The sequence below is a fragment of the Actinorectispora metalli genome, from assembly GCF_056323685.1.
Map to the genome: position 1 here is coordinate 2,665,275 of NZ_JBREYE010000001.1, position 56,275 is coordinate 2,721,549.

Below are 56,275 nucleotides of genomic sequence, written 5' to 3' on the forward strand. Positions count from 1 at the left end.
TGATCTCGCCGAGCGGGTAGTCCGTGGTGTACTCGCCGACCCGCAGGTCGAGCACCTCTTCGAGCGCGACGAAGTGGTGGCGCAGCCAGTCCAGCTGCCAGCGGAGGAACGTGCCGATGATCACGTCCTCGGTGCGATCCCAACAAATCACGGCGCCACTCACCACCCAATGATCGACGGGCCGCACCCCAACTTGCCAGTAGTGCCGGAGTCGAATTCAGCCGGGTCCGATATCGACTGGTGTTATCCCCGCGGTATCAACAGATATTGGGCCTGTCGGCCGTCTACGCTGCGCCACGTGCACGTCGACCGAGGTTGTGAGAAGACGCGAGGCTGGGTCAGCGAGGCGGTCCGGGTGATCGACGCGGACGCCAACCGCAGCGCCGACACCCACCTGCTGCGTTACCCGCTGCCCGCGGAATGGGGCGTCGACCTCTACCTCAAGGACGAGTCCACCCATCCGACCGGATCGCTGAAGCACCGGTTGGCGCGGTCGCTGTTCCTCTACGCGATCTGCAACGGCTGGGTCCGGGAGGGCATGCCGGTGATCGAGGCGTCCTCCGGTTCGACCGCGGTGTCGGAGGCCTACTTCGCGCGGCTGCTGAACCTGCCGTTCATCGCGGTGATGCCGCGTTCCACCAGCGGCGAGAAGATCGCCCTCATCGAGCACCAGGGCGGCCGCTGTCATTTCGTCGACGAGCCCGGCGCCATCTACGACGAGTCCCGGCGGCTGGCAGTGGACCTGGGCGGCCACTTCATGGACCAGTTCACCTACGCCGAGCGCGCCACGGACTGGCGCGGCAACAACAACATCGCCGAATCGATCTTCTCGCAGCTCACCCTGGAACGGCATCCCGATCCGGAGTGGATCGTGGTCGGCGCGGGCACCGGCGGCACCGGGGCCACCATCGGCCGCTTCATCCGCTACCGGCGACACCGCAGCAGGCTGGCGGTCGCCGATCCCGAGCACTCGGTGTTCTTCAACGCCTGGACCCAAGGCCGCGACGACGTGGTCGGCACCCGAGGCTCCCGCATCGAAGGCATCGGCCGCCCCCGGGTCGAGCCCTCGTTCCTGCCCCACGTCATCGACCGCATGTTCGCGGTGCCCGACGCCGCCTCGATCGCGGCCATCCGCTACGCCGAGAACGTGCTCGGTCGCCGAGTCGGCGGCTCCACCGGCACAAACCTCTGGGCGGCGTTCCAGCTGGTCGCCGAACTCCGCGCCGCAGGCGAGCAAGGCAGCGTGGTAACGCTGCTGTGCGACGGCGGCGAGCGCTACGCCAACACCTACTACAACGACTCCTGGCTCGCCGCCGAAGGACTCGCGCTGGAGTCCTTTATGGACACGTTGGCCGCCTTCCACGCCACCGGTGAATGGCCGGAACCCTAGGCTGCGCCGGTTCGTCTGACAGGTATGGGTGACCAATCGTGGGCGAGTCCCGAGGTCCGTGCCGCCCAAGCCGCGCTGGACGCAGCCCTCAGCCACGCCGACGACGCCCTGAAGAGAGCGATCGACCGCCTGGAAGCCGACGACCTCGCCCCGGAGCCTCCGCCGCCTACACGCCGCGACGACGATGACGACCACGGCGACCGTCCAATCCTCCGCGACGCCTGGTGACCAGCCCCGATCCCAGCAGGCACGCTCACCCGGCTCGCCACGGCGGACCGTGTCCAGTGAATCTTCGGCGAGTTTCGGCGTTTGTCAGCCGATGGCCAGTGCCAGTGCGGTGACCGCGGACCAGGCGAGCATGGCCAGGCCGGTCTGCTTCAGCACGGCGATCAACGCCCTGCCCCGCAGGCCGCCGACGATGGTCCGTGCCGCGGGCACGATCAGCGGCACCGCGAGGAATCCCGCCAGCGCCAACGGAAGGTTGAAGCCGAGCAGCGTGGTGAGCAGGAACGGCACAATCACCAGCGCCACGTAGAGGCTGCGGGTGTCGGCGTCACCGAGCATCACCGCGAGCGTCTGCTTGCCGGTGGCCTCGTCGGTCGGGATGTCGCGCAGGTTGTTGGCCACCAGCACCGCCGCCGAGAAGGCGCCGACACCCACCGCCCCGCCGATCCCGACCCCGCTGATCTGGTCGGCCTGCACGAACTGGGTGCCCAGCACCGCGACCGGCCCGAAGAACAGAAACACCGCGACCTCACCAAGGCCCGCATACCCGTAGGGCCGCTTGCCGCCGGTGTAGAACCACGCCGCCGCGACGCACAGCAGCCCCAGCACACCCAGCGCCCAATACCCCGAAGCGAAGATCAACAGCCCGCCCGCGATCAGCGCCACCGCGAAACTCGCGAACGCCGCCGCCTTGACCTGCCCAGGCCGAGCCAGCCGCGTGGCCACCAGCCGAACCGGACCCACCCGGTTGTCGTCCGTGCCGCGAATGCCATCCGAATAGTCGTTGGCGTAGTTCACCCCGATGACCAGCGCCAACGACACCACCAAGGCCAGCAGCGACATCCACCACACGAACCCGTCGCTCCCCGCGGCGGCCCCGGCCCCCACCAGAACCGGCGCGATCGCATTGGGCAGCGTGCGCGGTCGCGCCCCCTCCACCCACTCACTCAGCGTGGCCATGCCCCATATCCTGCGACATGCCTGCTCGGGCGCCGTCCCCCACCCCCGCCCCACCCTCTGCCACCCTGAAAGACGGGGGAACCTCAGCACGCCCTACCCCCTGCGTCGACACCATGACCCCCCAGGGGCGCATGATGTCGACGCGGGTCGGCATGATGCGGTTTCGCGTATCAGCAGACCGGCCGAGCACCCGGTGGCACCAGCAGCGCGGCGCGTGGCACGAAAGAGTTCTTCCCGATCCGCAGCCAACTGGCCGAGGTGCCCTGCGAGCCCGTGACCTGCTGGCCGGTGGTCCGGCACTCGAGCAGCACCTTGGCGTGGTCGCCCGCCATCCCGGTGACCGGCGCCGAGGCCGACGGTCCACTCCGGACCGCCAGCGGACCGCCGTCCACCGTGCGGACCGTGCCGTAAGGGCCAGGTCCGGTCCACAGGTAGGTGACCGTCACCCACGAGTTGGTCTTGAGCAGCAACGCGTCCCAGAAGACCCCGTCGCCGAGGTCGATGCCTGCCGGGTTCTTCACCTTCCTGGCGTACTGGTCCTTGCCGCCGTTGTAGCCGTCCTGGTAGGCCGCTTGTGACTGCGGCTGCCCCTGCGGAAGGTCTTGCCACATCTGCCGCGGCCTGCCCCAGTAGTTGTCCCTGGTGTTCCACGGCCCGATGTCCCACACCGGCGCCCACGCGCAGCGGCCGTTGCCCGCGCACACCCGCACCGAGTACGCGCCGTTGCCGCGCACCGCGAGCGCGCTGCGGGAGGGCAGTGCCACGAAGTGATCGCGCTCCCTGATGATGTGCCCGTTCGCGGTCCTGCCGCCCGCCAGCCCTTCCCTGGTGGCGAACACCCGGAAGCTCTGCACCGGCGTCGCGGTCGGGCCTGCGCCCGACAGCAGCGAGGCGGTCAGATCGAGACGCCGGACCGTCGGTGTCCGTTGCTGGTTCGGGGCCGTCAGCACGATTCGGGCCTGCACCTCGGAGGTCTCCGCACCGAGCGCAACCGGCGTTGAGCCCGCGGTCACCCACTCGCCCCACTCGCCGTCGGCCCGCTTCGGCCGGGCCTCCACGACAGCAGTCGACTCCTGCGGCACGGTGGTGCCGAGAGTCGCACCGACCTGGTTCACGGGCGCGGAAAGCACCCGGGGCGGCAGCACCAGCATTCCGCTCACCTCCGTCGGGCTGCTTTCACCGCGGGGTATCTCATCCTGGGTCAACCGCACCCCGGAGCCGGTCACCTGGATATTGTTGTCATCACTGTCCACTGTGAATTCTTCAACAGTCCAAGAGCTGAAGTTCGCCGCCCTCGGATTTGCCGCACCTGCGCCGGGTGCAACGCTCAGAGCAGTGGAAACAGCTATGACAACAGCTGTCGCCGGAGTCCTCTTGCGCATTGCGAATATGGACATATCCGCCCCCGTGTTTCCGTCTTGAACATCACGGAATGATCAAGTGGCGGTAGTCTACGTAAGAAGTCAAGAAACGGCCGGGCGGATCACACCTCAGTGGACAGTATTTTCCTCAGCGCCGACCGGTCGACTTTCCCGGCTCCGCGGAGGGGCAGTTCGTCCAGGAAGATCACCCGTCTCGGCGTAGCCGCCGCACCCAGCCGGTCACGGACCGCTGCCCGCAGTTGATCGGCCTCGATGGTCTCGGTGGCCACCACTGCCGCGGTGACGACCTGGCCCCACTCGGGATCGTCCACGCCGACCACGCAGCACTGCGCGACACAGGGATGTTCGCCGAGCACCTGCTCCACCGGTCCCGGGGCCACCTTCACGCCGCCGCTGACGATCATGTCGTCCGCCCTGCCCAGCACCTGCAACCGCCCGTCCGGCAACAGCCTGCCCAGATCGGTGGTGTAAAACCAGCCGTCCCGGAACGCTGCCGCGGTGGCCGCCGGATCACCCCGGTAGCCGCGGGACAGCATCGGCCCGGACAGCGCGACCGTGCTCGCCGCGGTCAGCCGCACCGACACCCCGTCGAGCGGCCTGCCGTCGTACACGCAGCCGCTCGCGGTCTCGCTCATGCCGTACGCCGGAATCACCCGCACCCCGCTGTCCTCGGCGCGAGCCCGCAGTTCCGGCGAGGTCGCTGCCCCGCCGAGCAGGATCGCGTCGAACCCGCGCGCCGCCGCCAGCGCCCGGCGGTCGTCCAGCAGACGCGACAGCTGAGTCGGCACCAGCGCGGTGTAGTGCCTGCCCGGCAGCGCCAACACCTGCTCCGCGCCCGCGGCGAAAACGTCCGGGCGGAAGCTCCGCCCGCGCTCGACAGGCACCGCGCGGGTGCCGCCGACCAGGCAGCGGACCAGCACCGCGATCCCGCCGATGTACTGCGTCGGCGTCGCGAGCAGCCAATGGCCGTGGCCACCGAGCCGCTCCGCGGTGGCCACCGCCGAGGCGGTCAACGCGGTGGCCGACAGCAGCACCCCCTTGGGCCGTCCCGTCGACCCGGAGGTCGCCACCACCACGGCCGTCGGGTCCGCGGGATCGTCCTCGTCGGGACCAAGTGGCCCGGTGAGCGGCGGCACCGCGCCCGTAACCGGAAGCACCGCCGGGCCTGCCCCGGTCAAGGCCTCGCGGAGTGGTTCGAGCAGGGCCAGCGGGTTCCCGCCGACCTCGACCGCCACCACCTGCCGGGCCATCGCGAGCGCCTAGAAGTAGTGCGGGAAGCGGGACCAGTCGGGGTCGCGCTTCTCCAGGAACGCGTCCCGGCCCTCCACGGCCTCGTCGGTCATGTACGCCAGCCTGGTCGTCTCACCCGCGAAGATCTGCTGGCCGACCAGACCGTCGTCGATCAGGTTGAAGGCGTACTTCAGCATCCGCTGCGCGGTGGGCGACTTGCCGTTGATCTCCCGCGCCCACTCCAGCGCGGTGGCCTCCAACTCGGCGTGCGGCACGACCGCGTTGACCGCGCCCATCCGCTGCATCTCCTCGGCGGAGTAGGTGCGGCCGAGGAAGAAGATCTCCCTCGCGAACTTCTGCCCGACCTGCCTGGCCAGGTACGCCGAGCCATAGCCGCCGTCGAAGCTGCCGACATCGGCGTCGGTCTGCTTGAACTTGCCGTGCTCCGCGCTGGCCAGGGTCAGGTCGCAGGTCACGTGCAGGCTGTGCCCGCCGCCCGCGGCCCAGCCGTTGACCACCGCGATCACCGGCTTCGGCATGAACCGGATCAGCCGCTGGCACTCCAGGATGTGCAGCCGCCCCGCGCGGGCCGGGTCGACGCTCGCCGCGGTCTCACCCGAGGCGTACTGGTAGCCGTCGCGGCCGCGGATGCGCTGGTCGCCGCCGGAGCAGAAGGCCCAGCCGCCGTCGCGCGGGGAGGGGCCGTTGCCGGTGAGCAGCACGCAGCCGACATCCGAGCTCATCCTGGCGTGGTCCAGCGCCCGGTAAAGCTCGTCCACCGTGTGCGGCCGGAAGGCGTTGCGCACCTCGGGCCGGTGGAACGCGATGCGCACCGTGCCCTGGTCGACGGCGCGGTGGTAGGTGATGTCGGTGAAGTCGAAACCGTCGACCGGCTTCCAGGCCGACGGGTCGAAGATCTCGGAGACGCCAGTCACGTCGGTGAGCTTAATGCGGCGTAGGTGTCCGCAGAGCGTGGCAGGAGTCATTCCTGTTACGTCCGTCAGTCGTGTCAGTCTGGAGGGGTGGGTGTCGATCCGTGCATAACAGGGCATCCGCATCGGGTGGTTCCGGTGCGGCCGACAGGGGGATGCGCCACCACGCCGTTCCGCTGGCACCCGGACGGCGACTTCACCCGAAAGCTTTTCGGAGCTTTGATGGCAGGAGGCGGGTTCTCTGGTCTCGGCGATCGTTGCCCGAGCGTGGTGGACTATGGAAACCGGCACAGCTCGACAAAGCTGACGACATCTCGACGGGCGGTAGGTTTGAGTAGTTTCGCGGCGGCGTCGAGGCGAGAGGGCTGCGCGTGAACCCTTCCACCGCCCAGGCCCGGGTTATCGTCGACGAACTTGTTCGCAACGGTGTCCACCACGTGGTGCTCAGCCCCGGCTCGCGCAACGCCCCGTTGTCCTTCGCGCTGCACGACGCCGCGGTGGCGGGCCAGATCACCCTGCACGTGCGCATCGACGAGCGCAGCGCGGGTTTCCTCGCGCTGGGCATCGCCGCGCGGAGCAACCGCCCGGTCGCGCTGACCTGCACCTCGGGCACGGCCGCCGCCAACCTGCATCCCGCGGTGGCCGAGGCCGACAAGGCGGGCGTGCCGCTGCTCGTGATCACCGCCGATCGCCCGCCCGAGTTGCGCACCGCGGGCGCCAGCCAGGTCATCGACCAGACTCGCCTCTACGGCACCGCGGTGCGGCTGTTCGACGAACTTGCCGTCGCCGAGCGGCGCGGCAACCAGAACTGTTACTGGCGCAGCCAGATCTGCCGTGTGGTGGCTGCCGCCCGCGGCCAGTGGCGGGCCGGGCCCGTGCACCTCAACGTGCCGTTCCGGGAGCCGCTGGTGCCCGCCGCCGACGGCCAGGTGTGGCCGGAGACACTGAGTGGGCGCGCCCACGGCGGCCCGTGGGTGGAGGTCGCCGACCAGGGCCTTCAGCCTGGCGAGGTCACCCCGACCGCCCGCCGCGGGCTGGTGTTGCTGGCCGACGGTGATCCCGAGGTGGCCTCGGAATGGGCCGACCGGCACGGCTGGCCACTGCTCGCCGAGAGCGGTGGGGCAGGCGTCAACGCGCTGCCCGCGGGCATGTGGCTGCTCGGCGCCACCGACTTCCTCCGACGGCACCGGCCGGAACAGGTGCTCTGCTTCGGGCGCCCCACCGTGTTCCGCCAGGTCCAGCGGTTACTCGCCGAGCCGGAGATCGAGGTGCTGCTCGTCCATGGCGACCCCACCACCTGGCCCAATCCGGCACACGGGCTGACCGCTGTCGGGCAGGCGGTGGCCGAGCCCGCCAAACCGGCCGATCCGGACTGGCTGGACGCCTGGCAGGGCGCGGACCGGGTGGTGCGCACCGCGCTGGCCAAGGCGGTCGACGGCGAGCCGTGGCCCAGCGGAGTCGGAGTCGCCCGCCAACTGCTGCACCAGCTGCCCACCGGCGGACTGCTGGTGGCCGGTTCATCCAACCCGACGCGCGACATTGCGCTCGCCGCTTTCAGCCGCCCGGACCTGCTGGTACACCGCAACCGCGGGGTGGCGGGCATCGACGGCACCATCTCCACCGCCCTCGGCGCCGCGATCGTCCACAACGGACCTTCCTACGCCCTGCTCGGCGATCTGACCTTCCTGCACGACTCCAACGGCCTGCTGCTCGGGCCCGGCGAGCTTCGCCCTGATCTGACCATCGTGGTGCTCAACGACAACGGCGGCGGGATCTTCTCGCTGCTGGAGCAGGGCGCCGCCGACTACGCCGACAGCTTCGAGCGGGTCTTCGGCACCCCGCACAGCACCGACCTCGCCGCCCTCTGCGCCGCGCACCGGGTGCCGCACGCCTACGCCGACTCCGCCGCCGAGCTTCGCGCCGGGCTGTCGGAGCAGGAGGGCCTGCGGGTGCTGGAGGTGCGGGCCGACCGGTCCAGGCTGCGCGGGCTGCACGAGAAACTGCGCACAGTGGTGGCGGCAGCCGTCGGCTGAGGGCCGTTCGGTCCAACCCCGCGCGCTGCCTGGCGCAGATACGTCGGCAATGGAATTAATTCCTCGTCTCACCCGGTTGGGTTTGAGTAGCTTTCAGCTACATGGCTCCACAGGCCCTCTGAACTGGGGAGGAACACCTTTGCTCGGCAAAAAGAGCTGGCGGACGGGGGTCGCGGCGGGTGTCGTCGCGTCCTTCCTCGCATTACCTGCCCTCGCGGGCACCGAAGGTCCGGGCGCGCCCGGACTCGGTGACTCCTACTACCCGGGAGACGGCAACGGCGGATACGACGTCTCCCACTACGACATCCGGCTGCGCTACGAGCCCAGCACCGACTTCCTGAAGGGCTCAACGACGATCGTCGCGAAGCCCACCCAGGACCTGACCCGCTTCAACCTGGACTTCGCGCTCAAGCCGTCCTCGATCAGGGTCAACGGCAAGCTCGCGAAGTTCACGCAGGCAGGCACCGAGGTCGAGGTCACCCCGGCGACCAAGCTGACCACGGGCGCGCTGTCCACGTTCGTCGTGGAGTACGAAGGCGTGCCCTCCACCGTCAAGGTCGACGGCCGAACCGACTGGGTGCGCACGCCCGACGGCGCCGCCGCCATCGGCGAGCCGCACATCGCGGCGTGGTGGTACCCCAGTAACGACCACCCGACCGACAAGGCCACCTTCGACGTCTCGGTCTCGGTGCCCGCGGGCACCGAGGTGATCTCCAACGGCCTGCTGCTCGCGCAGCGTCCCGAGGCGGGCAACCGCACCCGGTGGAACTGGCGCTCCAGCCGTCCGCAGACCACCTATCTGACGTTCGTGACCATCGGGCAGTTCGACATCGTCGAGTCCACCGGTCACAAGGGCCAGAAGCTGATCAACGCGTACTCCCACGATCTGGGTGACGCGCGCGGCGCGGCGCAGGCCAGCATCGAGCGCACCGCCGAGGTCATCGAGTTCCTGGAGCCGTACTTCGGCGAGTGGCCCTTCGAATCACAGGGCGGCGTGGCCATCGGCGGTCAGCCCTGGTTCTCCGCGCTGGAGAATCAGACCCGCCCGGTGTACGCGCCTAGCTCGTGGCGCAGCGGCACCAACATCTCCGTCGTGGTGCACGAACTGGCCCACCAGTGGTTCGGCGACTCGGTTTCCGTCGCCGACTGGCGCAACATCTGGCTGAACGAGGGCTTCGCCACCTACTCCCAGTGGCTGTGGTCCGAGGCCAAGGGCGAGGGCACCGCGCAGGAGCTGTTCGACTACTACTACGCCACGCTGCCGGACGACTTCTGGCAGGTGGCACCCGGTAACCCCGGCAAGGAGAACAACTTCCACGGCTCCGTCTACACCCGCGGTGCGATGACGTTGCAGGCGCTGCGCAAGGAGATCGGCGACGAGGCGCTGCGGGCCACCGTGCTCGCCTGGACCTCGCAGAAGCGCTACTCCAACGCCAGGATCGAGGAGTTCATCGAGCTGGCCGAGAAGACCTCGGGCAAGCAGCTTGACGAGCTGTTCAACGCCTGGCTGTTCACCAAGGGCAAGCCGAAGGTCGGCTCGGCCGCCGAGTCCCGCTCGGCTCGTTCGGCCGTGGTGCCCGGTAAGCCGAAGTCTTTCGACAAGATCGAGGTGGCCAACCGCCACAACGCGCCGACCGGCCACTGAGCCGAGGCGTTCGAGCTGGTGGAACCCGTGAGTGGTCGTTGCCACTCACGGGTTTTCCAGCGCGTCCCGGATGGGGATCATCTTCGCCACGGCCTCGGCCACCTCGGTGTCCGGATCGGACTCGGCGACGACGCCGCAGCCCGCGAACAGCCGCGCGACGCGGCCGTGCACCTGTGCGCAGCGCAGCGCGATGCCCAGTTCGCCCTCGCCGTTGGCGTCGACCCAGCCGATCGGCCCGGCATAGCGGCCGCGGTCCATGCCCTCCAGCTCGTCGATCAACGCGATCGCCTCGGCCCGCGGGGTGCCGCCGACAGCGGCCGTCGGGTGCACCGCCGCCGCGAGTCTCAGCAGTGAAGCGGGCTCGTCGGCCAGTCGGCCGCTGACCTCGGTGGACAGGTGCAGCACGTTGGGCAGCCGAAGCACCTCGGGTGCGTCGGGAACCGACAGGTCGGTGCACAGCGGCGCGAGCGTCTGCGCCAGTGAGGCGACCGCGAACTCGTGTTCCTCGCGGTTCTTGCCCGAGCCCAACAGCTCCGCGGCCAACTCGTCGCCGTCGACGCCGTCGCGGGGCCAGCTGGTGCCCGCGAGCACACGGGAGAACACCTGCCTGCCGCTGCGGCGCAGCAGTAACTCGGGTGTCGCGCCCACCAGGCCGTCCACGGCATAGACCCAGCAACTCGGGTACCGCCGCGCCAACCGGTTCAGCAGGAACCGCGGATCCAGCGCGGTGTCGGCGGTGGCGATCAGGTCATGCGCCAACACGACCTTGCCGACCTTCCCGGCCCGCATCCGGCGCACGGCCTCGCCGACCGCCTCCCGGTAGGCGGGCACGTCCAGTTCGCCGTCCGAATACCGCACCACCCGCGGTGTCGTCACCGGCAGCACGGCGCGGGAGGCCGCTGACTCGTCTGTCTCGTCGGGCTCGGGGGAGATCTCGGTGATCCAGGTGTGCTCGCCGCGGCGGCCCGCGATCACCTTCGGCACCACCAGCACCGAGTCGCCGGGATCGTCGGCGAAGGCCATGCTCACGAACGCCACCGCGCCGGTTCCGGGCAGCCCGACCTCATCGCGGACCTCGAGCCCCTCGGTGAACTCCCGCCACCAGCGCTCCGCGTCGGCGAACCGCCGCGCGCCGCCGGGCTGGAACCGGGCGACCTCGCCCCAGCCGACCAGCCCCTCGCCGCGGGCCACCCAGGCGAACGCGGACGCGGGTTCGGGCAGCAGTTCCAGCAGGTCGGCACGCGATGCGACCAGCCTCGTGCGTACGCACAACTTCTCGCTGAGGTCCTGGGGCGCCGTGCTGGTCACCTTTCGAGCGTATGAGCCTCGCTCGGGTGATGCGCGATCGGGCATGGTGTGGTCTTGCTCTCCCCGCGGGCGGCCGCGCCAAGTGCCGGTGGCGGCGAAGGCGGGCGCTCTACACTCGGCCGTCGTGGTCCAACGTGTGAGCGGTATCCCGCGGTCGGTCAGAGCCACCCGGCTGGCGCGCAACGCCCTGGTCGGGGTCGGCTGCGTGTTGTCGGGCCTGTGCGTGGTGCTGCTGATCGCGATCTGGCTGGACGACCGGGCCATCGACCGCAACCTGGGCCGCTCCACCGCCGAGGTGCTCTCGGTGTCGCTGAACCGGACGCTGGTGCGGTTCAACACCGACGACGGCTCCGTGCACATTCCGCAGACCGGTGTCCTGTACCCGAGCGGGTTGGAGGAGGGTCAGCTGGTGCGCGTCGAGTACGCCACCGACAACCCGGAGCTGGTCAGGGTCGCGGGCCGCGATGTCACCGTCGCCTTCCTACCGCTGGGCACCCTGCTGGCGGGCAGCTGGGCGGTGCTGCTCCCGTCGATCTGGTGGCTGCGCCGCCGTGAGCAGGCACTTGTGACAGTCGAGCCGCAAATCAGCGAAAAGGTGTAACATGAGACCCACCTACAGGGAGGTGGGTCGATGCTCGAGGCGTCCGAACAGGAGCTGGAGCAGCACTTTCAGCGCACGGTCGACGCGGAGACCCGCATCGAGCCGCGCGACTGGATGCCCGCGGGCTATCGCAAAACGCTGATCAGGCAGATCGCCCAGCACGCCCACTCGGAGATCATCGGCATGCAACCGGAGGGCAACTGGATCACCCGCGCCCCCTCGCTGCGCCGCAAGGCGATCCTGCTGGCCAAGGTGCAGGACGAGGCGGGCCACGGCCTGTACCTGTACGCGGCCACCGAGACCCTGGGCATCGACCGGGACGAGCTGACCGAGAAGCTGATCAGCGGCGGCCAGAAGTACTCCTCGATCTTCAACTACCCCACCCTGACCTTCGCCGACGTCGGCGTGATCGGCTGGCTGGTGGACGGCGCCGCGATCTGCAACCAGGTGCCGCTGTGCCGCACCTCCTACGGCCCCTACGCCAGGGCCATGATCCGCATCTGCAAGGAGGAGTCCTTCCACCAGCGGCAGGGCTACGAACTGCTGATGACCATGATGCGCGGCAGCGAGCGCCAGCGGCAGATGGTGCAGGACGCGACCGACCGCTGGTGGTGGCCGTCCCTGATGATGTTCGGCCCACCGGACGACGACTCGCCCAACACCGCCCAGTCCATGGCGTGGCGGATCAAGCGGCACACCAACGACGAACTGCGGCAGAGGTTCGTGGACATGAGCGTCCCGCAGGCCGAGAAGCTCGGCGTCACCCTGCCCGACCCTCGGCTGCGCTGGAACCCCGAACGCGGCCACTACGACTTCGGCCAACCGGACTGGGACGAGTTCTGGCAGGTCGTGAAGGGCAACGGCCCCTGCAACGCCGAACGCGTCGAACACCGCAAGGCAGCCCACGACGCGGGCGCCTGGGTACGGGAGGCGGCCGTAGCCCACGCCGCCAAGCGCACCGAGCGTGCCGCATGAGCTGGCCGCTGTGGGAGGTCTTCGTCCGCGGCAAGCGCGGCCTGAACCACGTGCACGTCGGTTCGCTGCACGCCCCCGACGCCGAGATGGCCGTGCGCAACGCACGTGACCTCTACACCCGCCGCAACGAGGGCGTCAGCATCTGGGTGGTGCCCGCGGCGGCCGTCACCGCCTCCAGCCCGGACGAGAAGGACCCGTTCTTCGCGCCCAGCGGCGACAAGGTCTACCGCCACCCCACGTTCTACGCCATTCCCGACGACGTGCCACACCTGTGAGGCGCTCATGAGCTTCGACAACGCCTATGAGTCCCTCACCGAGGACCACCACGACGACGCGCGCTGGGCCTACGGCACCGGCTTCGCCGACGAACTCGCCGACGTACAGCGCTCGGTGCCGTCCGACGTGGACCCCGCCGACCTTGGCACGTATGCCGTCATGCTCGCCGACGACGCCCTGATCCTGTCCCAGCGGCTGTCCGAATGGTGCTCGCGCGCCCCCGAGTTGGAAGAGGACGTTGCGCTGGCCAACATCGGTCTCGACCTGCTTGGCCAGGCCCGCCTACTGCTCACCAGGGCAGGCGAGGTGGCCCCCGAGCTGCGGCCCGCCATCGCGCCGTCCCACGTGCCCGACGAGGACGCCTTCGCCTACTTCCGCGACGAGCGCGAGTTCCGCAACGTGCGCCTGGCGGAGCTGGACTGCGGCCCTGGGCCCGGTGGCGACTTCGGCACCACCATCGCCCGCCTGCTGCTCTTCTCCTGCTGGCGCCTGGAACTGCTGGTGCGCCTGCGCGGCTCCGCCGACCCCGTGCTCGCAGCCATCGCCGCCAAGGGAGTGAAGGAACTCGCCTACCACCGCGACCACGCCGCCCAGTGGGTGGTCCGCCTCGGCGACGGCACCGAGGAGTCCCACCGCCGCATGGTTGCGGGCCTGGACCAGGTGTGGCCCCACCTCGACGAACTGTTCGTCCCGCATCCCGTGGAGACCCGCCTGCCCGGAGTAGCGGTGGACGTGAGCACCCTGCGGTCCACTGTGGACGAGGTGCTTGGCCAGGTGTTCACAGCGGCCGGCCTGAACCGGCCGGACCAGCGCCAACTCCCCGCGGTGCCGGGCAGCCTCGGCCGCGACGGCGTGCACACCAGGGCCATGGGCTTCCTGCTGGCCGAACTTCAGCACCTGGCCCGATCCCATCCGGAGGCGGTGTGGTGACCGCGCTGAGCCGGGCCCGCGAAGTCGCGGCGCAGGTGTGCGACCCGGAGTTGCCGGTGCTCACCCTGGCCGACCTCGGCGTCCTCCGCGACGTGAACGTGGACGGCGACCGCGTCGTCGTCACGATCACCCCGACCTACTCGGGCTGCCCCGCGCTGGAGGTGATGCGCGACGACCTGCGCGGCAGGCTGGCCGAGGAGGGCTTCGACAAGGTGGAGATCCGCACCGTGCTCCACCCGGCGTGGACCACCGACTGGATCAGCGAGGACGGCCGCCGCAAGCTCGCCGACTACGGCATCTCCCCACCATCCCGGCAGGCATCGCGCCCGCAGGGGCCAATTCCCCTCCAATTGGCACCCCCCACCCGAAAAGTGGCCTGCCCCCTCTGCGGCGGCACCGAAACGGCACTGCTGGCGGAGTTCTCCTCCACGGCCTGCAAGTCGCTGTACCGCTGCACGCAATGCCGGGAACCGTTCGAACACATCAAGGAGATCTGATGACGGCGGTTGCCCCGCGGACGGCCCGGCGCACGGTCTTCCACACCCTCCGCGTGTCCACAGTGGACAAGCTTTGCGCCGATGCAGCCGCCGTCACCTTCGAGGTGCCAGACGAGCTGGCGGCGGAGTTCGCCTACCGCCCCGGCCAGTACCTCACCCTCCGCCGCACCGTGGGCGGCGTCGAGGAACGCCGCTCCTATTCGATCTGCTCCCCGGTCGGCACCCCACCGCGCATAGGCGTGCGACGCGTGGACCGCGGCCTGTTCTCCAGCTGGCTGGTCGACGAACTGCGCCCTGGCGACGAGGTCGAGGTCCTGCCCCCGCTCGGCAACTTCACCCCGTCCCTCGAGCCCGCCCACCACTGCCTGATCGCCGCGGGCTCCGGCATCACCCCGGTGCTGTCCATCGTGTCCAGCGCGCTGGCGGCCCACCCCGACACCCGAGTGACACTGCTGTACGGCAACCGCCGCACCGACACCGTGATGTTCGCCGACGACCTGTCCGACCTGAAGGACCGCTACCCGGCCCGCTTCCAGCTCATCCACGTCCTCAGCCGCGAACCCCGCGACGTGGAGCTGTTCTCCGGCCGACTCGACGCCGACCGCCTCCGCCGCCTCTTCGACCTGGTCGTGCCTGTCCCGGCGATCGACCACTGGTGGGTCTGCGGCCCCTACGGCATGGTCTCCGACGCCGAGGCCCTCTTCACCGAGCGCGGCATCCCCGCCGACCGCGTGCACCACGAGCTGTTCTACGTCGACGCCCCGCCGCCCGAACCCATCCGCGCCGAGGACACCGCCAAACTAGAAGGCCCCGCCAGCCAGGTCACGGTGGTCCTGGACGGCCGCGAGACCGACCTGCTCCTCCCACGCGACGCCACCATCCTCGATGCGGCCCAACAGGTCCGCGCCGACCTCCCCTTCGCCTGCAAGGGCGGCGTCTGCGGCACCTGCCGCGCCAAACTCACCACCGGCGAAGTCCGCATGCTCCGCAACTACGCCCTGGAGCAACACGAGTTGGACGCGGGCTTCGTCCTCACCTGCCAGTCGCTTCCGGTGTCGGACAAGCTCACCGTCGACTACGACGCGTGATCTGTTGATTGAGGGGTGGGCCCCCGCGCCAACGGGGGCCCACCGGGTCCGAACTCGTCCGGGTCATCAGACAGGCGTCGGAGTGTCTGCCTTGCGGCCGACTCGCCAACGGTAAGTGGACCCGTGGAAGCGGCTGCGAGCCGTCCAACGGAAGGAAATTTTTCCGGACGGTGAGGACAGACGGGGCTGGCGGTGAGTCAGCCAAAAAGAGCTGATCATTGCGCTTCCCAGGACGTTGAGCACGAAGTCGAAGTGACCGAGGTCACTGCGTCCCGAACGGAATTTAGGACGTCCTGGACGCCGGCCGGTGTGCGTCGGCGGCTCGGCAGGGTCCATCATTGGCCGCCACGGAGATCGTCAGCGTGAGTTCCGGTCGCACAAATCCCCGCTTCCCGTCAGCGCCAACTGACGTCGAGTGCGTGCCAGGAATCCGCGTGGTCTCTCGGTAACTGTCCGGGTCACCAGCCTATCTGGAGTATCTCGATGTCTGCTTCACCGACACCGTGGGTGTCAGCGGCTCAGTGCGTGTTGTTCCCCGCGGGAACAAGGGCCTGCGCGGTCGTGCTCGTGCTCGTTTTCCTCGTCCTGTTGCTTCGCCTGGGTTTCGATCCGATGACCTGTCTCGCGATGCTGTCAGCAGCGGTCATGTTGGGCTTGCGAATCGCACCAGGTGTCAAAGCGCAGGCCGAGGTGTCGCCCCTGTGAGCGCGAGCATGGCCACCGAAACCGTTCAGGGGGCGTTTCATCAGGCGTTGCGCGACCGCTGGATCCGAGCGGGTCGTCCGACTGTCGAGGCGATGGCCAGACGGGCGGGTGTTCCGCCGGAGGAGATGCCGGAGCTCCATACGTCGATCTACCTGATGCCTTGGTCGGCGGTCAGCGTGTTCCTCGCGGGCTGTGGCATCAGGAAGACGGAGCAGCCCGGCTGGTACAGCCTTTGGGACCGGGCGCAGGCGATCGGCACCTCGACGAAGCCGCTTCAGCGTGAGTCGTTGCGGCCTGCGGAGTGGCGGAGCACAGGCAAGAAGAACGAATCCGTCATCGTGGCGTCAGCGGAAGCGGTCAGCAACCTGTCCGAATTGCAGGCTCTTCTGGAAGAGCTGCGGATGAGGGCTGGAGTGTCGTTCTCCAGTATTGCCCAACGAGCGGGGAAGGGTCTGTCCAAGAGCACAGCCCATCAACTCGTGAGAAAGAACAGTCTGCCGAAGAAGAAATCGTTGCTGGAATTCGTCCGCGCGTGCAACGCGACGCTGGAGGAAACCAAGGCGATCAGAGACGCCTGGGTCAGGCTCTCGGCGGAAAGCGTCGACAAGCCCAATGTCGCGGAGGCCTCGCCTATCGAGCCGAAACTCTCTCGGCAAGAGCACTGGGACAGCGGCGCCGCATCAGCCCGCTCGACTGCTGAGCGGGTTGAAGGGCTGCGATCCGCGCCGACGGAACCTGCTAAACCGTGGCCGGCGTCTGCCGAAACAGGACAACCCGAGGGCGGCGTCCGCCAGCTGATGATCTCGGTCCGTGAACTGGCCATGGTGACAGTCGTGCTGTTGGTCTTCGCGGGCAGCGCCGTGGCCATGTGGAAGCTCGGCCTCGACCTCACGCTGATTGTGGTCGTCTACCTCATGGCCGGAATCACCATCACTTTCGCCCGCTACACGCGGACCGAGCGACGCGAGGACAAGGAGATCGTCGAAAAGCCGCGATATGCGCCGAGGTTCCTGGTCGAGACCGCGGACCTATATGACCTTCCTGAGGTGACGCCACCGGTAATCGGGGCGATCGAACGGGATGTCTACTGAGTTCAGTTCACCGCGGACTGCCACCAGGAGAGGAGTTCGTTGGCGACGCTGGGGACGGCGACGAGGACTCCGTCGGTGGGGAGGGGGTCCGGTTCGCCGTTGCGGTTGAGGACGACGGCGCCTGCTTCCAGGGCTAGGGCCACGGCGCCTGCGATGTCCCATTCGTGGTAGCTGTGCAGGACGGTGCCCATGGCGTGGCCGAGGGCTACCTGGGTGATCGCCAGTGCGGAGGAGCCGAGGACGCGGACGCCCGCGTGGCCGCGGGCGGCGCGGGTGACGAAGTCGGTCATGCCGGGCCACGGGCCGCCGCGGCCGTATTCGGTGCAGACGATGCCGCCGGAGATCACGGTGCGTTCGCCAAGCCGGATCGGGGTTCCGTTGGCGCGCATGCCGCGGCCGCGGGCGGCGGCGTAGATCTGGGCGCGGTAGGGGTCGGCGACCACGCCGACCACCGGTCCGAAGGGGTCCACAAGCGCCAGGCTGTAGCCGCACCAGGGCAGGCCCGCGACGTAGTTGGCGGTGCCGTCCACCGGGTCGACCACCCAGCGGTAGTGCGAGCCCTCGGCGTGGGCGTCGGCGCCGAACGCCTCGCCGACCACCGGCATGGTGGGGAACTCGCCCGCGAGGACTCGGCGGGTATGGCGTTCGAGGGTGCGATCGGTGTCGGTCACCCAGTCGAAGGGGGACTCCTTGACCTCCGGGCGCGCGCCACGGCCCGCCGTGGCGGTGATCACATCGGCGGCATCGTTGGCCAGTCGACCCGCGACTTCCAGAGCCCGGGAGACCAGGCTCGGGTCTGCGGGCTGTGCGGGACGTGCGGACACTACGGTCACGCCGACCTAGCCTGACCGGTTACGGTGTCTGCGATGCGACGCCAAGGTGACATGCCGGAGATCACTGGGTCAAATGAGCGGGTCGCCGGCTCGGGGGCCCGGGCCGGTGCTGTTCAGCATGGTCCTTCCGCGGATGCGGTCACCGCCGGGAACGAGGTGTTCGACAACAGTTTCGCGAGCTGTCACACGAGCGTCGACTCGAATGCCGTTCCAGGAGGCAACGTAAGGCGCGTGCGTGTGGCTATCGTGACCGAGAGCTTCCTGCCGCAGGTCAACGGGGTTACCAACTCGGTGCTCCGGGTCCTGGAGCATCTACAGCGGTCCGGCCTCGACGCGCTGGTGATCGCTCCCGGCGCAGGCGAGGACAGCTACAACGGCTTTCCTGTCGTCCGGCTGCCCGCTTTGGACCTGCCGGTGGTCAACTCCCTGCCCATCGGGGTGCCCACCCGCAAGATCCACGCGGCGCTGAGCGACTTCAAGCCCGATGTGGTGCACGTGGCCTCGCCGTTCGTGGTCGGCGCCCGCGGCATCTCGGTGGCGCGCAAGCTCGGCATCCCCACGGTGGCCATCTACCAGACCGATGTGGCCGGGTTCGCCCAGTCCTACGGCCTCGGCCTGACCGCACGCGCCGCGTGGCGGTGGACGAAGCGGCTGCACTGTATGGCCGACCGCACGCTCGCGCCGTCCACCTGGGCGGTGGAAGCGCTGCGAGACCACGGCATCCCGCGCGTGCACCGCTGGGCCCGCGGCGTCGACACCGCCAGGTTCAGCCCCGGCAAGCGCAGCGACAAGCTGCGCGCCGAATTGGCGCCCAACGGCGAATTGTTGGTCGGCTACGTCGGCAGGCTCGCGCCCGAAAAGCAGGTCAAATGGCTGCTCGCGCTGCGCGGCATGCCGGGTGTCCGCCTGGTCGTTGTCGGCGACGGTCCCGCCCGCCAGGAACTCCAGGAGCAACTGCCGGACGCGGCCTTCCTGGGCTTCAAAACCGGCGAGGAGTTGGCCGAGGCCTACGCCAGCCTCGACGTCTTCGTGCACACCGGCCCCTTCGAGACGTTCTGCCAGGCCGTTCAGGAGGCGCTGTCCTCCGGGGTGCCTGTACTGGCACCGGACGCGGGCGGCCCGCGCGACCTCGTACTGCCCGGCCGCACCGGCTACCTGCTGCCCCCGCACGACGAACAGGCGCACGCCCAAGCGTTGCGGGAGGCCGTGATCGCGCTGTCGGACCCAGCCCTGCGGGCCCGGTTCGGCGCGGCGGCGCGCCGGTCAGTGTTGCGGCGCACCTGGCCTGCGATTTGTGACGAACTGCTCGGACACTATGCCGATGTCACCGGTTTGCCGGTTGTCAAGCGTAAGGTCGCGTGAGCGGGGTACTACCCCGTAACCGAGTCCGAATTACAGTGTTAGGCCCATTGCCCGAGGGGGACGACGACCTAACCGGCACAACAGCAGGGAAACGCCTCGCATGCGCATCGTTCAGCTTGCGAATTTCTACGGGCCGCGCTCCGGTGGCCTGCGGACTGCGCTGAACCATCTCGGCTCCGGGTACACCGCGTATGGCCACGAGGTCATCCTGGTGGTTCCCGGCAGCACCCACGAGGACGAGTTGCTGCCCAGCGGCGTCCGCCGCATCACGCTCCCCGCCCCGAAGGTGCCGTGGACCGGCGGCTACCGCGTGGTCGACCCGTGGCGGATCAAAACGCTGCTTGAGGTGCTGCGCCCGGACTGCCTCGAGGTGTCCGACCGGCTGACCCTGCGCGGCATGGGCCGCTGGGCCGCCGAACGCGGCATCCCCAATGTCGTGATCTCCCATGAGCGCTTCGACCGGCTGCTCGAGCAGTTCCTCATGCCCGGCCCCGCCGCCCGCAAGGTCGCGGACTGGGCGAACGGCAGGATGGCAGCCAACTACGACACCGTCGTGTGCACCACCAGCTTCGCCCGCGAGGAGTTCGACCGGATCGGCGCGAGCAACGTGCTCCGGGTACCGCTGGGCGTCGACCTCAAGACCTTCACCCCGGCCAACCGCGACGGCTGGCTCAAGGCCGAACTGGCGGGCGGCGCGGACGCGCTGCTGGTCCACTGCGGCAGGCTGAGCACCGAGAAGCACGTCGAGCGCAGCGTGGACACCGTCGCCGAGATGTACGAGTCCGGCCAGAACGTGCGGCTGGTCATCGCGGGCGACGGTCCGCGCAGGCACGCCCTGGAGCGCCGCGCCGCCGGACTGCCGATCACCTTCCTCGGCTTCGTCTCCTCCCGCGGCGAGGTGGCCAGGCTGCTGGCGACCGCCGACATCTCGCTGGCCCCCGGCCCGCACGAGACCTTCGGCCTGGCTGCTCTGGAGGCGCTCGCCTCGGGCACGCCGGTGGTCGTCTCGCAGCGGTCCGCGCTCAAGGAGATCGTCCGCCCCGGCTGCGGGGTCGCGGTGGCCGACGAGGCACCGGCCTTCGCCGAGGGCGTCGCCGAACTGCTCAACGACCCCGAGCCGATGCGCCGGGCGGCGGCCAGGGCCAGGGCCGAGCAGTTCCCGTGGCCGAACGCGGTCACCGGAATGATGGAAGCCCTCGGGGCGCGCTGACCGCCAAACCGGTGGGCGTAGGCTGCGCGCTATGTCCCGAGCTGGATTGGACAAGAAGCCGCGCGAGGTCGCGGCCATGTTCGATGACGTGGCCCGTGGCTACGACCGGACGAACACCGTGCTCACCCTCGGGTGGGACCGGCGCTGGCGCGACTTCACCCGCCGCTGCCTGGACTCCAGGCCCGGCGAGCGGGTGCTCGACCTCGCCGCGGGCACCGCGGTGTCCACTGTGGAGCACGCACGCAACGGCGCCTACTGCGTCGCGGCGGACTTCTCCATCAACATGCTGCGCAACGGCCGCCACCGCGGGGTTCCGCTGGTCGGCGCCGACGCGCTGCGGCTGCCGTTCGCCGAGGCGAGCTTCCACGCGGTGACCATCAGCTTCGGCCTGCGCAACATCGTCGACACCGAGGCCGCGCTGGCCGAGATGGCGCGGGTCACCAAACCCGGCGGCAGGCTGGTGATCTGCGAGTTCTCCACGCCGGTGTGGCGCCCGTTCCGCGCCCTCTACGAGACGATGCTCACCAAGGCCATGCCCGCGGTGGCCCGGAAGGTGTCCTCCAACGCCGAGGCCTACACCTACCTGGCCGACTCCATCCGCGACTGGCCGGACCAGCGGGAACTCGCCGAGAAGATCGCGGCCGCAGGCTGGGGCGAGGTCGCCTGGCGCAACCTCTCCGGCGGCGTCGTGGCCGTACACCGCGCGGTCAAGCCCTAACACCGGACTCCGGTACGCCCTTACACTCGCGAGCAGTTCTCGAACACCGCCCAAGGGGGTCGCCCATGCCCGCGTCCAGTCGCCGACGGCCAGGGGACGACGCCGAGGTCATCGTCGTCGGAGCCGGGCCAGCCGGTTCCGCCACCGCCACCTACCTGGCGCGAGCGGGCCTGGACGTGCTGCTGCTGGAGAAGAGCGTCTTCCCCAGGGAGAAGGTGTGCGGCGACGGCCTCACTCCGCGCGGCGTGAAGCAGCTGATCGACCTCGGGGTGGACACCACCGAGGAGGCGGGCTGGCTGCACAACCGCGGCCTGCGCGTGGTCGGCGGCGGCGTCACCCTGGAGTTGGACTGGCCCCAGCTGGCGACCTTCCCGCCCTACGGCGTGGTGCGCCCCCGGCAGGACTTCGACGAAATGCTGGCCAAGCACGCCGAGCGCGCCGGTACCCGCATGTTGCAGGACACCACCGTCACCGCCGCGCTGACCGACGACCGCACCGGCCGGGTGACCGGCGTGATCGCCAAGACCGGCCCGGAGAAGACCCAGGTCACCTACCGGGCGCCGCTGGTCGTCGCCTGCGACGGCGTGTCGGCGCGGCTGGCACTCTCGGTCGGCCTGCAAAAGCGCGACGACCGCCCGATGGGCGTCGCGGTGCGGCGGTACTACACCAGCCCCCGCAGCAAGGACGACTACCTGGAATCCCACCTCGAGCTGTGGGACCGCTCCAACCCCGCCGAGCCCACCCTGCTGCCCGGCTACGGCTGGATCTTCGGCATGGGCGACGGCACCGTGAACGTCGGCCTCGGCATCCTGTCCACGTCCAAGGCCTACGGCACCACCGACTACCGGGCGCTGCTGCGGTCCTGGCTGGACGGCACCCCCGAGGAGTGGGGCCTGCGCGAGGAGCACGCCAGCGGCAAGATCGGCGGCGCGGCGCTGCCCATGGGCTTCAACCGCACCCCGCACTACCGCGACGGCCTGCTGCTGGTCGGCGACGCGGGCGGCATGGTCAACCCGTTCAATGGCGAGGGCATCGGCTACGCCATGGAGTCCGGCCGCATCGCCGCGGAATGCGTGGTGCACGCCCTGGCCCGCCGCGAGGGCCCGTCCCGCGAACGCGCCCTGCAGCACTACCCGGTCGCGATCAGCCAGTCCCTCGGCGGCTACTACCGGCTGGGCAACATCTTCAGCAAGCTGATCGGCAATCCGGCGGTGATGCGTGCCTGCACCAAGTACGGCATGCCGCAGGAGCGGCTGATGAAGATCGTCTTGAAGCTGCTGGCGGGTCTGTACGACCCGAAGGACGGCGACCTGACCGACCGCGTGATCACGCTGGCCACCAAGGTGGCCCCCAGCGCCTGATCCGGTGCATCACGAGAGCCATTCGGGTACAAGGTGATCACCATCGCGCCTAGGCTCGTTTTGAGTACTAGGCGCGGCGGAGTCGTACCACTAGCTTGAACGGCGTGAGGTATCAGGTCGAGCTGGACGACTTGGCCCTGGCTGTCGCCAAAGACCGCCTGGGCACCACCACCATCAACGACACGGTGAACGCCGCCCTCTGGTTCGCCACGGCGGGCCAGAGAACGCCGGTGGACGAGGCGGACGCGGAACTAAACACCCTCGCGTCCTGACCTCAGGGCTTGAGGGCGGCGAGCTCCAGAGGCACCGGTACGGGTGCGGCCGTGATCGTCACTGTCTCGCCGGTCCGCACGGTGTGCTCCTCGATGTAGCTGCCTTCCTTCAACCGGTAGCAGGTCAGGCCGAGGCCGCCAAGGCGCTCGTGTGCCAGCGTCCAGAGGAACGGGATCCCGGCGGCGGCGTAGGCCGCGATCTTCGTCTCCCGCTCGGCCCGGCTGTTACCCGGCGACCAGACTTCGACCGCCAGTTCGATGTCCTCAGACGTGAAGCTAACGCCCACCGGAGGAGTGTTCAGCACAACGACGTCGGGGATCAGAGCGGTGCGCCACGGGGTGCTGATCCGGACGTTGACCGCGGGCACGACATACAAGTCGCCTCGGTTGGCGGCGATTGTCGCGTCTTCCACGAGCCTGGTCAGTCGGTACGCAACGAATTGGTGCTCGCCTGCGGGTGCGGGAGTCATATAGAGGTGTCCAAGGATCAGCTCGAGGCGAGACCCATCTATCGGAGGGTCGAGCGCCAACCAGTCATCAACTGTGTGCGGGCCGATCATTGGGTGTTGCATAGGTTCTGGGTGTTGCAGGGCTGCTGACACTGCCCCACCTCCTCGGTTGCACTCTCATTCAGTGTCCCACGTCCGCAGATCGCAGCAAGGGTGAACAAGCCTGCGCGGGCGGGACGGCCGCGACGTTCGGTGCGGCCCGCTTGATCCGTATCGGCCGCGTTCGGTCTCGTCTGTAGCCCTTGAGCTTTTCGCACTGAAAGTCACCCCGACCCGGTGGTGGGGCGCCACAAGATGCGGGCGTACGCTGGAGACCTTGTGAACAAACTCACAAGCGTTGTGTGAACGGTGTCACCGCTGGTCAGTGGCGAAAAGGGCAGGTGGTCGAGAGTCAACTTAGGTCCGCCTAACTCACAGGGTGTCCTGGGCCACGTTTAGGGTCAGTTCGACGTTGTCGCCGAAATGGGTCGCTGGCGAGAACACGAAAGGACGGACGAGGAAGTCATGCTCCAGCCTTACGTCCCGCTTGTCCTGATGTTTGCGCTGGCAGCGGGCTTCGCGGTGTTCTCGGTGACGGCTGCGCCGTATATCGGTCCCCGTCGCTACAACCGCGCCAAGCTGGACGCCTACGAGTGCGGGATCGAGCCGTCGCCGCAGCCTGTCGTGGGTGGCGGGCGCATGCCGGTGGCCTACTACCTGACCGCGATGCTGTTCATCCTCTTCGACATCGAAATGGTGTTCCTCTACCCATTCGCGGTCAATGCGGACGCACTCGGACTTTTCGGTCTGGCGGAAATCTTCTTGTTCATCGTCACGGTCGGCTTCGCCTACGCCTATGTCTGGCGTCGCGGCGGGCTGGACTGGAACTGAGAAAGGGGGAGGGCGAACCATGGGTCTCGAAGAGAAGTTGCCGGGCGGCGTTCTGCTGGCCAGCGTCGAGAAGCTGGTCAACTGGACGCGCAAGTCCTCGCTCTGGCCTGCCACGTTCGGCCTTGCCTGCTGTGCGATCGAGATGATGACCACCGGCGGGCCAAGGTATGACCTGGCCCGTTTTGGTATGGAGGTCTTCCGCGCCTCGCCTCGCCAGGCCGACCTGATGATCGTCGCGGGCCGGGTCAGCAACAAGATGGCGCCGGTGCTCCGCCAGATCTACGACCAGATGCCCGAGCCGCGCTGGGTGCTGGCCATGGGCGTGTGCGCCTCCTCGGGTGGCATGTTCAACAACTACGCGATCGTGCAGGGCGTCGACCACGTCGTGCCCGTCGACATGTACCTGCCGGGCTGTCCGCCGCGGCCGGAGATGCTGATGGACGCGATCCTCAAGATCCACGCCAAGATCATGGACGAGCCGCTCGGACCCAAGCGGGCGGCGCTCAAGGCCGAGCGCGGCGAGCAGACCCTGATGATCCCGTCCTCCCAGCGTTACGCGAAGAAGTGACCTCGATGAGCGACAAGGAAAACCCTGCTCCCGGCGCCGAGCACTCCAGCGCGCAGCGCGGTGAGCCCGGCTTGGAGCCGCACGTCAACGGACAGCAGCCCGCCGAGGCCAAGGACGGCATCGTCGCGGGCAAGTCCCGGCGCGGCATGTTCGGCGTCAGCGGCTCCGGTGACACCTCCGGTTTCGGCGGCCTGGCGCTGCCCGCCTATCTCCCGGCCCCCGCGGAGCGGCCCTACGGCGGCTGGTTCGACGAGTTCATCGACACGCTGCTCGCCGTCATGGACGAGCGCGGCATCCCGGCCGAGGCCATCCAGCAGATCACCGTTGACCGCGGCGAACTCACCGTCTACGTGCGGCGCGAGCACCTGTTGGAGATCTGCCGGGCGGCGCGCGACGACGAGTCGCTGCGGTTCGAGCTCTGCTCCAGCGTCTCCGGGGTCGACTACGGACCCAATGTGCCGCAACGGCTGCACTCGGTCTACCACCTCACGTCCATGACCTACCGCCGCCGGGTGCGGCTGGAGGTCGTGCTGGACATCGAGGACCCGCACCTGCCCAGCGTGGTCGAGGTCTACCCGACCGCCGACTGGCAGGAGCGGGAGACCTACGACATGTTCGGCATCGTCTACGACGGCCACCCCGCGCTGACCCGAATCCTGATGCCGGACGACTGGGACGGCTTCCCCCAGCGCAAGGACTACCCGCTCGGCGGCATTCCCGTCGAGTACAAGGGCGCCGAAATTCCTCCGCCCGACCAGCGCAGGAGCTACTCATGAGCAGCACCGAGCGTCTTTCCGACGTCACCACGGGCACCGACACGACCACCGGGTACAGCGATCCCTACGCACCCGCGCGGGAAACCACCGAGGGCACCGTGTTCACGGTGACCGGCGGGGACTGGGACAGCCTCGTCGACGACACCGCGCACGACGAGCGCATCGTGGTCAACATGGGCCCGCAGCACCCGTCGACGCACGGCGTGCTCCGGCTGGTGCTCGAACTCGAGGGCGAGACCGTCACCCAGGCCCGCTCGGTGATCGGCTACCTGCACACCGGGATCGAGAAGAACTGCGAGTACCGGAACTGGGTTCAGGGCGTCACCTTCGTGACGCGCATGGACTACCTGGCGCCGCTGTTCAACGAGGCCGCCTACTGCCTCGCGGTGGAGAAGCTGCTCGGCATCACCGCGCCGCCGAGGGCGCAGACCGCCCGCGTGCTGCTGATGGAGATCAACCGGATCACCTCGCACCTGGTCTGCCTGGCCACCGGCGGCATGGAGATCGGCGCGCTGACCGCCATGACCGCGGGCTTCCGCGAGCGCGAAGAGGGCCTGCACCTGCTGGAGTTCCTCACCGGCCTGCGGATGAACCACGCGTTCATCCGGCCCGGCGGGCTCGCGCAGGACCTGCCCGACGGCTACCGCCAGAAGATCACCGACTTCGTCAAGATCATGCGCAAGCGGCTGCCGGACTACGACAAGCTGCTCACCGGCCAGCCGATCTGGCGCAAGCGCCTCGCGGGCGTTGGGTACCTGCCCGTCGACGCCTGCCTGGCGCTGGGCGTCACCGGGCCGATCCTGCGGTCCGCCGGCCTGCCATGGGACCTGCGCAAGATCGACCCGTACCTGGGCTACGAGCGCTTCGACTTCGAGGTGCCCACGCTCAACGACGCGGACTGCTTCGCCCGCTACCTGATCCGCGTCGAGGAGATGCACCAGTCGCTGCGGATCATCGAGCAGGCGCTGGAGGCGCTCGAGGACGGTCCGGTCATGGTGGAGGACGTCAAGGTCGCCTGGCCCGCCAAGCTGACCATCGGTGCCGACGGCATGGGCAACTCCCTCGACCACGTCCGCAAGATCATGGGTCAGTCGATGGAATCGCTGATCCACCACTTCAAGCTGGTCACCGAGGGCTTCGACGTGCCCGCGGGCCAGGTGTACGTGCCGATCGAATCGCCGCGCGGCGAATTGGGCTACCACCTGGTCTCCGACGGTGGCACCCGCCCGCTGCGGGTGCACGTCCGCGAACCCAGCTTCATCAATCTCCAGTCGATGCCTGCGATGAGCGAGGGCGGCCTGATCGCCGACGTCATCGCGGCGGTGGCCTCTATCGACCCGGTGATGGGCGGTGTTGACCGGTGACCCTGCAAGCGGACAGCGACTTCACTGAATACGACGACGTGTTCGGCGAGGACACCATCCAACGGGCGCAGGCGATCATCGCCCGCTACCCGCAGTCCCGCTCGGCCCTGCTGCCGATGCTGCACCTGGTGCAGTCGGTGGAGGGCTACGTCAGCCAGGAGGGCATCGCCTTCTGCGCCGAGCAGTTGGAGCTGACCACCGCCGAGGTGAGCGCGGTGGCCACCTTCTACACCATGTACAAGCGCAAGCCCTGCGGTGAGCACCTGGTCAGCGTCTGCACGAACACCCTGTGCGCCGCGCTCGGCGGGGACTCGATCTACGACAAGCTGCGCAAGCACCTCGGCTCCGAGGACCGGCCGCTGGGCCACGAGGAGACCGCGGGCACGCCCGGCGAGCCGGGGTCGGTCACGCTGGAGCACGCCGAGTGCCTCGCGGCCTGCGACCTCGCTCCCGTGCTCCAGGTGAATTACGAGTTCTTCGACAACCAGACGCCGGAGTCGGCCACCGAACTGGTGGACAAGCTGCGAGCGGGCGAGCGGCCGGTGCCCACCCGCGGCGCCCCGCTGACCGACTTCAAGCAGGCCGAGCTCCAGTTGGCGGGCTTCTTCGAGGGCCGCGACGCCGATGTCGGCGGGCGTTCGGCCGCGGACGAGACGCTGCGCGGCGCGCGGCTGGCCAACGAGAAGGGCTGGACCGCGCCCGCGATGCCGGACCGAGTCGACCTGCCGCCCGTACCGGAGAAGAAGTCATGAGCGAACACACGCTGACGCCGGTGCTGACCAAGCGCTGGATGTCGCCGAACTCCTGGACGCTGCACACCTACGAGCAGCTCGAGGGCTACACGGCGCTGCGCACCGCGCTGGGCGCGCATCCGGACCAGCTCATCCAGCTGTGCAAGGACTCCGGTCTTCGGGGTCGCGGCGGCGCGGGCTTCCCGACCGGCATGAAGTGGGGCTTCATCCCGCAGAACGACGGGAAGCCGCACTACCTGGTGATCAACGCCGACGAGGGCGAGCCGGGCACCTGCAAGGACATCCCGCTGATGATGGCCGACCCGCACTCGCTCATCGAGGGCTGCATCATCACCAGCTACGCGATCCGCGCGAACTTCTGCGCGATCTACGTCCGCGGCGAGGTGCTGCACTGCATCCGCAGGCTCAACGCCGCGGTCCGCGAGGCCTACGAAGCGGGCTACCTGGGCAAGGACATCCTCGGTTCGGGCTTCGACCTGGACATCGTGGTGCACGCGGGCGCGGGCGCCTACATCTGCGGCGAGGAGACCGCGCTGCTGGACTCGCTGGAGGGCCGCCGAGGCCAGCCGCGGCTCAAGCCGCCGTTCCCCGCCACCGCGGGCCTGTACGCATCGCCGACGGTGGTCAACAACGTGGAGACCATCGCCAGCGTGCCCTTCATCGTGCAGGGCGGCTCGGACTGGTTCCGCGCCATGGGCACCGAGAAGTCGCCGGGGCCCAAGATCTACTCGATCTCCGGCCACGTGGAGAAGCCCGGCCAGTACGAGGCGCCGCTGGGCATCACGCTGCGCGAACTGCTGGAACTGGCGGGCGGCATGAAAGACGGCATCCCGCTGAAGTTCTGGACGCCGGGCGGCTCCTCCACCCCCATGTTCACCGACGAGCACCTGGACGTGCCGCTGGACTTCGAGGGCGCGGCCGCCGCGGGCTCGATGCTGGGCACCACCGCCGTGCAGGTCTTCAACGAGACCGTGTCGGTGCCGTGGGCCGTGATGAAGTGGACCGAGTTCTACAAGCACGAGTCCTGCGGCAAGTGCACCCCCTGCCGGGAGGGCACCTACTGGCTGGTGCAGATCCTGCAGCGCATGCTGCGGCACGAGGGCACCCCGCAGGACATCGACACCCTGCTGGACATCTGCGACAACATCCTCGGCCGGTCCTTCTGCGCGCTCGGTGACGGCGCGACCAGCCCGATCACCAGCGCCATCAAGTACTTCAGGGACGAGTTCCTCGAGCTGTGCCAGGCGCAGCCCGGCGCTCGGCCCGTACTCGCGGGAGCGCAATCATGACCCTTGCACCCGACAAGAACAGCACCGAGCTTGAAGTGCCGGAAGGCCACGTCAAGCTGATCATCGACGGGGCCGAGGTCATCGCGCCCAAGGGCGAGTTGCTGATCCGCACCGCGGAGCGGCTGGGCACGGTGATCCCGCGGTTCTGCGACCACCCGCTGCTGGAGCCCGCAGGCGCCTGCAGGCAGTGCCTGGTCGAGGTCGAGATGGGCGGGCGCCCGATGCCCAAGCCGCAGGCCTCCTGCACCATGACGGTGGCCGACGGCATGGTGGTCAAGACCCAGCTCACCTCGCCGGTGGCGGACAAGGCGCAGCAGGGCGTGATGGAGCTGCTGCTCATCAACCATCCGCTGGACTGCCCGATCTGCGACAAGGGCGGCGAGTGCCCGCTGCAGAACCAGGCGCTCAAGCACGGCCGCGGTGACTCCCGCTTCGTGGACACCAAGCGCACCTTCCCCAAGCCGATCCCGATCACCTCGCAGATCCTGCTGGACCGCGAGCGCTGCGTGCTCTGCCAGCGCTGCACCCGGTTCTCCGAGCAGATCGCCGGTGATGTGTTCCTGGAACTGCTGGAGCGCGGCGCGCACCAGCAGATCGGCACCGCCACCACCGCGGAGGTGGAGGGCGACGCCTTCGGGGACAAGGAGCAGTCCTACTTCTCCGGCAACACCATCCAGATCTGCCCGGTCGGCGCGCTGACCAGCGCCGCCTACCGGTTCCGGGCCCGCCCCTTCGACCTGGTGTCCACCCCCGGCGTGTGCGAGCACTGCTCCGGCGGCTGCGCGATCCGCACCGACTGGCGGCGCGGCAAGGTGCAGCGCAGGCTCGCCGCGGAGGACCCGCAGGTCAACGAGGAGTGGATCTGCGACAAGGGCCGCTTCGCGTTCACCTACGCCACCCAGCCCGACCGCATCCTGCGGCCGATGGTGCGGGACTACGAGTCCGGTGACCTGGTCGAGTCCTCCTGGACCGAGGCGCTGCGGGTCGCCGCCGAGGGTCTGCTGCGGGAACGCGAGCAGGGCGGGGTCGCGGTGCTGCCCGGCGGCAGGCTCACCCTCGAGGACGTCTACGCCTACAGCAAGTTCGCCAGGATCGCGCTGCGCACCAACGACATCGACTTCCGCGCCCGCGCGCACTCGGAGGAGGAGCTGGAGTTCCTGGCCTCCACGGTGGTCGGCACCAGCCCCGAGACCGGCGTGACCTACCAGGCCCTCGAAAAGGCACCCGCGGTGCTGTGCGTGGCCTTCGAGCCCGAGGAGGAGTCCGCGGGCGTGTTCCTGCGGCTGCGCAAGGCGGCCCGCAAGAACCGCACCAAGGTCTTCCACCTCTCGCAGTGGACCAGCCCGGCGGTGGCCAAGACGACCACGCTGCTGCACGTCGACGCGCCCGCCCCCGGCGGCGGCCTCATCCCGGCGCTGCCGGGAGCCGAAGCCGTTGTGCTGGAGGAACTCCCCGAGGAAACCGTGCGGGAGCTCAGCGCTGAAGGCGCGGTGCTGCTGGTCGGCGAGCGTGCCGCCGAGGTGCCCGGTCTGCTGTCGGCGTTGTTGCGGCTGTCCGAGCGGACCGGCGCCAAACTCGCCTGGATCCCCCGGCGGGCAGGCGAGGTCGGCGCCATCGAGGCCGGCGCGCTGCCCACCCTGCTGCCCGGTGGTCGTCCCGTCATCGACGGCCCGGCCCGGCACGAGGTCGAGGAGGCCTGGGGCCTGCCGCATGGCGCGCTGCCGGTGCTGCCCGGCCGCAACACCGACGAGATCATCGAGGCGGTGGTCCGCGGCGAGCTCAGCGGCCTGGTGATCGGCGGCGTCGACCCCTACGACCTGCCCGACCCCGAACGCGCGATGGCCGCGGTGCGGTCGGTGAACTTCCTGGTCAGCCTGGAACTGCGGCAGAGCGCGGTGACCGGCTACGCCGATGTGGTGCTCCCGGTGGCTCCCACGGTGGAGAAGGCGGGCAGCTACCTCAACTGGGAGGGCCGCCGCCGCGAGTTCACCACCACGCTGGAGGGCACCGGCGCACTGCCCGACTGCCGGGTGCTGGACACCCTGGCCGTCGAGATGGACGCCGACCTGTTCACCCAGACCCCCGCCGCCGCGGCCTCCGACCTGGCCAGACTCGGACCGCACCGGGGACAGCGCATCGCCGCGCCGAACCTGCGGGCCGAGATGCCGCCGCGCCCCGTCGGCGACGAGGCGCTGCTGGCCACCTGGCACCAGCTGCTGGACAACGGGTCCATGCAGGACGGCGAGCCGCACCTGGCGGGCACCGCGCGGCCCGCCGTGGCCCGCATCTCGATCGGCACCGCGCGGGAGATCGGCCTCGGCGACAGCGAACTGCTCACGGTGGCGGGCGAGGAAGGCGAGATCACCCTCCTCGCGGAGTTCGCCGACCTGCCCGACGGGGTCGTGTGGCTGCCGAGCAACTCCGGCCAGTCCTGCGTGCGCCGCACGCTGGGCGCCGGGCACGGTGCGCTGGTCACCTTGACCGCCGCTAACGGAGGTACGGCATGAGCACGCTCGGAGTGCTTGCGCAGCAGCGGCCGGACACCGGCGCGCTGATCGCCGACGACCCGATCTGGCTGACGCTGATCAAGGTCGTCGGGATCTTCGCCTTCCTGGTCGTCATGACGCTGTTCATGATCTGGCTGGAGCGCCGCGTCGTCGCTCGCATGCAGCACCGGCCCGGCCCCAACCGGGTCGGCCCGTTCGGTCTGCTGCAGTCGCTGGCCGACGGCCTGAAGCTGGCGTTCAAAGAGGACATCCGGCCGGTATTGGCCGACAAGTGGGTGTACTTCATCGCCCCGGTGATCTCCACGATTCCCGCGTTCCTGGCGTTCTCGGTGATCCCGCTGGGCGGCCAGGTCACCATGTTCGGCCACGAGACCGCGCTCCAGCTCGCCGACCTGCCGGTCGGGGTGCTGGTGGTGCTGGCCTGCTCCTCGCTTGGCGTCTACGGCATCGTGCTGGCCGGCTGGTCGTCGGGCTCGCCGTACCCGCTGCTCGGCTCGCTGCGCTCGGCCGCCCAGGTGATCTCCTACGAGATCGCGATGGGCCTGGCCATCGTGTCGGTGATCCTCTACTCGAAGTCGCTGTCCACCGCGGACATCGTGGCCTCCCAAGCGGATCGCTGGTACGTCATCCTGCTCTTCCCGAGCTTCGTGATCTACGTGATCTCGATGGTCGGTGAAACCAACCGGGCGCCCTTCGACCTTCCCGAGGCCGAGTCGGAGCTGGTCGGCGGCTTCCACACCGAGTACTCCTCGCTGAAGTTCGCCCTGTTCTTCCTCTCCGAGTACGTCAACATGGTCACCGTCTCGGCGCTGGCCACCACGATGTTCCTCGGCGGCGGCTACTTCCCGTTCGTTGCGACGGACAGCGTCCTGAACAACGGCTGGCTGATGATGCTCTGGTTCGTCATCAAGACCTTCGGCTTCCTGTTCCTGTTCATCTGGCTGCGCGGCACGCTGCCGCGGCTGCGCTACGACCAGTTCATGCAGCTGGGCTGGAAGGTCCTGGTTCCGCTCAGCCTGGTCTGGTTTATCGCGGTTACCGCCATCAACGTGGCGCGGCAGCAGGAGGGCATGAGCCCGCGGGCGATCCTGCTCATCGGCGGCGGCATCTTCGTGGTGCTGATCCTGCTGAGCCTGCTCATCCCGGACCGCCGCCCGGTCAAGGACGACGACCGGGTGCCGGTCACCGGCGGCGGGTATCCGGTGCCACCCATCGACCTGCGGGTGCCGAAGCCGCCGGTCCGCAAGGCCAGGGTCACCGCGGGCAGCACCAAGGCGCTGCCCGAATCCGAAGCCGTACCTGCCGGCAGTGTGAAGGAGGCAGGCAATGGGGATGCTTGATCCGATCAAGGGGTTCGGCGTCACCTTCTCGACGATGTTCAAGAAGGTGGTCACCGAGGAGTACCCCGAGGTCATGAAGGTCACCGCACCGCGGTTCCACGGACGCCACCAGCTCAACCGGCATCCCGACGGGCTGGAGAAGTGCGTCGGCTGCGAACTGTGCGCCTGGGCCTGTCCCGCCGACGCGATCTACGTGGAGGGCGGCGACAACACCGAGGAGCAGCGGTACTCGCCGGGGGAGCGCTACGGGGAGATCTACCAGATCAACTACCTGCGCTGCATCGGCTGCGGCCTGTGCATCGAGGCCTGTCCGACCCGCTCGCTCACCATGACCAACGAGTTCGAGCTGGCCGATGACAACCGGCAGGACCTGATCTACACCAAGGAAGACCTGCTCGCCCCGCTGCTGCCCGGCATGGAGCAGCCCCCGCACCCGATGCGGCTTGGCGAGAACGAGCAGGACTACTACGTCATGGGCCCCGAACTGGCCAAGCGCCCTGACGTGCCCGACCCGGTCCAGGAGGAGATCAAGTGACGCTCCTGACGGCACTCGCCCAGGCGCAGGAACAGGCCGACACCATCTCCACGGGTGAGGCCATCACGTTCTGGATCCTCGGCCCGCTCGCACTGGCCGGGGCGCTGGGCATGCTGTTCTCCCGCAGCGCCGTGCACTCCGCGCTGTGGCTGGCGCTGACCATGCTCAACCTTGGCGTGCTCTACATCGTCCAGCAGGCGCCGTTCCTCGGCGTGGTGCAGATCATCGTCTACACCGGCGCGATCATGATGCTGTTCCTGTTCGTGCTGATGCTGGTGGGCCGCGACGCCTCCGACTCGGTGGTCGAGGTGCTGCGCGGCCAGCGGCTGGCGGGCGCGCTGCTCGGCGTCGGCTTCGCCGGGCTGCTGGTGGCCTCGGTGGCCAGGGCGCTGACCTCGGTCACCTCGATCGGCCTCGCCACGCCGAACACCACCGAGGGCGGCAACGTCGCGGGCCTCGGAAAGCTGATCTTCACCGACTTCCTGTTCCCGTTCGAGCTCACCTCGGCGTTGCTGATCACCGCCGCGATCGGCGCGATCGTGCTGGCGCTGATGGATAAGAAGCAGGGCGCCAAGCCCACCCAGCGGGAACTGGTCGAAGCGCGGTTCCGCGGCGAGCACGACCGCCCGTCGCCGCTGCCCGGTCCCGGTGTGTTCGCCACCGCCAACTCGGTGGCCACCCCGGCGCTGCTGCCGGACGGCTCGGTCGCGCCGGAGTCGCTGTCGGAGATCATCGAGTCCACCGCCCGCGAGCGGCTGAACCCCGATCTCGCCGCCGTCGCCGGTGACGTCCCCGAGCCGGACGCCCACGCGCTGACCGGCAAGGACCGCGACGCTGCCGCGGCGAGCCGAGTCACCGATGCGGAGGGAAGCAAGTGAGCCCCACGTACTACCTGCTGCTGTCCGCGCTGCTGTTCTCCATCGGCGCGGTCGGGGTGCTGGTGCGCCGCAACGCCATCGTCGTGTTCATGTGCATCGAGCTCATGCTCAACGCGGTGAACCTCTCGCTGGTCACCTTCGCCCGCATCAACGGGTCGCTGGACGGCCAGGTGATGGCGTTCTTCGTGATGGTCGTGGCCGCTGCGGAGGTCGTGGTGGGCCTGGCGATCATCATGTCGATCTTCCGGACGCGTCGCACGGCCTCGGTCGACGACGCCAACCTGCTCAAGTACTGAGGTGCACCACGTGACGACGTTCAAGACGTTGGCCGCTGCGCCCGAGGTGGCCGAGGTCGGCGCGGGCTCGGTCGCCCAGTGGGCCTGGCTGCTGGTCGCGCTGCCCGCATTGGGCGCGGCGATCCTGCTGCTGGTGGGCCGCCGCGGCAACGCATGGGGCCACCTGCTCGGGTGCGCCACCGTGCTCGGCTCCTTCGGCGTCGGTCTCGCGCTGTTCTTCGAGTCCCTCCGCACCGACGCCGCGAACCGGGTCCAGGAGCTTCCGCTGTTCACCTGGATCGACGTCGCCGCGCTGAACGTGGAGTTCGGGCTCCGGCTCGACCCGCTCTCGCTGACCTTCGTGCTGCTGATCACCGGTGTCGGATCGCTGATCCACATCTACTCGATCGGCTACATGGCGCACGACCAGGAGGGCCGCACCGGCAAGGACAACACCGAGCGGCGCCGGTTCTTCGCCTACCTGAACCTGTTCGTCGCCGCGATGCTGATCCTGGTGCTCGGCAACGGCTTCGTGACGCTGTACCTCGGCTGGGAGGGCGTCGGCCTCGCCTCGTACCTGCTGATCGCGTTCTGGCAGCACCGCCCCGCCGCGGCCACCGCCGCGAAGAAGGCGTTCCTGATGAACCGGGTCGGCGACATCGGCCTGGCGCTGGCGATCTTCCTGATGTTCAACCGCCTGGGCACCACTCAGTACTCCGATGTGTTCGCCCGCGCAGGCGAGTTCACCACCGCCGAGGTGCTGGCCATCAGCGTGCTGCTGCTGCTCGGCGCCTGCGGCAAGTCCGGCCAGTTCCCGCTGCAAGCCTGGTTGCCCGACGCCATGGAGGGCCCGACCCCGGTCTCCGCCCTGATCCACGCGGCGACCATGGTCACCGCCGGGGTGTACCTGATCGCGCGGGCCAACCCGATCTACAACCTGACCGAGGACGGCAGGCTGGTCGTCACCATCATCGGCGCGGTCACGCTGCTGATCGGATGCATCATCGGCTGCGCCTACGACGACTTCAAAAAGGTGCTGGCCTACTCCACGGTCAGCCAGATCGGCTACATGATCCTCGCCGTCGGCCTCGGCCCGATCGGCTACGCGCTGGGCATCATGCACCTGCTCACCCACGGCTTCTTCAAGGCAGGGCTGTTCCTCGGCGCGGGCTCGGTCATGCACGGCATGAACGACGAGGGCGATATCCGCAAGATGGGCGGCCTGGCTCGGCACATGCCGGTCACCTTCGCCACCTGGACGCTGGGCTACCTCGCGCTGATCGGCTTCCCGTTCCTCTCCGGCTACTACTCCAAGGACGCCATCATCGAGGCGGCCATGGGCCAGGAGGGCTGGCGCGGCTGGGTGTTCGGCGGGGCCGCGATGTTCGGCGCCGCGCTCACCGCGTTCTACATGACCCGCCTGCTGCTGCTGGTCTTCCTCGGCGAGAAGCGGTGGAAGAACCTGCGCAGCGCCGACGGCCGCGAGTACCACCCGCACGAGTCGCCCGCGGTGATGACGGTCCCGATGATCGTGCTGGCCCTCGGCTCGCTCGGCGCCGGGTTCCTGTTCACCCGCAACGACGCGCTGGTCACCTGGCTGGCGCCGTCGCTCGGTGAGTTGCAGGAGGCGGGCCACCACGGTGCGATCCCGCATGAGCTGGTGCCGATCGTGACGGTGGCGCTGTCCGCGCTCGGCGCGCTCACCGCCTGGCTGATCTTCGGCCGCCGCCGGGTTCCGGTGGAACGGCCGGTCCGGGTGGCCTGGCCGGTGCGCGCCGCCCGCCGCGACCTCTACGCCAACGCCATCAACGAGGCGCTGTTCGCCCGTCCCGGCACCTGGTTGACCCGCTTCCTGGTCTTCGTCGACAACCGGGGCGTCGACGGGGTGGTCAACGGCACCGCGGCGCTGCTCGGCGGCAGTTCCGGCAGGCTGCGCAGGCTGCAAACCGGGTTCGTCCGCTCCTACGCGCTGTCCATGCTGGCCGGTGCCATCGTCGTGTTCGGAGCTCTACTGATGGTGAGGTTCACCTGATGGGATCCGCAGCCCTGATCGCCCTGGTGGTGCTGCCGCTGGTCGGCGGCATCGTGGTGGCCTTCCTCGGCGCGTCCGACCGGGCCGCCAAGGCGACCGCGTTCTTCTTCGCGTTCTGCGAGATCGCGCTCGCCGCCGTCGTCTGGGCGAACTACGACCCGGACGGCGCCCGCCTCCAGCTGACCAGCTCGATGGAGTGGATACCGGCGTTCGGCGCCCGCTTCGCCTTCGGCGTCGACGGCATCGCGCTGGTGATGATCGCGTTGATCGCGCTGCTGGTGCCGATCGTGATCGGCGCTTCGTGGGCGGACAAGCTGCCCGCCGGGCGCAGCATGGCGGGCTTCCTCTCGCTGCTGCTGATCATGGAGACGTTCATGATCGGCGTGTTCGCCGCCACCGACGTCTTCCTGTTCTACGTGTTCTTCGAGGCGATGCTGATCCCGATGTACTTCCTCATCGGGCGCTTCGGCGGCGCCAACCGGCAGTACGCGGCGGTCAAGTTCTTCCTGTACTCGCTGTTCGGCGGCCTGATCATGCTGGCGTCGGTGATCGGCGTGTACGTGGTCGGCAAGAACCGCGTCGGTGAGGGCACCTTCGACTGGGCGACGCTGGTCTCGGTGGTGCGGGATGCCGACACCACCACCCAGATCTGGCTGTTCCTCGGCTTCGCCATCGCGTTCGCGATCAAGGCACCGCTGGTCCCGCTGCACACCTGGCTGCCCGACGCGGGCGCCGAGGCGCCGATCGGAGCCGGCGTGCTGCTGGTCGGCGTGCTGGACAAGGTCGGCACCTTCGGCTTCCTGCGCTATTGCCTCCCGATGTTCCCGGAGGCCAGCAAGGTGATGGCGCCGGTGATCCTGGTGATGGCCGTGGTCGGCATCATCTACGGCTCGCTGCTCGCGGTCGGCCAGAGCGATATGAAGCGCTTCGTCACCTATACCTCGATCGCCCACTTCGGCTTTATCGCGCTGGGCATCTTCGCCTTCAGCTCGCAGGCCGGGGCGGGCGCGGTGCTGTACATGGTCAACCACGGCATCGCGACCGGCATGCTGTTCCTGGTCGTCGGCATGGTGATGGCCCGCGGCGGTTCGCGGCTGTTCGAGGACTACGGCGGCATGGCCAAGCTGACCCCGGCCCTGGGCGGCGCGTTCCTCATCGCGGGCCTTGCCTCGCTGGCGCTGCCCGGCACCAACTCCTTCGTCAGCGAGTTCCTGGTGCTGGTCGGTTCGTTCCCGAACGAGCCGGTGTACACGATCGTCGCCGCCTGCGGCATGGTGCTGGCCGCGCTGTACGTGTTGTGGGCCTACCAGCGGGTCATGCAGGGACCGGTGCGCGGTACGGCGTTGGTCGGCGCGACCGGCGGCCCCGGCTCGGCGACCGATCCGGCGAAGGCCAAGATCCGTGACCTGTCCGGTCGCGAGATCGCCGTGCTGGCGCCGCTGGTGGCGCTGATCATCGGCATCGGGTTCTTCCCGAAGCCGGTACTCGACGTGATCACCCCGTCTGTCCAGCAGACGCTCACCGAGGTCGGCGTGACCGACCCGGTCCAGGGAGGCAAGTGATGCAGGCTGCGGCGTCGGTTTCGGCGGTCCTGGCCCAGCAGCCGGACGGGCTGCAGATCCCGGAGATCCACTACGGCGCGATCCTGCCGATGCTGATCGTGCTCGGCTTCGCCTGCATCGGTGTGCTCGTCGAGTTGCTGCCCCGCCAGCTGCGCTGGTCGGTGCAGGTGGTGTCGACGTTGCTGGGTCTGGTCGCGGCGGGTCTGGCGCTGGCCGTGTACCTGAACAAGCCCGGCACCTACGCCGACGGCGCTGACAAGCCCTTCGAGCCGTTCACCACGATCGGCGGCACGCTCGCCATCGACCGCCCCACCATGTTCATCTGGGGCACCCTGCTGGCGCTGGGCATCGGCTCGCTGCTGCTGATCGCCGACCGCTCGGTCGAGCCCGGCGGCGCGTTCGTATCGCAGGCCGCGATCCGACCGGGCACCGTCCAGGACCGGGCGCAGGTCGGCATGACCGGGATGCAGACCGAGGTGTTCCCGCTGTTCCTGTTCGCACTCGGCGGCATGATGGCCTTCGTCGCGGCGAACGACCTGCTCACCATGTTCGTGGCGCTGGAGGTCCTGTCGCTGCCGCTGTACCTGATGTGCGGGCTTGCCCGGCGGCGGCGCCTCATCTCGCAGGAAGCGGCGGTCAAGTACTTCCTGCTCGGCGCGTTCGCCTCGGCCTTCTTCCTGTACGGCCTCGCGCTGCTCTACGGCTACGCGGGCTCGGTGAAGCTGTCCGCCATCGCCGACGCCGCGGGCGGCAGCCTCCGCTCGGACACCCTGCTGTTCGCGGGTCTTGCGCTGCTGGTGGTCGGTCTGCTTTTCAAGGCATCGGTCGGCCCGTTCCAAACCTGGACCCCCGACGTCTACCAGGGCGCCCCGACCCCGATCACCGCGTTCATGGCGGCCTGCACCAAGGTGGCCGCCTTCGGCGCCATCCTGCGGGTGCTGACGGTGGCGTTCGAGTCCACCAGCTGGGAATGGCGTGGTGTGATGTGGGCCATCGCCATCGTCTCGATGGGCATCGGCGCTGTGCTCGGTCTCACCCAGACCGACGTCAAGCGCATGCTCGCCTACTCCTCGATCGCGCACGCCGGCTTCCTGCTGATCGGCTCCATCGCGATGACCCAGGACGGCCTGTCGGCCACCCTGTTCTACCTGCTGGCCTACGGCTTCACCACGCTGGCCGCGTTCGGGGTGATCAGCCTGGTCCGCAACGCCGACGGTGAGGCCACTCACCTGTCTCAGTGGGCTGGCCTGGCCAAGCGGTCCCCGCTGGTCGCGGCGGTGTTCACGTTCCTGCTGCTCGCGCTGGCGGGCATCCCGCTGACGAGCGGCTTCGTCGGCAAGTTCGTGGTGTTCTCCGCCGCACTGGCCGATGGCATGGCGCCGCTTGTGGTGATCGCCCTAATTGCCAGCGCGGTGGCCGCATTCTTCTATCTCCGCGTTATCGTGCTGATGTACTTCAGCGAGCCTGCCGCGGACGGTCCCACGGTGAGTGTGCCCGGCGTGTTCACCACGGCGGCAATCACGCTTGGCGCTCTGGTTACGCTGCTGCTAGGGATCGCACCACAGTGGCTGCTGGACTGGGCCAGTCTTGGCGGGTTCAGCTCGTAGACCTTTGGGATGGGGAGCGTGTCGGGTAACCAGGCGTCAGGTGGCGGTGCGCAACTGGTCCTCGGTGACCCGGCGTTCTCCGAATCGATCGTGAAGGGCCTCCACTCGGTGGAGGAACTCCTGCACGCGGTCGTCCGCAGCGACTTCTCCTTCGTGACCGAGGCCGCGCTGCACCTGGTGGACGCGGGCGGAAAACGCATCCGCCCGATGTTCACCCTGCTCGCGGCCGAACTGGGCAAGCCGTCCAAAGAGGACGTCATCAAGGCCGCTGCCGTGGTGGAGCTGGTGCACCTGGCCACGCTGTACCACGACGATGTGATGGACGAGGCCACCATGCGCCGCGGGGCGCCCAGCGCCAACGCCCGCTGGGACAACTCGGTGGCCATCCTGACCGGCGACTTCCTCTTCGCGCACGCCTCCGCGCTGGTCTCCGACCTCGGCACGGACGCGGCGCGGATCATCGCCGAGACCTTCGGCCAACTCGTCACCGGCCAGATGCGCGAGACCGTCGGCCCCCGCGACGGCGAGGACCAGGTCGAGCACTACCTGACCGTGATCGCGGAGAAGACCGGCTCGCTGATCGCCACCGCGGGCCGCTTCGGCGGCATGTTCGCGGGGCTGGACGATCGGCGGATCGACGCGCTGCGCCGTTACGGTGAGATCATCGGCACCGCGTTCCAGATCTCCGACGACGTCATCGACATCTCCTCGGCCTCCGCCGAGTCCGGCAAGACGCCCGGTACCGACCTGCGCGAAGGCGTGCTCACGCTGCCGATGCTCTACGCCATCGCCGACGGTTCCGACGCGCGGCTGAACGAGCTTCTCGCAGGCCCCATCGCCGAAGACGCCCTGGTCGAGGAGGCGCTGGACCGGCTGCGGGTCTCGGCAGGCATGGAACGCGCCCGCAAGACCCTGGACGACTACGCCGACCGCGCCCGCTCCGTGCTGCCGGAACTGCCCGACAGCCCGGCCCGTACGGCGCTGGCGAACCTCGCCGACTACGTCATCGCCCGCACCAACTGATCAGGCTCGCCGCCGATTCCGCCGCGCGGTCAGCAGCGCGTCGGCGGTGAACACGGTGATCGCCAGCCAGACCAGGGCGAAGCCCGCCCACCGCTGGGGTGGCATCTCCTCGTGGCCGATCAGCACGCCGTAGAGGAACTGCAGGATCGGTGCCGTGTACTGCACGATGCCGATCAGCGTCAGCGGGATCAGGCGGGCCGCCGCGCCGAACAGCAGCAGCGGCACGGCGGTCATCGGACCTGCCGCGATGAGCAGCCATGGGTGCACGGGGCCGTGGTCGAAGAAGGTGCCCGCGGTGCCGAGCCACAGCAGGTAGGCCAGGGCGGCCGGGGTCAGCACGATGCTCTCCGCGGTGAGGCTGCTGATGCCGTCCAGCGGCACCGTCTTCTTGATCAGCCCGTACAGGGAGAAGCTGGTGGCCAGGATCAGCGAGATCACCGGCAGTTTGCCGTAGGTCACCGTCAGCAGGACAACGGCGCTCGCTGCGATGCCCACCGCCACCCATTGCATGGCGCGCAGCCGCTCGCGCAGCACCACGATGCCGAGCAGCACGCTGACCAGCGGGCCGATGAAGTAGCCCAGCGCCACCTCGACGACATGCCCGGTGGCGGCGCCGTAGATGAACGTCCCCCAGTTCACCGCGATCAGCACCGCCGCCGCCGTGACCATCGCCCAGCCCCGGCCGCGCAGCGCCAGCACCTGCCGCCACCTGCCCAGTACCGCCGCGATCGCGGCGACGGCCACCATGGTCCAGACGATGCGGTGGCCGAGGATCTCGCCGGGGCTCGCGGGCACCAACAGCAACAGGAACGCGGGGAAGGTGCCCCAGCAGAGATAGGCGCTGAAGGCGAGGCCGACGCCGGTCGCGCCTGTCGGGCGGGCGGTGATCGTGTCGTGTTCGGTCGACGAGGTCAGTGGGGGCACATCAGCACGCTAATGACCCGCGGCGCTCGAGGTCTCGCGGTTTTCGGCCACGCCTCATTCGAGACGCCCGGTGTGTGGCGAGATGCCGGAAACGGAAACGGCCCCGTACCGCCCACTCGCCTGAGCACCGCGAACTCCGGTGGGGAATACTGCACGCCACGGGCGGTTTCGTGCCGGCCTGTGCAGACTCGGCGACGGCGAGGAGGACGTGCTCCAATGCAGCTCTTCGGGCAGGTGTGGCTGTGGAGCCTGTTGGCGTTCCTGCTGGGTGCCTTTTTCACCTGGCTGCTGATGGCGCGCCCGGCGGCAAAGCGGATCGCCGCGCTGGAGGCCGAGCAGCGGCGCCTGACCCAGGAACTGGAGGCCGCCCCGCCCCGGCGGGAGAGCCTGGAGGCCGCGTTCGGCTCGTCCTACGGCCGCACGCCCCACGTCGACCCGGAGCCCGCCGCTGCCGTTGGCGCCACCGCCATCATCGAGCCGCCTACGTCGACCGCTCCGCCCGTGCCGCCCGCGCCGACCACTCCGCCTGCGCCGCCGCGGGCGCCCGTTGAGCCGCCTGCGCCGGAGCCCGCGCGCTGGGCGGCGAAGACCACCGACTACGACGCGCCCGCCCGCGAGGACAGCCCGGAACAGGGCCACGACGACTGGTTCGCCGCGGCCACCCCGTACCAGGACGACGTCGCGGAGCCGTACCGGGACGAGGTGCCCGCCGCCTACCTGGACAACGCCGCCGAGGCCGACACGACCGAAGCGTCCGGTCCGCCTGCGGAAGACGCCGAGGCACGGGAACGCGGCGCCCTCCTGCTGGGCGAGCCCGCACCCACCGAGACCGTGGTCGCGCCCGACTCCGAGCACCGCCCGGAGCCCATCGCGAACACCGTCGAGGTGCCGCCCGTCGCGGAGCGGCTGACCCCCGCCGCGAGCACTCCGCCCGCGCCCGCCGAGGACACCCCGGACATCCCGGTCGCACCCGCGGCAGGCGCCCCCGTCACGCCGCCCGCGGATACACCCGCGACGCCTGCCACGGGCATCCCCGGCACGCCTGCGGCCGACACGCCCGCCAGGTCGCTGTTCACGCCCGCGGCAGGCACACCCGCGCCGTCTCCGCACACACCGGCCGCGGGCACGCCTATGGCGGCACCGCACACGCCCGCCGCGGGTTCGCCCACGGCGTCTCCGCACACGCCGGCCGCAGGCACACCCGTCACCCCCGCCGCCGCCACCGGTGAGCAGCCCGCTGTCGACGAGCCCCGGCCCGCGCCCGCCGACCAGCCGCAGATCACGCCCGCGGCGACCGCCGCGTCCAAGCCGCTGCCGGTGCGCAAGCCCCGAGCGGGCAGGACGCCCGCGGCCCAGCCGGAAGAGTTCAGCAGGCATCTGAACGAGCTGACCGCGGTGATGCCCGCCGTGCAGCCGGATCCGCCCGCGGACGCCGAGCCCGGCAGGCAGCAGCCCGAGCCGCCAAAGCCGGAGACCCCGCGCAAGCCCCGCGTCTTCGGCAACGCCACCAAGGGCCCCACCGAGCAGGACGTGATCGAAACCGAACTCGCGGAAGCCACGCCGGGAGCCGGGGAGCGGACCACACCGGAGCGGCAGGAGCCCGAGCCGTCCGCCGCCGAAAGCCCCGAGCCGCAGGCGCCGCCGGAGCCCGACTTCACCAGGGCACGCTCCCTGTTCGAGCCGGTGCTCGCGCCCGAGCCCGCCGAATCCGGCTACAAGGCGGGCAACGGCTTCAACCGCGCCGCCCCGCCGGAGGCGCAGCCCCAGCCAGGGCAGCGGGGCGAACGCTCAAGCTGACAACGACGAAGGGCCCCGCCGAACTCGGCGGGGCCCTTCGTCGCGTTCGTGCGGACCTAGGCGACGGTCCAGGTGTCCTTGCCGCGGAGCAGGCTCTGCAGGTCCGGCGTCGACTTCTCGATCGCCGCGTTGACCTGCGCCCGGGCTGAGTCGTCGTAGGTCGGCCGCTGCACCGACCGGAACACGCCGGTCACGGTGTGCGAGAGGTCCTGGGCGGACAGCCGGGACAGCGCGAAGGCGTAGGACGGGTCGTCCAGCGTGGCATCGTGCACCACCAGGGCGTCCTCGCCCACCTCGTCGACCTTCGCCACCTCGAGCCCGCCGAAGCCGCTGCGCACCACGCCGTACTCGCCCGCCGGGCCGAACCGGATCGGCTGCCCGTGGGTGATGTTGATGATGCGTCGCTGCGCCTCGTTCGGCTCCTTCAGCACGTCGAAGGCACCGTCGTTGAAGATCGGGCAGTTCTGGTAGATCTCCACCAGCGCGCTGCCCCGGTGCTCGGCGGCCTGCCGGAGCACCTCGGTCAGCCCGGCCCGGTCCGAGTCGATGGCCCGGCCGACGAAGCTCGCCTCGGCGCCCAGCGCCAGCGACACCGGGTTGAAGGGGTGGTCCAGCGAGCCCATCGGAGTGGACTTGGTGACCTTGCCCTCCTCCGAGGTCGGCGAGTACTGGCCCTTGGTCAGCCCGTAGATCCGGTTGTTGAACAGCAGGATCTTGAGGTTGACGTTGCGGCGCAGGGTGTGGATCAGGTGGTTGCCGCCGATGGACAGCGCGTCGCCGTCACCGGTCACCACCCACACCGACAGGTCCGGCCGCGATACGGCAAGGCCGGTGGCGATGGCGGGCGCGCGGCCGTGGATGGAGTGCACGCCGTAGGTGTTCATGTAGTACGGGAACCGGGAGGAGCAGCCGATGCCGGAGATGAACACGATGTTCTCGCGCTTCAGCCCCAAGCTGGGCAGAAACGACTGCACCGCGTTCAGCACGACGTAATCGCCGCACCCGGGACACCAGCGGACCTCCTGATCGGACTTGTAGTCCTTGGCGGTCTGCTTCACGTCGGTGGTCGGGACACCGTCAAGCCCGCCGAGGGCAGGGAGCCCCAAGTCGACAGCGGTCATGCTTTTACAGCCCCTTCACAATGTCGGTGAGCACGTCCTGCAACTCCTCGGCCTTGAACGGCAGGCCCTGCACCTTGGTGTAGCTGATGGCATCCACCAGGTACTTGGCCCGGAGCAGCAGCGCGAGCTGCCCGAGGTTCATCTCTGGTACGACTACCCGCTCATACCGGTTCAGCACCTCACTGAGGTTGGCCGGGAACGGGTTGAGGTGACGAAGGTGGGCGTGCGCGACGGGCATGCCCAGCTTGCGCACCCGGCGGCAGGCGGCGCCGATCGGGCCGTAGGACGAGCCCCAGCCGACCACCAGCACCTTGGCCTGCCCGGACGGGTCGTCGACCTCGACATCGGGCACCGTGATGCCGTCGATCTTGGCCTGCCGCAGCCGCACCATGCGGTCGTGGTTGACCGGGTCATAGGAGATGTTGCCGTTGCCGTCGGCCTTCTCCAGACCGCCGATGCGGTGCTGGAGACCGGGCGTGCCGGGCAGCGCCCACTCCCTGGCCAGGGTTTCCTGGTCACGCAGGTAGGGCCAGAACTCGCCGGAGCCGTCCGGGGCGTTCGGTTCGGTCGCGAACGTCACGCTCAGGTCCGGCAGGTCGCTCACCTCCGGGACCAGCCACGGCTCGGAGCCGTTGGCGATGGCGCCGTCGGAGAGCAGCAGCACCGGGGTCCGGTAGGTCAGCGCGATGCGGGTGGCCTCCAGGGTGGCGTCGAAGCAGTCCGCGGGGGACTGCGGCGCCACGATCGGCACCGGCGATTCGCCGTTGCGGCCGAACATGGCCTGCAGCAGGTCGGCCTGTTCGGTCTTGGTCGGCAGGCCGGTGGACGGCCCGCCGCGCTGCACGTCGATGATCAGCAACGGCAGCTCGGTCATCACCGCGAGGCCGATCGTCTCCGACTTCAGCGCGACGCCGGGACCGGAGGTCGAGGTGACGCCGAGCGCGCCGCCGTACGAGGCGCCCAGCGCCGCGCCGATGCCCGCGATCTCGTCCTCGGCCTGGAAGGTCGTGATGTTGTAATTCTTGTGCCTGCTGAGCTCATGCAGGATGTCGCTGGCAGGCGTGATCGGGTAGGTGCCGAGGAACATCGGCAGCCCGCTCTGCTGGGTGGCCGCCACCAGCCCGTAGGCCAGCGCCGTGTTGCCGGTGATCTGCCGGTAGGTGCCCTGCGCCAGCTTGGCGGGCGCGACCTGGTAGGTGACCGCGAAGCTCTCGGTGGTCTCGCCGTAGTTCCAGCCCGCCCGGAAGGCCAGCACGTTGGCCTCGGCGATATCGGGCTTGCGGGAGAACTTCTCGCGGAGGAACCGCTCGGTGCCCTCGGTCGGCCGGTGGTACATCCAGGACAGCAGGCCGAGCGCGAACATGTTCTTGGCCCGCTCGGCGTCCTTCTTGGACAGCCCGGTCTCCTCAAGCGCCCCGCGCGTGAGCGTCGCCATGGCGACCTTGTGCACGTGGTAGGGCTCCAGCGAGTCGTCCTCCAGCGGGTCGGCGGCGTAGCCGACCTTGGTGAGGTTGCGCTTGCTGAACTCGTCGGTGTTGACGATCAGCGTGCCGCCGTGCGGGAGGTCGGCGATGTTGGCCTTCAGCGCCGCCGGGTTCATCGCCACCAGCACGTCGGGGCGGTCGCCCGGCGTAAGGATGTCGTAATCGGCGAAGTGCAGCTGGAAGCTCGACACGCCCGGCAGCGTTCCTGCTGGGGCGCGGATCTCGGCGGGGAAGTTGGGCAGCGTGGCCAGGTCGTTGCCGAACGCGGCGGCCTCGGAGGTGAAGCGGTCACCGGTGAGCTGCATGCCGTCGCCGGAGTCCCCGGCAAACCGGATGACAACGCGGTCCAGCTTCTGGACCTCGGTCTCGCGATGCGGGGCGGAGTTCCCCACGTCCAGTGTCATGAGCGAGCGCTCCCTCTCTCACCTCGTAGTGGTATGTCGGGGGCCACTACGTGGGTTCAGCGCGGACGGTGCCAGTCGCATTCCCGCATGGCGTCATTGCCACATTCGAGCGTAGTCGCCTGCGGGCGCGCCGTGCCTCAGTCCCAAGTACCGACGCCCTATGCCGATGGGCGCCTGCTGGGGCGAATGGCTTCACCCAGACTACGTGTTACCCGAAGTTACACATAGATGGGTGACCGGTTTCTGCCCTCCCAATGGGACGAAGCTCACGTCCTGGGGCGACTGCGGCGTTGAGGAATGTGAACCTACTTGCGAATTTTGGCCCTCATGGCGGCCAGCAGCGTCGCGAACGCGGGCTTTTCCATGGATTCAAGCTGAGGTGTGAGCTCGGCCTCCACCGCTTCGGGGTGGGTGTCCGAGGCCGCGGTGACCCGCATCGTGCGCTTGGTGGTGACAACCAGTTCGCGTGGTGCTCCCGCGGCCTTGGCCGCCAGCGCGACCGCGTCCTCCACCACGTCCTCGGTCTTGCGCAGGACCAGTCCGGTGCGCACCGCCTCGTCGGCGTCCACCACCTCACCGAACAACGCCATGGCCGCGGCCTGCTGGGGGCCGACGGTGCGGTGCAGCATCCAGGTCATCCCGCCGCCGGGGTGAATGCCCAACTGGAGGAAGCGGGCGTCGAACCGCGCCCGCGGTCCGGCCAGCCGCACATCGCAGGCGAGTGCGAGGTTGAGTCCCGCGCCGACGGCGGCACCGTTCACGGCGGCCACGGTCGGCAGCGTGCAGTACGCGACGGAGAGGAATCCCGCGTAGATGCGGCGCAGACCCTCTTCGCGAGCCTCGCCAAGCTGGGTGAGGTCAGCGCCCGCGCAGAAGGCGGGCGGCTCCCCGGTGATCACGACCGCGCCGACGCCCTCGTCGTTCTCACAGTCCGCCACAGCCGCCGCCAACTGCTCGGAGAGGTCGAGGCTCAGCGCGTTGCGGCGATCCGGGTCGTTCACCGTCAGCACGGCAACGCGGTCCCGGCGGTCGATGCGGATCTCGGCGCCCATGGCTTGAGATCCTGCCACCGGCCGCTGCCCGCCGGATTGTGACGCTGGTCAGGTTTTCGGCGCCGGTGACCGTTCCAGCAGCGTGGACAGCACCACGGTGGAGACGGTGCGGTCGATGAAGCTCATCCCGCGCAGCCGCTCCAGCGCGGTCTCCAGGTGGTGGATGTCACCGGCGCGCAGGTGCACGATCGCGTCCGCCGCGCCCGACACCGTGTAGGCGGCGACCACCTCCGGTAAGGACTCCAGCCCGGCGCGCAGCGCACCGGGCGTCACATTGCCGTTGCAGTGCACCTCGACGAACGCCTCGGTGCCCCAGCCCAGAGCCTCCGGGTCCACCACCGCGGTGAAGCCGCGAAGCACCCCGGCGTCGAGCAGCTTGTCCACCCGCCGCTTCACCGCGGGAGCGGACAATCCGACCACGGCACCGATCTCGGCATAGCTCGATCTCGCGTCCGCGACCAGTCGCGAAATGATTTGATGGTCCGTCCGATCAATACGCAACGTTCTGCCCTCGTGATCGCAATAAAGCGGCGTTGTGTAAACCTACCGGCGCATCCTAAGTTTCGGACCATGACCTCCACACTCGACACCCCGGTTGCCGGGATGCGCGCAGGCTCGTTCGCAGAGCAGGCGTCTGACAGCACCCCGCGAGTGCCGAGCGTCCGGCGGTACCTGATGTGCCCGCCGGAGTACTTCACCGTCGAGTACACGATCAACCCGTGGATGGACCCCACCCAGCCGGTCGACACCGCGCTTGCGATGGCCCAGTGGACCGAGCTCAAGGACACCTACGAGCGCCTCGGCCACAAGGTGGAGCTGATCGAGCCGCAGCCCGGCCTGCCCGATATGGTCTTCGCCGCCAACTCCGGCACCGTCATCAACGGCCACGTCCTCGGCTCGAAGTTCCGCGCCGAGCAGCGCGCCCCCGAGGCCGAGCACTTCCGCCGCTGGTTCCTGGAGAACGGCTACCGCGATGTCGTGATGCCCACCCGGATCAACGAGGCCGAGGGCGACCTCGCCTGGACCGGCACCGTCCTGCTGGCGGGCACCGGCTTCCGCACCGACCCCGGCGCACACGCCGAGGCCCAGGAGGCCCTCGGCGTTCCCGTGGTGTCCCTTCAGCTGACCGACCCGCGCTTCTACCACCTGGACACCGCGTTGTTCGTGCTGGAAGACCGCATCGAGGACAACAGGCGCCCCAACATCGCCTACTACCCCGACGCCTTCTCACCCGGCTCGCAGCGCGTCCTCGCCCGCCTCTTCCCCGACGCCGTGCTGGCCACCGAGGCCGACGCGCTCGGCTTCGGCCTCAACGGCATCTCCGACGGCCGCAACGTGATCCTCCCGCCCGCCGCCACCGCCCTCGGCGAGCGCATCGCGGCCCGCGGCTACGAGCCCGTCTACGTCGACGTCTCCGAATTCCTCAAGTCCGGCGGCGGCCACAAGTGCTGCACGATGGAACTGCGCGACTGAGGACAACAAGCGGATGCCTGCCCGCGAGTGCGCCACTCGCGGGCAGGCATCGTTCATTTCTGGCCTGCCGCGGATGAGCGGGCTGCGTGGGCTCGGTGCGCAGTCGACGAGGCTCACGTCGCGATCACGGTCCGCGAGACCATGATCCGGATCATGGTCAGTCCTCGAGCACGGCTTGGATGTCGAGGCGGATCTCGATGGTGGAGCCGACCACGGCGATGCCGCGGTTGAGGACCTGCTTCCAGTTGATGGTGAAGTCCTCGCGGTGCAGTTCGGTCCTGGCGGTGCAACCGGTGCGCAGGCCGTTCCAGGACTGGGTGCCGAGGTAGGTGGTGTCCAGGCGCACGTTGCTGGTCATGCCGTGCAGGGTCAGTGAACCGCTGACCGCCCAGTGGTCGCCGCGGATCTGTGCGAAGCGCTCGCTGGTGAAGAACAGGTGCCGGTAGCGCTCGACGTCGAGGAAGTCGGCCGAGCGCAGGTGGGCGTCCCGCTTGGGGTTGTTGGTGTTGATGCTGGCGGACTCGATGATCACTTCGATCTTGGTCTGCTCGATCGGCTTGGCGATTTGGATCCGCCCCTGGAACCGGTCGAACTGGCCGTAGACCTTCGACAGCCCGATGTGCCTTGCGACGAAGCGGATCGAGGAGTGGTCGGGGTCGATTCGCCAGATGCCCGGTTGCGGCAGCGTCATGCGGGAGTCCGGGCGGAGCACCAGATTGCCCAGCGCGGCGTGCTGCCCTGGCTGGACCTCGGTGGTCCGGCGGATCGCCTGGTAGCCGCCCGCGCGCACGGCCAGGGTGTACTTGCCGCTGGGGACGGTGGTGATGAAGTAGCCGAAGGAGTCCGTCTCGCCATAGGCGAAGGACTGCCCGAGGCGGCCGGTGACCTCCACCTCGGCGCCGGGGAAGGCGCGGCCCTCGTTGTCGGCCAGCCTGCAACTCAGCGCACCGCTGTTGCGTGGCAACACCGGGAACCGCAGCGGTCCGCCGGACACCCTCCGCCGGGAAGGAGGGGTGTCGATGCCGAGCCGACGCCGCAGTCTGCCGAGATTCATGCGCTCCCCACCGAATTATTTCCGCCGTCAGAGTCTTAGAACGGTTGACAACACCGGTTGGTTCAGCCGGGCGATTTGGTGCACACGCTTGGACGCGGCGATGATGCCGGGGATGAGCAATTCAGCAGTGCGGCGGCGGGCGGCGGCAGGCCCCAGCAGGCTGTGGCGGGCACCGGTGCTCCGTGTCGAGCGGATCACGCCGCGGATGGCCCGGATCACCGTCGGCGGCCCCGACCTCGCGGACTTCGTCGCGGTCGGCGGTGACCAGAGCGTCATGGTCTACCTCTACCCGCCGGGCGCCGAGCTTCCCGACGACCTCACCGTCGAGCGGGCGCGCACGCTGTTCTCCCGGCTGCGGCCCCACATGCGCACCTACACCGTTCGCCGCCACGACCCGGCGGCCAACGAGCTTGACTTCGACTTCGTGCTGCACGGCGACTCGGGCCCGGCGTCGAGGTGGGCCACCGCCGCCCGACCGGGTGACGAGCTGATCTTCGTCGGGCCGTCGCCCGCCCACGAGCTGAACCCGGACGCCGACTCCCATCTGCTGATCGGCGATGAGACCGCGCTGCCCGCGATCACCCTGCTGCTCGCCGAACTGCCCGCGACGGCGAAGGCGCGGGTGTTCATCGAGGTCGCCGACGCCGCCGAGCGCCAGCCGCTGCCCACCGAGGCGGACGCCGAGATCACCTGGCTGTTCCGCGACGGCAAGCCCGCGGGAGCCCCCGACCTCCTGGTCGCCGCCCTGACCGCGGCGGAACTACCCGAAGGGATGATCGACGTGTGGGCGGCGGGCGAGAAGTCCGCCATGTCCGCGGTGCGTGCCCACCTCGTCGACCGGCGCGGATTCGACCGCAGGGCGGTCCGGCCGCACACCTACTGGCGCCGCGAGGCCTGAGCGGTCGGCGGAACTCGGCGCGACCCTGGATCGTTTCGAAGAGTGAGGACATGCCCGCCGGGGTCCTGGTCGGTACTGTGAAATCGGGTCCGGGCAAGCGAAGGCAGGTACGGACTCTCGCCGGAGGCGAAGCATCGTGCACAAGCAACTCAACGGTCTGAAAACGGCCCTGCTGCTGGGCGGGATGAGCGCCATCGTGCTGCTGCTCGGCTCGTTCTTCGGCCGAGGCGGTCTGATCATCGCGCTGGTCGTGGCGCTGGGCATCAACGGCTACGCCTACTTCAACTCCGACAAGCTGGCGCTGCGCGCCATGCACGCCCGGCCGGTCTCGGAGCCGGAGCAGCCCGCGATGTACCGGATCGTGCGTGAGCTGGCCACCGCCGCGCGGCAGCCGATGCCGCGGCTCTACGTCAGCCCCACCGAGGCACCCAACGCCTTCGCCACCGGCCGCAACCCGCGCAACGCCGCGGTCTGCTGCACCACCGGCATCCTGGAGTTGTTGGACGAGCGCGAGCTGCGGGCCGTGCTCGGCCACGAGCTTTCCCACGTCTACAACCGGGACATCCTGATCTCCTGCGTGGCGGGCGCGCTGGCGGGCGTGATCACCTTCATGGCCAACCTCGCGCTGTTCGCGGGCCTGTTCGGCGACTCCGACGAGGAGCGGCCCAACCCGATCGCGGTGCTGCTGATCGCCCTGCTCGGCCCCATCGCCGCGGCGGTGGTCCAGCTGGCGGTGAGCCGCTCCCGCGAGTACCAGGCGGACGCCTCCGGCGCGGCACTCACCGGCGACCCGCTGGCCTTGGCCTCCGCGCTGCGCAAGCTGGAGCTGGGCACGAGGGCGGCACCGCTGCCGCCGGACCCGTCGCTGGTCTCGCAGTCGCACCTGATGATCGCCAACCCGTTCCGCCCCGGCGAGAACCTGGCCAGGCTGTTCTCCACCCACCCGCCGATCGCGGACCGCATCGCCCGGCTGGAGGAGCTGGCCCGGCGCACCCCGGGCACCTGGTGAGTCAGCCGGTCGCCCCGGCCGCCCGCGCCACGTCCATCACATAGCCGCCGTAGCCGGACTTGGCCAGCTTGGCGCCCAACGCGTAGCAGCCGTCGGCGTCGATATAGCCCATCCGCAGCGCGATCTCCTCAAGGCAGGCGATCCGCACGCCCTGCCGGTGCTCCAGCACCTGCACGAACTGCCCCGCCTCCAGCAGGGAGTCGTGGGTGCCGGTGTCCAGCCAGGCGAAGCCGCGCCCGAGATCGACCAGGCTCGCCTTGCCCTGCCGCAGGTACGCCAGGTTGACGTCGGTGATCTCCAGCTCCCCGCGCGCCGACGGCCGCAGGCTCCTGGCGATGTCCACCACGGCGTTGTCGTACAGGTAGAGCCCGGTGATCGCCTTGTTGGAGCGCGGCTGGGCGGGCTTCTCCTCAATGGAGACCAGCCGCCCGGCCGGGTCCACCTCGCCGACGCCGTAGCGGTGCGGGTCCTTGACCGGGTAGCCGAACAACACACAGCCGTCCAGCTCGGCCACCTGGTACTGGAGCAGCCGCGAGAAGCCCTGCCCGTAGAAGATGTTGTCGCCGAGAACCAGGGCGACGTTGGAGTCCCCGATGAAGTCGGAGCCGATCACGAAGGCTTCCGCCAGCCCGTTCGGCTGCGCCTGCTCGGCGTAGTCCAGCGAGATGCCCAACTGGGAGCCGTCGCCGAGCAGCCGCCGGAACAGCGGCAGGTCGCTGGGCGTCGAGATGACGAGGATGTCCCGGATACCGGCCAGCATCAGCACCGACAGCGGGTAGTACACCATCGGCTTGTCGTACACCGGCAGCAGCTGTTTGGACACCGCCTGGGTTATCGGGTGCAGCCGCGTGCCGCTCCCCCCGGCGAGGATGATCCCCTTCATCTGACTCCCCCTGATGAGCTCACCGATAGTTGGTGAACTGAAGCGCGATGCCGAAGTCCTTGCCCTTGAGCAGCGCGATCACGTCCTGCAACTGGTCCTTCTTCTTGCCCGAGACGCGAAGCTGGTCGCCCTGGATCTGAGCCTGCACTCCCTTGGGGCCCTCGTCCCGGATGGCCTTGCTGATCTGCTTTGCCTTGTCCGAGGCGATGCCCTGCACCAGGTTCCCGGTGACCTTGTGCACCTTCCCGGACGGTGCGGGCTCGCCGACCTCGAAGGCCTTCAGCGAGATGTTCCGCTTGATCAGCTTCTCCTTGAAGACCTCGACGGCTGCCTTGCACCGCTCCTCAGTCTCCGCCTCGATGGTGATCGCTTCTTCTCCTGCCCAGCTCACTTTGGCCCCGGTCCCGCGGAAGTCGAACCGCTGGGACAGTTCCTTGGCCGCCTGGTTCACCGCGTTGTCCACCTCTTGGCGATCAACCTTGCTCACCACGTCGAAAGACGGGTCCGCCACGTGCCCTGCACCTCCTCGTAGTCCGCAGGTCACGCTACCCGGTCGGCAACCCGGTGGAAGTCGGTCCCCAGCGGTATGTATTCTTTCCCCCGCACGCCCGGTGATACGCGAGAGTGAACCCGGCGCGTACGGCAGGTTGCCCGAGCGGCCAATGGGAGCGGACTGTAAATCCGTCGGCTTATGCCTACAGTGGTTCGAATCCACTACCTGCCACATCCAGCGCAAACAGCCCCGTGACCGGCATGGACAGGTCACGGGGCTGTTCGCTTGAGTACCGGGGATTGCCGCGTGTTCGGGTGACAGCCCGCTGATCCACTCTCTGGGTAAGCCACTCCTGCCACGATCGTGAGATCTGACCTTCCCCTGTAGCGGAGGAGACCGGCGATCGATGTACACGCCCCAATTCCACCCGGTGCCGCAGGCCGCCGCTTCGCCCGCGACGCCGTGGGGAGCGGCCGCGCGGCTGTTCGGCGCGCCGCCGCCCGCGGGCTCGCCGCGGTTGGGGCGCATCGCCACCTGGCGGTCGGTCGTCGGGCTGTTGACCATGCTCGTGCATGGTCGTGGTGACCGGAGCATCGCCGAGACGCTGAACGAGGAGGGTTGGCAGCGGACGGCGACGACGGTGATCATCGCCTTGATCGTCGTGCCGGTCGCGATGGCGATCCTCTACTGGCGCACCCGCCCCGAGTACCGCCCCCAGCTTCGCGGCGTCCCGGTGATCAGGCGGATCATCCTGCTGGCGCTGACCAGCTACGGCGCCATGGCTTTGGCGTTCGCTGGCTCCGAACTTCTCCCGGACAGCGCGGCCGACCCCGGCGAGGCCCTGATCGGCTTCTTCGGCGGCCTGCTGCTGATCGTGGGTCTGCTCTGGGTGGCCTTCTACATCGGCTGGTCGGCTTGGTGGGCCGTCCGCAGCAGCTGCTTCATCGGCGAGTTCCACCCGCTGCTGGGTCCGACCGTCACCGCCGTGGCGGTCACCGCCTCCACCGTGCTGGCCCTCGTCGAGTTCGACACGAACTCCCTCCCGGCCTCCCACTGGCTGGTTCTCACCGCGGGCGGTCTGGTCACCACGCTCATCCTGGCCGCCGTCGAGTACCGGATGCTCCGCGCCCGCAACATCACCTGGCGAACCGGGCCTCTTCCGCAGGTGCCGCGTTATCCGATGCGACGGGTTGTGCCCCCGCCGATGCGCTCGTACGGCGTCTGCCCGAGCTGTGAGCAACGGCCCGCCGAGTTCCCAGGACCGCACGGAGTACGGATCTGCGGCGCCTGTCGCACCTACTGAGCAGCCGTACCCGAAGCGCCCGTGACGGGAGGAGTGTCACGGGCGCTCGGGTACGTGGGTCAGCCCAGCGGGCCGGTGTGGGTCTCGATCCAGGACTTGAAGTACGGGACCTTGCTGTACACCGAAGGGGACTGGGCGCAGATGGGCAGGAAGCCGCCGAGACGGCTGGTGGCGCCGCCGAGTTCCCAGCGGCCGTTGACCTTGACCACGAGCGGGCCGCCGGAGTCGCCGAAGCAGGCGCCCTTGCCACTGGGGCCGCCGACGCACAGTTCGGACTGCGTGTTGTAGGACAGGCACCCGGTCACCAGGGTGGTGTCCAGTTCCTGGAGTTGGTCGGGCGCAGTGCCGCAGCCGCGGGTCGGGCAGGTCAGGCCGTGGCCCATGATGCGCACCGCGTCGCCGGTCTTCAGCCCGGCGCCGGTGATCGCGATCGGGGCCGATGTGGCTGCGGTGGCCAGCTTGATCAGGGCGAAGTCCGAGCCGGGGCCAGGGTTGTTGCCGCCGGGGCCGGGCACCAGCCGCTCGACCTTGATCTCCTCACCGCTGTTCAAGGTGGTGCCGCCGACGCGCACCGAGGTGGTGTCGGCCAGACAGTGCTTCGCGGTGGCCAGCCACTGCGGGGTGATCAGCGAGGCGCCGCATTTGAAGCGGCCGTTGCTGAGCAGCTTGGTGTAGAAGGGGTAGTTCTCCGAGGCGGGCTTGCCGCCGACGATGTAGGGCTCGGCGGCGCCGGCCACCGGGACCGTCAACGCCGTCAGCAGGCCGATGGCAAGGCCGAGAACACGCAACCGCATGGTCGTCCTCCGGGCAGGGAAGGGCGGCGACCGACGCTTCCCCAGGGAGGGCGGCGTCAGTCCCCGCAGGCAGAGGGCTTCTCATCGCAACGTGCCACAGGCCTCCCGGTTTGCCTATACCTGAAAAATGCTCACGCCCAAGTGGACTACTGGTGCGGATCGGCCACGCAGAACTCGTTGCCCGCCGGGTCGGCCAGGACCGTCCAGGTGAAGCCAGGGGCGCTGTGCTCCCCCAACTCGGTGGCGCCAATGCCGACCAGGCGGCGCACCTCGGCCTTGCGGTCGTCGGAACCGAAATCGAGGTGCACCCGGTTCTTGCCCTGCCGCTCCTCGGGCACCTTCTGCAAGCCGACAGCGGTGCCACCCTCCCCAACGGGAGCCAGCATCACGAAGTAGCCGCCGTAGTCGCCAGCCACCGTGGTGCCCAACGCTTTGGTCCAGAACTCGGCGAGTTCGCGCGGGTTCTGGCAGTCGATCGTCACCATGCTGAGGTTCATCGTCATATCGCGACGCTAATCGCGGGCACCGACAAAACCGGACCCCGGAACGTCGCGCGGGCGACCACGTCACGAAGCCGATCACGGCCTGTCGCTGTCCTTGTCGGCGAGCACCTGCGATGGTCAACGTTGTGGCGATCTTCCGTTACCGAACGCGATCACAACTGTGATGCTCAGA

Annotated in this window: 54 protein-coding genes and 1 tRNA gene (1 of these 55 running past the window's edge); 37 read left to right on the forward strand and 18 right to left on the reverse strand. The window is 69.2% G+C overall.

The genetic code is table 11. The features are described 5' to 3' along the window. Positions 1-163, reverse strand: the start of a protein-coding gene (locus ACU6XJ_RS12570; RefSeq protein ID WP_476310082.1) for a DUF2017 family protein. The gene continues 395 nt to the left of window position 1, outside the view; the window shows 163 of its 558 coding nt (coding positions 1-163); its start codon is at positions 161-163; its stop codon lies beyond the left edge, outside the window. 135 nt (positions 164-298) lie between these two features. Between ACU6XJ_RS12570 and cds1 the strand changes: the two genes are divergently transcribed. Together cds1 and ACU6XJ_RS12580 are read left to right on the forward strand one after the other, a co-directional pair. Beyond that, positions 299-1,390, forward strand: coding sequence for an L-cysteine desulfhydrase Cds1 (cds1, locus tag ACU6XJ_RS12575; RefSeq protein WP_476310085.1), 1,092 nt, complete (start codon positions 299-301; stop codon positions 1,388-1,390). Between the two features lie 24 nt (positions 1,391-1,414). Next, the gene (locus ACU6XJ_RS12580) at positions 1,415-1,618 is read left to right on the forward strand and encodes a hypothetical protein (protein ID WP_476310087.1); all 204 of its coding nucleotides are present in this window, start codon (positions 1,415-1,417) and stop codon (positions 1,616-1,618) included. A gap of 84 nt (positions 1,619-1,702) precedes the next feature. On the opposite strand, the gene ACU6XJ_RS12585 is transcribed toward ACU6XJ_RS12580, so the two are convergent. The 4 genes from ACU6XJ_RS12585 to ACU6XJ_RS12600 form a co-directional block, all read right to left on the reverse strand. After that, positions 1,703-2,575 carry a 1,4-dihydroxy-2-naphthoate polyprenyltransferase gene (locus ACU6XJ_RS12585; RefSeq protein ID WP_476310090.1) on the reverse strand — a complete coding sequence of 291 codons (873 nt, stop codon included), beginning with the start codon at positions 2,573-2,575 and terminating at the stop codon, positions 1,703-1,705. Between the two features lie 170 nt (positions 2,576-2,745). Beyond that, on the reverse strand, positions 2,746-3,726 hold the full coding sequence (locus ACU6XJ_RS12590) for a hypothetical protein (RefSeq protein ID WP_476313976.1): 981 nt from the start codon (positions 3,724-3,726) through the stop codon (positions 2,746-2,748). A 332-nt stretch (positions 3,727-4,058) separates the two neighbouring features. Next, entirely contained in the window at positions 4,059-5,207 is a 1,149-nt protein-coding gene (gene menE, locus ACU6XJ_RS12595; RefSeq protein WP_476310092.1) for an o-succinylbenzoate--CoA ligase, read from the reverse strand. A gap of 9 nt (positions 5,208-5,216) precedes the next feature. Continuing rightward, positions 5,217-6,122 carry a 1,4-dihydroxy-2-naphthoyl-CoA synthase gene (locus ACU6XJ_RS12600; protein WP_476310094.1) on the reverse strand — a complete coding sequence of 302 codons (906 nt, stop codon included), beginning with the start codon at positions 6,120-6,122 and terminating at the stop codon, positions 5,217-5,219. Between the two features lie 368 nt (positions 6,123-6,490). Here ACU6XJ_RS12600 and menD point away from each other — a divergent pair, with 368 nt between their 5' ends. Further along, on the forward strand, positions 6,491-8,152 hold the full coding sequence (gene menD / locus ACU6XJ_RS12605; RefSeq protein ID WP_476310097.1) for a 2-succinyl-5-enolpyruvyl-6-hydroxy-3-cyclohexene-1-carboxylic-acid synthase: 1,662 nt from the start codon (positions 6,491-6,493) through the stop codon (positions 8,150-8,152). Positions 8,153-8,291: 139 nt separating this feature from the next. Further along, a complete protein-coding gene (locus tag ACU6XJ_RS12610) occupies positions 8,292-9,797 on the forward strand; it encodes a M1 family metallopeptidase (protein WP_476310100.1) in 1,506 nt (501 codons plus the stop codon). 45 nt (positions 9,798-9,842) lie between these two features. Here ACU6XJ_RS12610 and ACU6XJ_RS12615 read toward each other — a convergent pair whose 3' ends face one another. Continuing rightward, positions 9,843-11,105 (reverse strand): isochorismate synthase, encoded by a 1,263-nt coding sequence (locus tag ACU6XJ_RS12615; RefSeq protein ID WP_476310103.1) that lies wholly within the window; start codon positions 11,103-11,105, stop codon positions 9,843-9,845. A 124-nt stretch (positions 11,106-11,229) separates the two neighbouring features. Between ACU6XJ_RS12615 and ACU6XJ_RS12620 the strand changes: the two genes are divergently transcribed. The 7 genes from ACU6XJ_RS12620 to ACU6XJ_RS12650 all read left to right on the forward strand — a co-directional run bounded on the left by ACU6XJ_RS12620 (position 11,230) and on the right by ACU6XJ_RS12650 (position 17,268). Continuing rightward, positions 11,230-11,706, forward strand: coding sequence for a DUF3592 domain-containing protein (locus tag ACU6XJ_RS12620; protein WP_476310106.1), 477 nt, complete (start codon positions 11,230-11,232; stop codon positions 11,704-11,706). 30 nt (positions 11,707-11,736) lie between these two features. Then, a complete protein-coding gene (gene paaA, locus ACU6XJ_RS12625; protein WP_476310110.1) occupies positions 11,737-12,681 on the forward strand; it encodes a 1,2-phenylacetyl-CoA epoxidase subunit PaaA in 945 nt (314 codons plus the stop codon). Next, the gene (gene paaB / locus ACU6XJ_RS12630; RefSeq protein ID WP_476310113.1) at positions 12,678-12,956 is read left to right on the forward strand and encodes a 1,2-phenylacetyl-CoA epoxidase subunit PaaB; all 279 of its coding nucleotides are present in this window, start codon (positions 12,678-12,680) and stop codon (positions 12,954-12,956) included. Before paaA ends, paaB begins: the two co-directional genes overlap by 4 nt. Positions 12,957-12,963: 7 nt before the next feature. Further along, the gene (gene paaC, locus ACU6XJ_RS12635; protein ID WP_476310115.1) at positions 12,964-13,887 is read left to right on the forward strand and encodes a 1,2-phenylacetyl-CoA epoxidase subunit PaaC; all 924 of its coding nucleotides are present in this window, start codon (positions 12,964-12,966) and stop codon (positions 13,885-13,887) included. Continuing rightward, positions 13,881-14,384 carry a 1,2-phenylacetyl-CoA epoxidase subunit PaaD gene (paaD, locus tag ACU6XJ_RS12640; protein WP_476310118.1) on the forward strand — a complete coding sequence of 168 codons (504 nt, stop codon included), beginning with the start codon at positions 13,881-13,883 and terminating at the stop codon, positions 14,382-14,384. The genes paaC and paaD overlap by 7 nt, the downstream gene beginning before the upstream one ends. Continuing rightward, on the forward strand, positions 14,384-15,472 hold the full coding sequence (gene paaE, locus ACU6XJ_RS12645) for a 1,2-phenylacetyl-CoA epoxidase subunit PaaE (protein WP_476310121.1): 1,089 nt from the start codon (positions 14,384-14,386) through the stop codon (positions 15,470-15,472). The genes paaD and paaE overlap by 1 nt, the downstream gene beginning before the upstream one ends. Positions 15,473-16,173: 701 nt before the next feature. After that, positions 16,174-17,268 carry a hypothetical protein gene (locus tag ACU6XJ_RS12650; RefSeq protein WP_476310124.1) on the forward strand — a complete coding sequence of 365 codons (1,095 nt, stop codon included), beginning with the start codon at positions 16,174-16,176 and terminating at the stop codon, positions 17,266-17,268. A 2-nt stretch (positions 17,269-17,270) separates the two neighbouring features. On the opposite strand, the gene ACU6XJ_RS12655 is transcribed toward ACU6XJ_RS12650, so the two are convergent. Next, positions 17,271-18,101: an inositol monophosphatase family protein gene (locus ACU6XJ_RS12655; RefSeq protein ID WP_476310127.1), complete on the reverse strand. Its 831-nt coding sequence runs from the start codon at positions 18,099-18,101 to the stop codon at positions 17,271-17,273. 231 nt (positions 18,102-18,332) lie between these two features. On the opposite strand from ACU6XJ_RS12655, the gene ACU6XJ_RS12660 reads away from it, so the two are divergent. The 5 genes from ACU6XJ_RS12660 (at position 18,333) to ACU6XJ_RS12680 (ending at position 23,024) form a co-directional block, all read left to right on the forward strand. Further along, on the forward strand, positions 18,333-19,463 hold the full coding sequence (locus tag ACU6XJ_RS12660; protein ID WP_476310129.1) for a glycosyltransferase family 4 protein: 1,131 nt from the start codon (positions 18,333-18,335) through the stop codon (positions 19,461-19,463). Positions 19,464-19,563: 100 nt separating this feature from the next. After that, entirely contained in the window at positions 19,564-20,673 is a 1,110-nt protein-coding gene (locus ACU6XJ_RS12665; protein ID WP_476310131.1) for a glycosyltransferase, read from the forward strand. A gap of 31 nt (positions 20,674-20,704) precedes the next feature. Then, positions 20,705-21,391, forward strand: coding sequence for a demethylmenaquinone methyltransferase (locus ACU6XJ_RS12670; protein WP_476310134.1), 687 nt, complete (start codon positions 20,705-20,707; stop codon positions 21,389-21,391). A gap of 65 nt (positions 21,392-21,456) precedes the next feature. Further along, positions 21,457-22,752: a geranylgeranyl reductase family protein gene (locus ACU6XJ_RS12675; protein ID WP_476310137.1), complete on the forward strand. Its 1,296-nt coding sequence runs from the start codon at positions 21,457-21,459 to the stop codon at positions 22,750-22,752. A gap of 104 nt (positions 22,753-22,856) precedes the next feature. After that, positions 22,857-23,024 carry a hypothetical protein gene (locus tag ACU6XJ_RS12680; RefSeq protein ID WP_476310140.1) on the forward strand — a complete coding sequence of 56 codons (168 nt, stop codon included), beginning with the start codon at positions 22,857-22,859 and terminating at the stop codon, positions 23,022-23,024. Between the two features lie 2 nt (positions 23,025-23,026). Here ACU6XJ_RS12680 and ACU6XJ_RS12685 read toward each other — a convergent pair whose 3' ends face one another. Beyond that, a complete protein-coding gene (locus tag ACU6XJ_RS12685) occupies positions 23,027-23,596 on the reverse strand; it encodes a Uma2 family endonuclease (protein ID WP_476313978.1) in 570 nt (189 codons plus the stop codon). A 441-nt stretch (positions 23,597-24,037) separates the two neighbouring features. Here ACU6XJ_RS12685 and ACU6XJ_RS12690 point away from each other — a divergent pair, with 441 nt between their 5' ends. Genes ACU6XJ_RS12690 through ACU6XJ_RS12760 form a run of 15 tightly spaced genes read left to right on the forward strand, consistent with a single transcriptional unit; the run spans position 24,038 to position 40,911 of the window. Beyond that, positions 24,038-24,403, forward strand: a complete 366-nt coding sequence (locus tag ACU6XJ_RS12690) for an NADH-quinone oxidoreductase subunit A (protein WP_476310142.1) — start codon at positions 24,038-24,040, stop codon at positions 24,401-24,403. A 19-nt stretch (positions 24,404-24,422) separates the two neighbouring features. Next, entirely contained in the window at positions 24,423-24,971 is a 549-nt protein-coding gene (locus ACU6XJ_RS12695; RefSeq protein WP_476310145.1) for a NuoB/complex I 20 kDa subunit family protein, read from the forward strand. Positions 24,972-24,976: 5 nt separating this feature from the next. After that, positions 24,977-25,747 carry an NADH-quinone oxidoreductase subunit C gene (locus ACU6XJ_RS12700; RefSeq protein WP_476310148.1) on the forward strand — a complete coding sequence of 257 codons (771 nt, stop codon included), beginning with the start codon at positions 24,977-24,979 and terminating at the stop codon, positions 25,745-25,747. Next, a complete protein-coding gene (locus ACU6XJ_RS12705) occupies positions 25,744-27,111 on the forward strand; it encodes an NADH-quinone oxidoreductase subunit D (RefSeq protein WP_476310151.1) in 1,368 nt (455 codons plus the stop codon). The genes ACU6XJ_RS12700 and ACU6XJ_RS12705 overlap by 4 nt, the downstream gene beginning before the upstream one ends. A gap of 2 nt (positions 27,112-27,113) precedes the next feature. Beyond that, the gene (gene nuoE / locus ACU6XJ_RS12710) at positions 27,114-27,863 is read left to right on the forward strand and encodes an NADH-quinone oxidoreductase subunit NuoE (protein ID WP_476313980.1); all 750 of its coding nucleotides are present in this window, start codon (positions 27,114-27,116) and stop codon (positions 27,861-27,863) included. Further along, positions 27,860-29,152: an NADH-quinone oxidoreductase subunit NuoF gene (gene nuoF / locus ACU6XJ_RS12715; protein WP_476310154.1), complete on the forward strand. Its 1,293-nt coding sequence runs from the start codon at positions 27,860-27,862 to the stop codon at positions 29,150-29,152. The genes nuoE and nuoF overlap by 4 nt, the downstream gene beginning before the upstream one ends. Further along, positions 29,149-31,659 (forward strand): NADH-quinone oxidoreductase subunit G, encoded by a 2,511-nt coding sequence (locus ACU6XJ_RS12720; RefSeq protein ID WP_476310157.1) that lies wholly within the window; start codon positions 29,149-29,151, stop codon positions 31,657-31,659. The genes nuoF and ACU6XJ_RS12720 overlap by 4 nt, the downstream gene beginning before the upstream one ends. After that, positions 31,656-32,999, forward strand: coding sequence for an NADH-quinone oxidoreductase subunit NuoH (gene nuoH, locus ACU6XJ_RS12725; RefSeq protein WP_476310160.1), 1,344 nt, complete (start codon positions 31,656-31,658; stop codon positions 32,997-32,999). Before ACU6XJ_RS12720 ends, nuoH begins: the two co-directional genes overlap by 4 nt. Further along, positions 32,986-33,534, forward strand: coding sequence for an NADH-quinone oxidoreductase subunit NuoI (gene nuoI / locus ACU6XJ_RS12730; protein ID WP_476310163.1), 549 nt, complete (start codon positions 32,986-32,988; stop codon positions 33,532-33,534). Before nuoH ends, nuoI begins: the two co-directional genes overlap by 14 nt. Next, on the forward strand, positions 33,531-34,412 hold the full coding sequence (locus ACU6XJ_RS12735) for an NADH-quinone oxidoreductase subunit J (protein ID WP_476310165.1): 882 nt from the start codon (positions 33,531-33,533) through the stop codon (positions 34,410-34,412). Before nuoI ends, ACU6XJ_RS12735 begins: the two co-directional genes overlap by 4 nt. Continuing rightward, the gene (nuoK, locus tag ACU6XJ_RS12740; protein ID WP_476310168.1) at positions 34,409-34,708 is read left to right on the forward strand and encodes an NADH-quinone oxidoreductase subunit NuoK; all 300 of its coding nucleotides are present in this window, start codon (positions 34,409-34,411) and stop codon (positions 34,706-34,708) included. The genes ACU6XJ_RS12735 and nuoK overlap by 4 nt, the downstream gene beginning before the upstream one ends. 46 nt (positions 34,709-34,754) lie before the next feature. Continuing rightward, the gene (gene nuoL / locus ACU6XJ_RS12745; RefSeq protein ID WP_476313982.1) at positions 34,755-36,719 is read left to right on the forward strand and encodes an NADH-quinone oxidoreductase subunit L; all 1,965 of its coding nucleotides are present in this window, start codon (positions 34,755-34,757) and stop codon (positions 36,717-36,719) included. Then, positions 36,719-38,281: an NADH-quinone oxidoreductase subunit M gene (locus ACU6XJ_RS12750; RefSeq protein WP_476310169.1), complete on the forward strand. Its 1,563-nt coding sequence runs from the start codon at positions 36,719-36,721 to the stop codon at positions 38,279-38,281. The genes nuoL and ACU6XJ_RS12750 overlap by 1 nt, the downstream gene beginning before the upstream one ends. Further along, the gene (gene nuoN, locus ACU6XJ_RS12755) at positions 38,281-39,888 is read left to right on the forward strand and encodes an NADH-quinone oxidoreductase subunit NuoN (RefSeq protein WP_476310171.1); all 1,608 of its coding nucleotides are present in this window, start codon (positions 38,281-38,283) and stop codon (positions 39,886-39,888) included. The genes ACU6XJ_RS12750 and nuoN overlap by 1 nt, the downstream gene beginning before the upstream one ends. Before the next feature lie 9 nt (positions 39,889-39,897). Next, entirely contained in the window at positions 39,898-40,911 is a 1,014-nt protein-coding gene (locus tag ACU6XJ_RS12760) for a polyprenyl synthetase family protein (protein ID WP_476310173.1), read from the forward strand. On the opposite strand, the gene rarD is transcribed toward ACU6XJ_RS12760, so the two are convergent. Beyond that, the gene (gene rarD / locus ACU6XJ_RS12765) at positions 40,912-41,835 is read right to left on the reverse strand and encodes an EamA family transporter RarD (protein WP_476310176.1); all 924 of its coding nucleotides are present in this window, start codon (positions 41,833-41,835) and stop codon (positions 40,912-40,914) included. A 216-nt stretch (positions 41,836-42,051) separates the two neighbouring features. Here rarD and ACU6XJ_RS12770 point away from each other — a divergent pair, with 216 nt between their 5' ends. Further along, the gene (locus ACU6XJ_RS12770; protein WP_476310178.1) at positions 42,052-43,632 is read left to right on the forward strand and encodes a LapA family protein; all 1,581 of its coding nucleotides are present in this window, start codon (positions 42,052-42,054) and stop codon (positions 43,630-43,632) included. Positions 43,633-43,688: 56 nt separating this feature from the next. On the opposite strand, the gene ACU6XJ_RS12775 is transcribed toward ACU6XJ_RS12770, so the two are convergent. From ACU6XJ_RS12775 to ACU6XJ_RS12790, 4 genes are all read right to left on the reverse strand, one after another. Next, complete coding sequence (locus ACU6XJ_RS12775) at positions 43,689-44,753, reverse strand: 2-oxoacid:ferredoxin oxidoreductase subunit beta (protein WP_476310181.1); 1,065 nt, start codon at positions 44,751-44,753, stop codon at positions 43,689-43,691. 4 nt (positions 44,754-44,757) lie between these two features. Continuing rightward, the gene (locus ACU6XJ_RS12780; protein WP_476310184.1) at positions 44,758-46,641 is read right to left on the reverse strand and encodes a 2-oxoacid:acceptor oxidoreductase subunit alpha; all 1,884 of its coding nucleotides are present in this window, start codon (positions 46,639-46,641) and stop codon (positions 44,758-44,760) included. A gap of 305 nt (positions 46,642-46,946) precedes the next feature. Next, positions 46,947-47,693, reverse strand: coding sequence for an enoyl-CoA hydratase (locus tag ACU6XJ_RS12785; RefSeq protein WP_476313984.1), 747 nt, complete (start codon positions 47,691-47,693; stop codon positions 46,947-46,949). 48 nt (positions 47,694-47,741) lie between these two features. Then, a complete protein-coding gene (locus ACU6XJ_RS12790; protein ID WP_476313986.1) occupies positions 47,742-48,188 on the reverse strand; it encodes an Lrp/AsnC family transcriptional regulator in 447 nt (148 codons plus the stop codon). Positions 48,189-48,296: 108 nt separating this feature from the next. Between ACU6XJ_RS12790 and ddaH the strand changes: the two genes are divergently transcribed. Then, entirely contained in the window at positions 48,297-49,166 is an 870-nt protein-coding gene (ddaH, locus tag ACU6XJ_RS12795; RefSeq protein WP_476313987.1) for a dimethylargininase, read from the forward strand. 157 nt (positions 49,167-49,323) lie between these two features. Here the strand turns inward: ddaH and ACU6XJ_RS12800 are convergent, their stop codons facing one another. Then, the gene (locus ACU6XJ_RS12800; protein ID WP_476310186.1) at positions 49,324-50,220 is read right to left on the reverse strand and encodes a YceI family protein; all 897 of its coding nucleotides are present in this window, start codon (positions 50,218-50,220) and stop codon (positions 49,324-49,326) included. Positions 50,221-50,332: 112 nt separating this feature from the next. On the opposite strand from ACU6XJ_RS12800, the gene ACU6XJ_RS12805 reads away from it, so the two are divergent. Both ACU6XJ_RS12805 and htpX read left to right on the forward strand, forming a co-directional pair. Continuing rightward, positions 50,333-51,118, forward strand: a complete 786-nt coding sequence (locus ACU6XJ_RS12805) for a siderophore-interacting protein (protein WP_476310189.1) — start codon at positions 50,333-50,335, stop codon at positions 51,116-51,118. A 136-nt stretch (positions 51,119-51,254) separates the two neighbouring features. After that, complete coding sequence (gene htpX, locus ACU6XJ_RS12810) at positions 51,255-52,127, forward strand: zinc metalloprotease HtpX (RefSeq protein WP_476310192.1); 873 nt, start codon at positions 51,255-51,257, stop codon at positions 52,125-52,127. A 1-nt stretch (position 52,128) separates the two neighbouring features. On the opposite strand, the gene rfbA is transcribed toward htpX, so the two are convergent. Together rfbA and ACU6XJ_RS12820 are read right to left on the reverse strand one after the other, a co-directional pair. Then, complete coding sequence (gene rfbA, locus ACU6XJ_RS12815; protein WP_476310194.1) at positions 52,129-53,010, reverse strand: glucose-1-phosphate thymidylyltransferase RfbA; 882 nt, start codon at positions 53,008-53,010, stop codon at positions 52,129-52,131. Between the two features lie 19 nt (positions 53,011-53,029). After that, the gene (locus ACU6XJ_RS12820; RefSeq protein WP_476310197.1) at positions 53,030-53,521 is read right to left on the reverse strand and encodes a YajQ family cyclic di-GMP-binding protein; all 492 of its coding nucleotides are present in this window, start codon (positions 53,519-53,521) and stop codon (positions 53,030-53,032) included. 130 nt (positions 53,522-53,651) lie between these two features. Between ACU6XJ_RS12820 and ACU6XJ_RS12825 the strand changes: the two genes are divergently transcribed. Both ACU6XJ_RS12825 and ACU6XJ_RS12830 read left to right on the forward strand, forming a co-directional pair. After that, positions 53,652-53,734: transfer RNA gene (locus ACU6XJ_RS12825), tRNA-Tyr, on the forward strand. Between the two features lie 175 nt (positions 53,735-53,909). Continuing rightward, positions 53,910-54,806, forward strand: coding sequence for a hypothetical protein (locus ACU6XJ_RS12830; protein ID WP_476310198.1), 897 nt, complete (start codon positions 53,910-53,912; stop codon positions 54,804-54,806). 59 nt (positions 54,807-54,865) lie between these two features. Here the strand turns inward: ACU6XJ_RS12830 and ACU6XJ_RS12835 are convergent, their stop codons facing one another. Next, positions 54,866-55,600 (reverse strand): S1 family peptidase, encoded by a 735-nt coding sequence (locus ACU6XJ_RS12835; protein ID WP_476310201.1) that lies wholly within the window; start codon positions 55,598-55,600, stop codon positions 54,866-54,868. 146 nt (positions 55,601-55,746) lie between these two features. Then, positions 55,747-56,103 carry a VOC family protein gene (locus tag ACU6XJ_RS12840; RefSeq protein WP_476310204.1) on the reverse strand — a complete coding sequence of 119 codons (357 nt, stop codon included), beginning with the start codon at positions 56,101-56,103 and terminating at the stop codon, positions 55,747-55,749. Positions 56,104-56,275 lie beyond the last annotated feature (172 nt).

Bases quoted from the DNA above. Each gene is read 5' to 3' on its own strand.
- ACU6XJ_RS12670 (WP_476310134.1), top strand. From the start codon at position 20,705: ATGTCCCGAGCTGGATTGGACAAGAAGCCGCGCGAGGTCGCGGCCATG.
- ACU6XJ_RS12685 (WP_476313978.1), bottom strand. From the start codon at position 23,596: ATGCAACACCCAATGATCGGCCCGCACACAGTTGATGACTGGTTGGCG.
- ACU6XJ_RS12580 (WP_476310087.1), top strand. From the start codon at position 1,415: ATGGGTGACCAATCGTGGGCGAGTCCCGAGGTCCGTGCCGCCCAAGCC.
- ACU6XJ_RS12840 (WP_476310204.1), bottom strand. From the start codon at position 56,103: ATGACGATGAACCTCAGCATGGTGACGATCGACTGCCAGAACCCGCGC.
- ddaH (WP_476313987.1), top strand. From the start codon at position 48,297: ATGCGCGCAGGCTCGTTCGCAGAGCAGGCGTCTGACAGCACCCCGCGA.
- ACU6XJ_RS12805 (WP_476310189.1), top strand. From the start codon at position 50,333: ATGAGCAATTCAGCAGTGCGGCGGCGGGCGGCGGCAGGCCCCAGCAGG.
- ACU6XJ_RS12760 (WP_476310173.1), top strand. From the start codon at position 39,898: ATGGGGAGCGTGTCGGGTAACCAGGCGTCAGGTGGCGGTGCGCAACTG.
- ACU6XJ_RS12700 (WP_476310148.1), top strand. From the start codon at position 24,977: ATGAGCGACAAGGAAAACCCTGCTCCCGGCGCCGAGCACTCCAGCGCG.
- ACU6XJ_RS12835 (WP_476310201.1), bottom strand. From the start codon at position 55,600: ATGCGGTTGCGTGTTCTCGGCCTTGCCATCGGCCTGCTGACGGCGTTG.
- ACU6XJ_RS12785 (WP_476313984.1), bottom strand. From the start codon at position 47,693: ATGGGCGCCGAGATCCGCATCGACCGCCGGGACCGCGTTGCCGTGCTG.
- ACU6XJ_RS12665 (WP_476310131.1), top strand. From the start codon at position 19,564: ATGCGCATCGTTCAGCTTGCGAATTTCTACGGGCCGCGCTCCGGTGGC.
- ACU6XJ_RS12705 (WP_476310151.1), top strand. From the start codon at position 25,744: ATGAGCAGCACCGAGCGTCTTTCCGACGTCACCACGGGCACCGACACG.
- ACU6XJ_RS12800 (WP_476310186.1), bottom strand. From the start codon at position 50,220: ATGAATCTCGGCAGACTGCGGCGTCGGCTCGGCATCGACACCCCTCCT.
- ACU6XJ_RS12695 (WP_476310145.1), top strand. From the start codon at position 24,423: ATGGGTCTCGAAGAGAAGTTGCCGGGCGGCGTTCTGCTGGCCAGCGTC.
- paaE (WP_476310121.1), top strand. From the start codon at position 14,384: ATGACGGCGGTTGCCCCGCGGACGGCCCGGCGCACGGTCTTCCACACC.
- menE (WP_476310092.1), bottom strand. From the start codon at position 5,207: ATGGCCCGGCAGGTGGTGGCGGTCGAGGTCGGCGGGAACCCGCTGGCC.
- nuoN (WP_476310171.1), top strand. From the start codon at position 38,281: ATGCAGGCTGCGGCGTCGGTTTCGGCGGTCCTGGCCCAGCAGCCGGAC.
- paaB (WP_476310113.1), top strand. From the start codon at position 12,678: ATGAGCTGGCCGCTGTGGGAGGTCTTCGTCCGCGGCAAGCGCGGCCTG.
- paaA (WP_476310110.1), top strand. From the start codon at position 11,737: ATGCTCGAGGCGTCCGAACAGGAGCTGGAGCAGCACTTTCAGCGCACG.
- paaC (WP_476310115.1), top strand. From the start codon at position 12,964: ATGAGCTTCGACAACGCCTATGAGTCCCTCACCGAGGACCACCACGAC.
- ACU6XJ_RS12775 (WP_476310181.1), bottom strand. From the start codon at position 44,753: ATGACCGCTGTCGACTTGGGGCTCCCTGCCCTCGGCGGGCTTGACGGT.
- ACU6XJ_RS12770 (WP_476310178.1), top strand. From the start codon at position 42,052: ATGCAGCTCTTCGGGCAGGTGTGGCTGTGGAGCCTGTTGGCGTTCCTG.
- ACU6XJ_RS12780 (WP_476310184.1), bottom strand. From the start codon at position 46,641: ATGACACTGGACGTGGGGAACTCCGCCCCGCATCGCGAGACCGAGGTC.
- ACU6XJ_RS12750 (WP_476310169.1), top strand. From the start codon at position 36,719: ATGGGATCCGCAGCCCTGATCGCCCTGGTGGTGCTGCCGCTGGTCGGC.
- nuoF (WP_476310154.1), top strand. From the start codon at position 27,860: ATGAGCGAACACACGCTGACGCCGGTGCTGACCAAGCGCTGGATGTCG.
- ACU6XJ_RS12590 (WP_476313976.1), bottom strand. From the start codon at position 3,726: ATGCTGGTGCTGCCGCCCCGGGTGCTTTCCGCGCCCGTGAACCAGGTC.
- ACU6XJ_RS12690 (WP_476310142.1), top strand. From the start codon at position 24,038: ATGCTCCAGCCTTACGTCCCGCTTGTCCTGATGTTTGCGCTGGCAGCG.
- nuoH (WP_476310160.1), top strand. From the start codon at position 31,656: ATGAGCACGCTCGGAGTGCTTGCGCAGCAGCGGCCGGACACCGGCGCG.
- rfbA (WP_476310194.1), bottom strand. From the start codon at position 53,010: ATGAAGGGGATCATCCTCGCCGGGGGGAGCGGCACGCGGCTGCACCCG.
- ACU6XJ_RS12675 (WP_476310137.1), top strand. From the start codon at position 21,457: ATGCCCGCGTCCAGTCGCCGACGGCCAGGGGACGACGCCGAGGTCATC.
- ACU6XJ_RS12720 (WP_476310157.1), top strand. From the start codon at position 29,149: ATGACCCTTGCACCCGACAAGAACAGCACCGAGCTTGAAGTGCCGGAA.
- ACU6XJ_RS12585 (WP_476310090.1), bottom strand. From the start codon at position 2,575: ATGGCCACGCTGAGTGAGTGGGTGGAGGGGGCGCGACCGCGCACGCTG.
- ACU6XJ_RS12830 (WP_476310198.1), top strand. From the start codon at position 53,910: ATGTACACGCCCCAATTCCACCCGGTGCCGCAGGCCGCCGCTTCGCCC.
- nuoI (WP_476310163.1), top strand. From the start codon at position 32,986: ATGGGGATGCTTGATCCGATCAAGGGGTTCGGCGTCACCTTCTCGACG.